This is a genomic window from Sphingobacterium griseoflavum, assembly GCF_014653155.1.
GTDB classification, from domain to species: Bacteria; Bacteroidota; Bacteroidia; order Sphingobacteriales; family Sphingobacteriaceae; genus Sphingobacterium; species Sphingobacterium griseoflavum.
The window spans coordinates 1-57,671 of sequence record NZ_BNAF01000013.1 but is presented as its reverse complement, the minus strand read 5'-3'; the positions used below and the strand labels follow the sequence as shown (position 1 = coordinate 57,671).

Sequence of the window (57,671 nt, the reverse complement as noted above, 5' to 3'; positions counted from 1 at the left end):
ACGAGTGGGTGATCCATAGCAAAGCCTACGCAGAAACTGATTGGAAGGGCGTGCAGCAATGGAACGAGCCTACATCAACCCTGTTGAAACCCGGCGAATCGAAAAGTTTCGCCGTGCGTTTTGTGTTGGCGCCTAGTATTAAACAAATCGAAGAAGAGCTGGTCCGCCAAAATAGACCTGTTGCGGTGGGCGCTCCAGGCTACTTGCTACCGATGGACAACCCCGCTAAACTGTTTTTAAAATATGGCAAAAAGATAAAGAAGATGGATATCTACCCTTCGGGTTCCTTATCGGTGGAAGCAGGGCCCCAAACGGCAGGAAAATGGGCGAGCTATACCGTGAAAGGCCATACTTGGGGGCGCTCCCGTTTACAGATCACGTATGCCGACGGACTGGTACAGACCATTCAGTACAAGGTCATCAAACCAGAAGACGAGGTCGTCAAAGATTTGGGACACTTTTTGACAACAGCGCAATGGTACGAAAACCCGAACGATCCTTTTGGGCGTTCGCCATCCGTGATCACGTACGATTACGAAACGAAAAGTCCGGTCACACAGCATCAAAATGCTTGGTTTGCAGGCCTTAGCGACGAGGCGGGTGCCGCCAGCTGGTTGGCAGCCATCATGAAGCAACTTTTGCAACCCAATGTGGAAGAGATCAATAAGTTGAAACGATTTGCCCATCAGACCATGTTTGGCCGGATACAGCATAAGGAAGGGAAGGACAAATACGGCGTGGTGAAAAGCCTCTTTTACTATGAGCCTGATTCCTTTCCAAAAGGCACCTACAGCGACGCCATCAATTACAAGACCTGGGCAGCATGGCCCAAAAAGGAGGCGGACAATATCGGCCGTTCGTACAACTACCCGCATGTGGCAGCCGCGCACTGGGTGCTGTATCGTCTCGCTCGAAATTACCGGCAATTGGTAACAGAAGAGCCGTGGGAGACCTACCTCGAACGTGCGTTTCAGACGACTGTCGCTATGGTCGAAAAGGCACCGCACTATGCCCAGTTCGGCCAGATGGAGGGTAGTGTCTTTTTATTGATCCTGATGGATCTCAAAAAGGAGGGACTGATCGAGTCGGCACAGCAGCTAGAAGCCCTCATGAAAGAGCGTGCGCTGCACTGGAAGACGTTAAATTATCCTTTCGGAAGCGAAATGCCGTGGGACTCGACCGGCCAAGAAGAGGTGTATGTTTGGTCTAAATATTTCGGATTCGACGAGAAAGCACAGGTCACGCTGAACGCGATATTGGCCTACATGCCTACCGTGCCGCACTGGGGCTATAACGGTAGCGCCCGAAGATACTGGGATTTTGTTTACGGGGGCAAGCTAGCACGTATCGAACGGCAGATTCATCATTATGGATCGGCCTTGAATGCGATTCCGGTGTTGGCCGACTACCGGGAAAACCCAACGGACTTTTACCTCCTTCGGGTGGGACATGCCGGTATGATGGGTGCCTTGGCGAATGTGACACAGGACGGATTCGCACCCGGCGCCTTCCACTCCTACCCGTCTACTTTGGCAAACGACGGGATATCGGGCGATTACGGATCAGGATTTTATGGTTATGCGGTAAATTCCGGCACCTATATCATTCGACATCCAGAATTCGGTTGGCTAGCCTTTAGCGGTAGCTTAAGCCAAGACAAAGACCAGATAAAGGTCGAGGTGAAAACTGCATCCAAAGGCCGTGTGTTCCTTGCCGAAGAAAAACTTTGGCTAACCACCGATGCCGGCCAGATCAATTCGTTCATTTATGATACGAAAAGCAAAGAGATCGTGTTGCATGTGGGCGTTGATCATCCCACGTTTACGCCAGAAACCTTATTGAACTTACCAGCAACAAGCGGTTACATCGTAAAAGATGCACCAAAAGATCAGCAGGGCCGCTACGTCATTCCCGGCCAGGCCGCGATCGTTAAGCTGGTTAGAACCGGCAAATAAAGACGGATTAATAGGCTTGTTTTACATGCAGGCGGGTCACTTCGATAGAATTGACCCGCTTTCTTTTTATTTTGCATGCATGGTTTTCGCAGCAGTCCATATGTGAGCAGCTATTTTTCCATCCATTGCCGCAGAAGGATCGTGAAGAAAAGCATGGATCGGCGTGCTAACCAAATCAATAGGGCATGTAACGTCAACATACGGGATAGAAGAAACACAAGACGGGCGACACTATAGCACAAAAAAGGCCGCACTATCGAGAATAGGCGGCCAAACTAGACTAACTAAACAATATTATCTCGTTGCTATGCGGGTCACGCTAGGAAGTCTGACTTGCACGATGTAGGTACCCTCCATGAGCACCCTAAATCCGAAAACGGGATTCACGTTCAGACCTGGTCCATAACCGTCCACCGTTGCAAAACGGCTAGGAATACGATAATAGATCAGATAGCCCCAATCGGTCACGCCATCAAAAAAATTCGTTAACGGAAAGGGCGCCACTTCAAAATCACAGATCAAGGCCGTGTCGGTTTCAACGACAGGATTGAATTTCACGTGGCTTTCAAAAGTGGGTCTATCGCCGCGACGGATAACCTCGCCTGCTGAAGGATCAAATGGATCGCCGTTTTTGTCGACGATCTTCAAGATCACACGTGCGCCTTCGCCAGAAATACGTTCACATGTTACCTGCGGAGCGCTGGTCGTGAAAAATGTCTCGGACGAATTTGATCCGGTAGCTGCTTGATAGGTTACTTGAAAGTAATCTTGCAGAGCTGGATCCACAATACTGATCTCTCCAAAGTTCTGAAACATCTTTTTGCCTGTTACGTTAGCCATCTCCACATCGAAAATGTAATTGCCCAAAGGTAAATTGGACGACGAACGATTAAAAACAAGCTGTCCGCTTACTTCGTTGAATTCAAAAGGTGTACGGCTTACTGTCTCGCGCTTCGCATTCAATAGCTCTACCGTCGTATCTTTACTGGCATCAAAGACCAACCCCTGTTTGAAAGTAAGCACGTCATATTTAGTAAAAAACTCGGCAGGAGCCGCTGCACCTGTATTCTTATCGCGTAAATTCAACAATTTAAAGGTGTAGGGTGGCGTAGATCCATCTGCATTTATCTTTTCAGAAGCAACATAGATACCGCCTCGAGGTACTACGATAGTGCCATTCACATAGCGAGGGCTATCGCTCAAAAATCCTTTTTCGATCTTCTCGCATGAGGTAAGGCTCAATAACAATCCAGTTATCATAGCCATGTATATACAAATCTTCATATCGGTCATCTAAATCATCAATTACTAGCAGTGCGCTGCCTGTTAAACATCAATCGGTGTGTATCCGGCATCACGTGCAACGTTCCCGTCGTTGTGATGATCCCCGAGGTTTGGCAATTGTATGAAATATCTTGGTTTGCCGGCGGAATAACTTCTCCTGTGGGGAGGTCGGTATCAAGTGTGCCGTTAACCCAGGTAAAGTTCAGGTATTCCACATAATCCAAATAATCGTTGTACCCTATCGTGCGCTGTAGCCTTATGGCAAAACGTACATTCGGGATGTTGCCGAACTTATTGGTATAGTATTTCGCTTCTGTCGTCAAATCTTCCCGACCGATCTGGCCATCGAACATATACATCTTGAGCGAGTCCAGTTGCTGCGTCGGAATATCCTTTATCCCAAACTGGATGTTTTCATCGCCTGTTTCGATAATTTTTTCCTGCTTCTTTGCGGACACATAGGGGCGCACGCTATAATCTGTTGAAGCGAAAAAGGTCGTATTGGGCGCATTGACCAAATCTTTCATGCCGGCGCGATCAATAATGGCTACCAGGGAATCAAATTTACCATGCGATTTTAAGAAATCGTAGGTCGTCATATTGACATGGGGGTCTGCTTTTCCGCCATCATTCAGATATCCATCGCTTTCGCAGGATGTCCAAAGCAAGAGCAAAAAGACAGGTAGGATTCCAATTATGTTATATCTTTTCATCGTCATTTTTATTAATTATACTTTACCAATCCAATAAGGCGTCTGCGTTAAAAACGAATTGTTTTTGAACAGAAGCTGAGAAACCGGCCAATAGAAACCACCAAGCGTAAAACGTTGCGGAGACAACCACGGAATGAACTCTGCGTATTGTCTTGTACGGATGAGGTCATAGTAGATATGTCCTTCCAAGTAAAGTTCTTTACCCCGTTCCAAAACATATTCCTTCATGACTTCCGTTTTAGACGCTGTGGCAGCAATCAAGCTAGTTGAGCCATTGCGTGTACGGAAGCCATTGATAATGGTAATGGCTTTGGCCACATCATTCTTGTACAGCGCAATTTCTGCTTCCAGCAGTAGCATGTCACTGTAGCGGAAAATAATGGTATTGTTGCTAATGAAAGCGCTATTTTGCGCACGGTAATTCACATTTTGGTACTTTACGCAGGTAGGCTGTGACGAAGCTACATCCGTAAAGTTCCGCCGCATCCTCACATCGGTGCTGTCGATCAGCATATCGGCGGTCACGACCACTCCGGGATCAGGGTATTCGTCGTTGATGACGGTTTCGCCAATAGACGCCGCACGATACTCCCAAGTTCCGGTCCAAATCCACCCAACAATAGATCGTTTATAATGTGTTGCCAGGTAATTCTTAGGCACAAAGAACCTAGAATATGTCGGATTGTAGTAGTCGATCTGTGCGCGGCGTAGGAAAAACGTAGCAATGTGTGCTGTCGATCCCTCTAGATTCTGTTCACTGGCGGCAATTTCGAAAATACCTTCCCTCGATTTTCCGATGAAGGTGTTGTAGTAATTCGCCGTATCCACCTGTGCATATCCGCCATTGGCTTTAAGCGCTGCAATGGTCGTGTCCGCGCTGTTCACATCGGTCATAATGGGATCGTTGGAACTGAGGTTTGTGGTGGTAGCCCTCCATAGGTACATGTGTGCCAACAGCGCATAGACAGAGCCCTTATTTGCCGTGACTTTAGCAGCCTCTTGGTTGGTGTAGGTCCAGCCCAGCAATTTGGCTGCTTCATGGCAATCTTTCTCTATCTGTGCAAGAATCTCTGCTTTCGGTTGCCGTCCTACCTGATCGGCCGCAATGGGATCGCTGGAGGTTGTCAGCACCAAAGGAACATCCCCCCAGGTACGGGTAAGCATGAAATAAGAAAGAGCGCGCAGGAAATACGCTTGGCCTATCGCCTCATTTTTGAACCTCGTCGGATTTGTTTGGTTTACGAACAACTCATTCCCCATCGCCGATACCTTCTCTATGATTAGGTTACTCATAATGATTGTCTTGTAATACTTGGTCCAATCGCCATAAGATTCGATCGTGTATCGCCAAGAGAAGTCGCCAGTTTGCACACCTTCTAACCCATCTCCCGAGTATTGAATAGTAAAATAGGTGGACGGCACACCATCCCCGTACAGGTAGTATCTGGGAACATTTTCGAAATTGCCACTTGTGATGGCATCACGCAGCAGGGCATAATTGCCGGCGACCGCACTGCTTACATCAGTGTCTGATTTCCAAAACTCGCCAACGTAAGTTGAATTACGAGGAATCTCTTCCAAGAAATCCTTGCAGGAATATGTCAGTCCCACGAAGGATAAAGCCAGTGTATATAAAATAATCTTTTTCATGGTGTCATGTTATAAGGTGATTTCTAAACCTAGTGTAAACTTCTTAGGCATAGGATAGCCAAAGCCATTGTATTCGCCATATTGGTTGACCGCTTCCGGATCAGGCAATTTTTTGGACGCCTTCCAAGTCAGTAAGTTGTCGACGATGCCGTAAACACGAAGTCGGTTTAGCCCAATGCGTTTCACCACACCTTTTGTAAAATCATAAGAACCAATTACGTTTTTCAACCGGACATAGCTCCCATCTTCCAAAAAGAAAGTCTGTGCCGACGTATAGTAGTAGCGGTACGTTCCCATGTCCAGCTTTGCATACTCTGCCTGGTCACCGTCTTTTTTCCATATGTTAAATTGGCTCAAATCTGGATAAGCCTTCGCTGCAAATTCTGCGTTGTTAAAAACGGTCGCAAATGCATCCGCCTCATAGAGGTTGAGGATATCCCGGTCCAAGGTAAAGTTTATGAAGAACGAAAAGGTAAAGTTTTTGTAGGAAAACTGGTTGTTCCATCCTCCCGTCCATTTTGGATTAGGGTCGCCAATAGGCATCTTATCCGAGTTGATACCATCGCGAAAGGAATCCAAGTAGTAATCGCCGTCCAAATCTTTCAAATGAAACATACCGGCTCCATAGGGACCGCCGTTTCCGTACAATGCGCCAGAGTACGGATTCACGGGGACATCATTCAACGTCGAGTAGACACCGAGCGTTTGGAACAGATAAAATGCATTGATAGGGCTACCAATCGAAAGGATATGGGAAGCATCAAACCGGTCGCCGTTCATCACCAAATCGCGGCCGCCGTTGGGTAGGCTCATGATCTGATTCCTATTGTAGGAAACATTGAAGTTCGAGCGCCAATTTATCGGGCTACTGCTGGACAAAGGATTTGCCCCGACGACCAATTCTACCCCCGAGTTGCGAACACCCACAGAGTTTGTCATCGCATAGTCGTAACCGGTATTCAAAGGCAACTGTACGGCAAAAAGCTGATTCCTCGTTTCTTTGTTATACACATCCGCTGCTATGCTGTATTTGCCGCCGAACAACTCGATATCAGTCCCGATATTCCAGCTTGTACCGCGCTCCCAAGTCAATCCGTCCTGTGCAACGCCACTCGTGAAGTTTGGCGTGACAGCCGTCACACCGTTGTAAGAAGCACCGCTGCTGTTGCCGGCATAACCTCCCGCATTTACGCGATAGGTACTATAAGGCAGGTAATTGTCGCGTGGCAAATTACCAGTGGTACCGTAACTTGCTCTTAATTTCAACAAGGTAAATATGCCGTTGTCTTTCAGGAAGTTTTCTTCAGACAGCAACCAAGCTGCCGATGCAGAAGGAAACCAACCGTACCGGCTATCCTTACCAAAACGGGATGATCCATCTGTACGGATACTCGCCGATACGATATAGCGGTCATCATAGTCGTAGCTCAACCGAGAATAATACGACAGCAGTCCCCAAGCCTGGTAATCCGAATAAGCACTGATGTAATCCTGTAAAAATCCTTGCACCACCTTAATCTGATCTGAGCTTCCATAATATCCACCGGCCGATGTTTCTTGGTATTTATCATGCTCTATATCTTGCCCCACCAAAACGGTCAAGGAGTGCTTACCAAAAACGTCCGAATAGTTTAGGTAATTTGACGTCCGCCAGTTTTGTTGATCTGATGTCCACGAGCTTGATGAATTGCCTAAATTTGCATTCAAGAAACTCGGCCTCGAAAAGTCGCGACGTCCGGTGTTGTATTGAAACGCCGTTTGAGACGTCAACGTCAATTTAGGTAGCAGATGTACATTCATGTTGAGATTAAGGCTCAGCTGGTTGGTGATATTTTTATCCAGGTCGCCGTCGTAGGCACCAAGAAAATACTCCCTTCGTGCATCCGAGAGATTGTACAACGAAGAAGGCATATTGCCTGCACCCCAAGGGAAGGGGTTTGTGGCACTACCGTTTCCTCGCGGACGATCAATAAACGTATACGACACAATTGGATTGATCGTTAACTTATCCTTCAGCGCTTGGGTGGAGAGATTTAACCTCGTTGCAAAGCGCGTGAAACCTGTTTGCTTGATAATCCCCTCTTCATTGTAGTAGTTACCGCTGAAGCGATAGGTGGAACTACCACCTCCCCCACTCACGCTAAGGTCGCCGTTGTTGACTCGTCCTTTTTGGTAGAACATATCCTGAAAATTGGTATTTCCATTGAAAGCGGGGTTCAAGCTATCGGTCAATAAAAAGGGAAGATTTTCGCGTTGGGCAACTGTCAACTGATCATTGAGAATACCCATTTTTTGTCCTCTCTCTGCGCTTCCTAATGCCATAGGACGTAGATCAGGGCGTAATGTCACGCCAGAATATCCATTGACCATGACGACGGGCTCGCGAATCACACCTTTTTTTGTCGTGATCAGGATAACACCATTGGCCGCACGCGACCCGTAAATGGCTGCTGCCGAAGCGTCTCGCAGCACAGAAACCGATTCGATGTCGTTTGGATTGAGCCCGGCCAAAAAGTTTGTACCGGTACCCGTATTTAGATTGGCATACTGCTCGGTGGGTTGCGGAACACCATCGATAACATACAGTGGGCTGCTCAAAATGCGTGCATCGTCGTAACTGTTGCTTAAGCCCGTCGAACCCCGCACGTACACCGTCCCCATACTTCCGGGAGAACCACTCACATTCTGCACATTGACGCCCGGCAAACGTCCTTGCAGAATTGTTTCAAAGCTCGCGGCCGGAATGTTCTCAAGGTCTTTACCCGATATCGTTGACACGGCAGCCGTATTTTTCTTCCGTGTTACCGTCTGGTAACCGATTACGACAGCGTCATCCAGCGTGCTCAACGTTTCATTCAGCGTGATGACCAAAGGCTGCTGTCCCGCCGACACCTGTCTCTTTTCGTATCCCACGGAGGAGACTTCCAACATCTGCTGCCCATTGGCAGCAAGGGCAAATTGACCCTTTTGATCGGTTTGGGTGGTTAATGAAGTGCTGAGGTTTTTTATCGATGCCCCCGCAATTGGTTTACCGTCCTGATCCAAGACCGTACCCTTAATTTGCTGTGCATAAACATTGACCGACACCCAAACCGAAATCCATAGTAGTACTAGAATTTTCATAGTGGCTAGTTAGTTGTTAGTAATAATTTAGTCAAATATAGGCGGGATAACAAAGGCTCGTATCTCATATATTAACCAAGAATAATCAATTATTAACAGGTTGTTATGCACTATTTTTTGATTTCCAATGGATCACAGGAGGTTACTAATAGTTTAAAAATCGAACAACAAAGAATTACACCCAACAAAACCAATCTTTTCTATTGAAAAAACGGTGTAGCAAGGATAAACAGCACAGTAGCGGGAGTCGCAAACCAATCATTTATCCATTTAATATGAAAAATATAAACGAAATACTATCCCATAACTACATATTATTAATGGAAGTATATTTCAGTAGGGAAGGTTGGTCTACTGCGGGTATAGGGCTCCTTTTAAATGGCACAAGACCTCTTACCATCATCGATACGTAAAATGTTGCCCAAACGAGGCTTTTTCGTACCTTTATCGTTACCTAATAGCATACGCCCATGAAAAACAGAATTTACGACATATGCATAGCTTGGAAACCAGTAGGATCGTAGTCATCCGTGAACACTGCAAACGCCTAGCCGTGCTATGTTTTTAAACCACATCACCGAAAAATTCGCTCATTTCAATTTGAGTGAGGCAGAAATAGGAGCGCTCCGGAAGATCCTCCATCTGGAACATTTTAAGAAGAACAGCTTTTTTATCAAAAAAGGTGAATACAGTAACCGTATAGGACTACTGATTAAGGGGCTATTGTACGCCTATGACAGAGACAGCAACGAGGAAGAGCAAATCCATAGTTTCTTTTTTGCCGCTTCCCAGCATGACGTCGTATTTAATTACGAGGCCTACATTCGAAATGTACCGTCGGCGGTTTCGTATAAATGTTATCAGGATGTTACCATGATCGTTTTGGACACGGTTAAGGTAAAGGAGTTGTATGAACAGTTTCCTCGATTCTATCAGTTGGAAATGCTCATTATGCAACCACAATTTTTGCAGGCACTCTACCGAAGCAAGATGCTGCATGCGAGCAGTGCCCCGGAAAAGATAAGTTTGCTTAAGGCACAAACCCCAGAACTATTCAAATTGTTCCCTTCAGCCTATATCGCTTCCTACCTCGGTATCCATCGCAACACGTTTAACCGAGCGATGCACAAACTGTAAAAAATGCACCAAATGGTGCTTTTTTTTAAGCCCTAATGCGCCTATTTTTGAGTCGGCCATCAGCTATGATGTCCTACCATGAAGAACAATGTACCTGCTCTACCGCGCAGGACTCTTTACGCACTATCTACAGTTAGTGCCTAATTTTTTATTATACATTTTAATTAAGCAGCTTCTTGAATGACAATAGAGGAAACAACGCATAAGAAGGTAAATATTGGGTTTGCTGAGGATTCTACCATCACCCAACTGCTCTTGAAAACGCTGATAAAACAAGACGGCCGTTTTGAACTTATTCTAGCTGCCGACCACGGACAGATGCTCCTGGAAAAGTTGGAAACTACGGAAAACCGGCCTGCCGTATGTATCTTGGATTTATATATGCAGCCGGGCAATGGCATCGAGACGGCGTCTTTGATCAGGGAGCGTTTTCCCAAAATCGTTACTTTCGGATATTCTACCAGCACCGAAGCAAAAGACATCAGCGATATGGAGCAGGCCGGCGTGATTGCCGTGTTCGATAAAAACAAAGTGAGTGTTGCCGAATTGCTAAACAGCATACATGCATACTTAGCTAGCTTAGATGAAAACTAGCCTGCGCCAGATGCAGGCTAAAAAACCTCGCCCAAAGTGAGATGAATACTTCGATGTTGTTTGCTCACGCCATAATCCAGGGCGATATTTGTCCCCGACTTCTTATTAAATTTGACGCGGGCACCAGCGCCCGCAGCCACATTCCAAGTGAACAAAAATTTACTTTGGGGACCACTCACCGTATTTGCATTCGTAAAAACCACGAAGCCCAGCAGACCGTTCTCTGTGATATCTCGTCGATATTCAGCTTCCATGTAGTACATGGATTTGCCACGATAGCGGCTCAATGGAAAACCACGTCCCGAACTGTTATAAGGATCCCATCCCAAATTTGGGAGCTCCATATAAGGCGCACGGCTGCCGAAGACGGTCCAAAGGAAATGACGTATCGCAATCATATTTTGCCGATTGGGATTATCTGTTAGCCGATGGTAGCGCCGCATCTCCATAAAAAGCGACCGCCAAGACTCGCTGCTCCCCATAAAAGTTGGGTTAAAACGAAACTGAAGGTTCGCGTAGTTGCCATCCCAAGCATTGATGGAATTGGCGCGCGTATCGTAGATCACATTGAAACTCAACCCCGAGGAAATGGAGGAGCCATAGCTTTGCGTCCCGTAAGGATAAGCGGTGTAATCGGCCAGCAAGGTTCCACTTTCGCTGCGTAGATCCATACGGTAATCCAAATTGTAGCCTAATCCCAAAAACAATCCACCTTTCATACGTTTTAACACGTGCTGGTACACGCGTAGGTAAGAATAATCCAGCATAATTTTATCTGACGCGTGGTGCTCTTGGCCGACACCCCACGTCTCATGTGGATATTTCAACATACGGATGTCGCCGTCAATCACCCAAGCATTACCTTTTAACCATATATAGGAACGTATCGGTATGCCAATACGCTTGCCAAAATTAGTGTAGGGTGTGAAATTTATACGGGATATATAGGTTGTGCTCCGTTCGCCGAGATAGAATCCCGCGGTAGTGGAGGTGATTAAGGCATGTCCACCACCGGGCACCTGCTGCGAAAATGGAAGAATGGAAAAATACACCTTTTGACCAGTGCTGTCCACCGCAGCAGGGGGCTTTATCGCGAGCGCACGCTTGCCCAAATCGATCAGATCAAGCTGCTTCCCGGTATCCACCACAAACTTGCTGACTTCAATTTCATGGACAGGGCGCTGCCCAAAGACGGCAAGGTGCCATATGCAGCACATGAAAACAAAAACAAAAGCCAACTTATTCGCGGGAACAAAACAGTAACAGAGCATATATCGCTGTGCCGGTAGCACGGCTATGCGATAGCACAAACTGTACCAGTTATTGCAGCATCATTCGTGCTAACATAACAGGCCGCACTCGAGCGAGGCGGCCTGATTATTACTAACTAAACAACAATACCTTGGAACGGTATTTATTTTTTGATATCTTCACTTCTACAAGCTAAGTTTGTCCATCCGCGCCAAGAGACACCGATGTCAAACACAGCTACACTACTTTACGGCAATGTTAAAGTTGTATTCGTCTGGTGGTAAACACTGCGATTTGTCGCAGGCCATAAATTCTACGGTGCCCTTCACTGTTGTCTGACCTTTTACCAATTTAACCTTCTGCTGGAAGGTTACCTCGTTCGGATAAAAGGGCACATTCATTTTAAAGTCCTTTTCATATTTGCTCTGTGGCGCGGGCGCAGCAACTTTACCATTTAACGTATACTCCTTGGATGGCGCGAACGTAATAGTCGTCGATATGGGCCCACCCTCAGGCACATGAAGCCCATAAATGTGCCACCCTTCTTGGATTGTTGCTTTAATAAATACCACAGCTTCCTTGCTGTTTAACTTTTTCGAGGCTACAGACCACTTTACCGGATTGTGGATTTGGGCCATACCTGCTGAAACAAACAGGGAGAGCAAAATGATGCATAAAGCTATTCTTTTCATACTATTTCCATTTATGCTACCAGTACCCACAATTAAAGAGGAGCAAGTAGCTGTTCTTTTAAAAAATATATTATCACAAATTTCATCATATAACATATTATTCACAACACAAGACCATTAATAGCATAAAAAGAACCGAATAAAAACGCTTTTTCCATATTTTTTTCAGTTTAACAGATCTAAATATCCCATTAATCCAACAATTATTCAATCCCGCCCTTCTACCGTCAAATTCGGATGGGGCCGGCCACGAGCAAGCCTATGAAGTAAAGAGGTGTGTTTGGCTGTATCGAAAGAAGACTGCACGAAATATAGTGGGTCGCTTACTGAACTAATGATATAGTATGTGCGTTCTACCGAGGCAAGAATGGATGCCGACCGATGATCGCTATTGGCCTACTCCGGAAACACCGGGATCGATAACGCGAGCATATCTGGCAAACAGGACGCATAGATACTAGATCATAACGTATGCAATTAACGGAAATCAAGCAGCATGCAGCCCATATATTGGATTGCATCGGTAATACACCTTTAGTGAAATTTGATCGCTTGTTCGAGCCATCCTCGCTAGCCATTTTTGGGAAGATGGAACTCTTGAACCCTGGTGGCAGTATTAAAGACCGTTCGGCGCTGCATGTCGTCCGACAAGCCATCGAACGTGGTACGATCACCAAAGGCACGGTACTGATCGAGTCGACATCCGGCAACATGGGCATTGGGCTGGCACGTATTTGCCACCATTACAACCTGCGTCTGTTCTTGGTCACGGACCCGCACATAAATCCCTTGGCAGAAAAAATATTATCAACCTTTGGAGCGAAGATCATCAAGGTCAATCAGCATGATGGCAACGGGGGCTACCTCAACACCCGTTTAAAAATGGTGAAGCAGCTCTTGCAGGAAATTCCCGACAGCTTTTGGCCCGATCAATACCACAATCTAGATAGTCCTGCAGCGCACAAACAAACCTTCGCCGAGATTGTTCATGATTTGGGCATGCCTCCTGACTACCTGTTTGTGCCGACCAGCACCTGCGGTACGTTACGTGGTTTTGCCGACGCTATAGACGCTCATGGCGCGCACAGCAAAATTATTGCTGTCGATGCCGAAGGAAGCTTGATTTTCAGGGATAGTGCCAAGCCCCGTCTCATACCGGGCATGGGCGCGAGTAGAAAATCGCATTTCTTAAAAATGGAACAGGTGCACGATGTCGTACATGTCTCGGACGAGGAATGTATCGCAGGCTGTCAGTTGCTACTAGAGCGGGAAAGTGTTCTCGCGGGCGGTTCCTCCGGAGCCGTGGTAAAAGCGATGCAACAGTACCAGCACCTGCTGCCACCCGATGCAACGGTGGTAGCGCTCATTCCTGATAACGGAGAACGTTATTTGGACACTATTTATTCCGACGAGTGGATCAATAAACACTTCCCGGCATTACCATAGCGAATGATTTGGAAAAAAGAACATATCAGTAATCAGGCTGAGCAAGCTAGCCAACAGGTGGATGAACGCGTTCATTCCCCAGTAAGTTCCATCCAGGATCCGTCTTTCAATAAGGGCGCCCGTGTCGGAATTATTGGTGGCGGACCGAAAGGCTTTTATGCCCTCGAACGGCTATTTGCACAACTCGAGGGTTTATCGGCAGAAAGTTCCATCGACGTTTTCTGGTTTAATGAGGACAGTAATTTTGGCTGCGGCCCCAACTATCGAGTGCACCAACCAGATTACCTCCTGATAAATTATTGTATTGGCAATATCGATGCGTGGAATCGCGACGAAAAGAACCTACGGGTTTCTGAACAATTGAACCTGACAGACTGGATACGTGCAAACAAGGTTGCTGGGCCAGCGGTACAGCCTACCGACTATGCATCGAGAGCGTTGGTTGGCTGCTACCTCCAAGATCAATTGCTCACTCTGTTGAGGGCGAAGCCCCATGGCTTAACGTTGCATTTTGTACTAGGCCGTGTAACTGATATCAGGCATGAAGAACATTTTAACGTTCATGTAGACCAGCAATCAGACAGCCTGCCCATTGACCACTTATTGCTGGCAACGGGACATTGCTACCGTAATCAATCGTTGCTGACTAGCGCAGAAGCTCCCAGCGACATAAGCCGATATTTCCGCAGCGCATACCCCGTTCAAAAGCTCGATACCATACCAGCTGGGGAATCTGTTGGGATCATTGGCCTAGGGCTCACGTTTATCGATGCCGCACTCCAACTGACAGAAGGCCGTGGCGGGCAGTTTACCGAGGATGGCCAGTATGTACCATCCGGAACGGAACCCCGCATTTTCGCATATAGCCGGAACAACCTACCCATTTTACCCCGAGGCCCTATTTATGGCGGCAACCATTATAGACTACGGACATCTACCATAGCGTGCTTGAAACGACTTGCCATAATCAAAAGGAAACGTAAGATTGATTTTAAGACAGAAATATACCCCATTTTGCAGGATGAGGCGCAGTTTGCCTACTACAGCACGCTTCTGCAGACCGCTGATGAGCTACGCATTGCGAGGTACTGCAACGCGTTGCCGAAAGGGCAACTATTTCAATTGGAAGATTTGCTATTCCCAAAATATGAGAAGACAGCTGGCGAAGTAAACTCCGTTCTCCATTTTCTAGAGAACAGCCTCGCTGAAGCAGAACGGGGCGAACTGCACAGTCCGCTTTTGGCAGCCACCGCTGTTTGGCGGGAATCCACACCTTGGATTGGCCATATATACGCACATCATGGGTTCACGGGGGTAAGTCAGCAGACGCTAGATCGCGATTTGTGGGGTGCGTTCTGCCGAACCAGCTTCGGTCCGCCGATTGCGAATATGCGTAAGATTGTTGCCCTGGCACGAGCCGGGATAATACAATTCACAACAGCACGACTGACAGGGATCGAATACGAGCCTGCGCCAGCACAATTCGTCTTGATCAACGAGCAAACGAAACAGAACCTCACTTATTTGGTGGATGCCCGCATTGCCCGAGGCAACCTACTGCACGCTAATTCTGCTTTATATGCGCGTCTGCTAGCCACTGGATTGATCACCCCGGCCAGCAATGACGGATACCACACAGGTGGCCCAGCTTTGCAAGAATCCGGGCAGGCGGCAATTGGGCTTAACAGCTCTGTGCCCTCACTATTTTTCTATGGCACCTCGACAGAAGGTATGCTCCTAGACAATGATTCGCTTTCACGAAAGCGAAATGACACAGGTTCTTCCTGGGCAAAACATGTTCGCGAAGCCCTTTCCCATCAAACTAAAAACAAATTATATGAAAGCTACAGCCGCGGATAACCACGCCCCCCTGACGCCCATTATCCACTCGTGGATAGTACAACTATTGCAGGACCGGGATTTACTGGCGGAAACAATAAAACTGGAAAACTCACCGGTGAACATACAAAGCATCGTGCCGTTTCAGGAAAACATAGCGGCATATAAACGCGTTTTCCAGCAGTACGACTTAAAGCATAAAATCTACTTTGCACGCAAAGCCAATAAATGCCTAACCTTTGCCAAAGCCGCCGCCGAGGCAGGGGAAGGAATCGATACAGCAAGCCACAAGGAATTACAGCAATGTTTGGAAGCTGGAATCCCCGGCGACCAGTTGATCCTGACTGCCGCACTCAAGAACCTCACGCTGTTGGAACTCGCCGTGACCAATCATGTGACCATCATTATTGACAACATGGATGAATATGAGTTGCTCGACAGCATTGTCCGTGCGAGTGAGACAAAAGCACACATCAGTGTTCGGATCGGCGGCTTTACCGTAGCGGGTAAAAAACTACCGACCAGATTTGGTTTCTCACTGGATGCTGCCTACCATCTGATAACAGAGCAGATCAAAGGACATCCTTTCCTTTCCTTTACCGGATTACATTTTCATTTGAATGGCTATGATATCGCGCAGCGCGCGGCGGCGATTTCCCAATGTATCCAATTGGCTGATCAACTAGCCGCTTTGGATGTCCCTTGCCAACATATCGATATCGGCGGAGGCTATCTAGTAAATTACCTGCAGCAAAGGGAAGAGTGGGAAACCTTCCATCGGGAATTGAAAGAGGCCGTCTTAGGACAGCGTAGCGCATTGACCTATCAGAACGACGCTTTAGGCATGGTATTGATCGACGGGAAGCTGTATGGAGAACCAACGGTCTACCCCTATTACAACGAAATCCCGAAAGCCATTTTTTTGGAAAAAGTATTGACGAGTCAATCCGAACCACACAGTCTACCAATTCACGAATTGATCCGGTCACGCAACATTGAACTTCGTATCGAACCGGGACGTTCCCTACTCGACCAAGCCGGTATCACCATAGCCCGTGTGCTGTTTCGAAAGCAAGATACAGAGGGCAACCTACTGGTCGGATTAGAAATGAACCGCACGCAAATGAAAAGCTCCAGTGCAGACTTTCTACTTGATCCGATCCACATTACGCACCAGCCTACGGAAAAACAAGAGCCCGTGCATGGCTATCTCGTGGGCGGCTACTGTTTGGAACAAGAGTTTTTGCTGAAGCGAAAAATACAATTTGCGACGTATCCCGAAATCGGGGACCTGATCGCATTTCCCAATACAGCGGGGTATATGATGCATTTTTTTGAATCGCAAGCACACCAGTTTGCGTTGGCAAGCAATGTTTTTTTTACCAAGGATTTACAGCTCATAAAACAGGATGGAGATTGAGTATCTCCTTCCTATGCTGCCGGTCGAAAAAACGAAAATCGAACGGTGCTGAAGAAACAGGAAACAACACCGTTTCTTGGCTCTTTCCAGAGCGCTATCCGCAGGTGCACGTCTTAGCGCAGCTGCTCGCCCAAGCTATCAAAAAAAACACGGATACGCTGGGTTCTGTCGACCTCTAGGTGCATCAGCGGGTCAGCTTTATAAACTTCTTGGTTATGTTGGATCCATAAACTGGAAATCATGGCATGTAAACGATACAAATCTCTGTACACATTATCGCCCTTTCGCAAAAACGGCCGATCTTTCCCGGGTTCGCGCTGTGACTGCAAAACCGCATCCGAAAATTTTGTCAGATCCAGAAAGGCGCGCTTCCGCTCCAAGCGAATTTCGTAACGTTCACCTTTCTCGCCCGATTCCACATAAGCTAGTACGGTCTCGAAGTACGTATGCTGCGCCTTCAATGCTTGCGTTGCCAGCGGCATCAGGTTAACCTTATTTCGCACCGGAACCAAAAACCAACCCAACCAAGCTAGACCACAGCCCAACAAGGTGAACAAAACTCTATTCTGCATCACGTCGGTCCACGTGTCGTCGTGCAGATGCAGGGCAACGATGACCAACGCTGTAATAAAAAACACACTGACCATGTAGTAACGCTTATTGAACAGCAGAAAAGCAAACAACAAAACGCTGATCAGCACCAACAGTACATATGTATTCGGAAAGGTAAAGATAAGGAGCAACCCGAGAAAGACTCCGCCCAGTGTTCCCCACAAACGCTCACTGTTACGCTGCTGTGTCAGTAGATAACCGGGCCGCGCAACGACTATGATCGTAATCAAAATCCAATAGGTGTATTTCATGTCCGACAACAGTTCGCCCAGTAAACCACCCAAAAGAAAAAGAACCAGCATACGAACGGCAAACATAAACAGGGGGGAATAACTGCGCACATGTGCAAAAAGATCTTTTACACCTGCCGACAGCGGCGGCAAAAAGCCGGTTAAATCGAAGCTATGCGCATAGAACTCTTCCATAAGTCGATCACCCTGCCTGTTGCGTAACTGCTCCATGGAAGAGAGAAAGGTCCGTCCATTTCCCACGGCACCAACCAACATCGCCAATTCCTCGCTTTGCTGCTTTCGCTGCTTTTCCTGCAAGCCGGCCAAAATCAATTGAATTTGCTCTTCCAACCGTTGAAATTCAGGTAGGTGCGCGCCACGTTTTTGTGAAGCCATCTCCATGCCATCCGCCACCAGCAGCACCAGCTCATGAATTTGCGATAGCGCCCCTATAGGCTCCAAGCGCTCCCGGATTTGCTCGTAATCGTGATCTATGGCCGTGGCCATACCATACAGATCCATGAGCACATAAGCGCGCAGCCACAAAGAATAGGCTTTAGTGCCTTCACGTTTTAAATAACGGCGTTCCCGGAGCAAGAGATGCCGAACCGTTTCCTGCTGATCGGCCAGCTTGATACTGATGGCCGCCACGCGATGATAAAGTCGGTCGAGCGGCACGTTCATATCATAGCCCGTAGCCTTGACACGTAGGAGTAGTGCAGTCGTTCGATAGCCATTCGCTATGGCCTTACGCAATTCCCATAACGGATCGATGGAGGTATGCAAAATATTAATCAGATAAAACCAAGCTGCACCCGCCCCAACGCAAACCGCAAATTGGGGAACATGTGCGGGCTTCAGCCCCATGACGAAGGCCACTAGAAAGAGTGATGTTGTTCCGACCATCCCAATCCGAGATCCTAACGCATTGAAAAGGGTAAAGACAAAGGCCATCGTTGTGATGAGCAAGATCAGTATCAGCGAGTTCCCTAGACTGAATCCGACCAAAAGGCTGGTGAGCACCGCACAGACAATACTCCATAAGGCGGCTTGCAATTTTTCTTGCCTATGCCCAGGAAAATCGGTCATCGACGCATTCAAGGTGCCAATAACAAAGGGAATGGCATAATCCAGCTCAAAAATCCAGGAAATCACAACGGCCGGCAGCATACAGGCCAACGTTGTACGCAAAGCCTCTGTGCCATACTCGGCGCCCAGGCTCTTCAAAATCTTTCCTACTTTTTCTATTTTCGCCCTCAAATAAACGTTGCGTTCCAAATTATATAACGTGTAAAAAAACAGCGATAGTGGCATTTTCGCGCTGCCCTATGCACAAAGACATATGTGCTGGCATGCCTCTCCGCGCCGGCAAAGGTACAAACTTTGCCGCAATCCATCAGCGTAGACCCTTTGTACAGACATGTGCCCGCGACCGAGTAAACACTGTCTAAGCGCGTCGGTGTCCCCTGTACCTCGAGCGGCCATGTATTTTTAGCGTACAGATTCGCACCTCACAACATGTAGTAAAAATCAGGATTGGTTGGCGCAGGTTGTTCTGCTTCATCGCCCATTTGTTGCCGCAAGACAAATTCAATATTTTGGCTGATATTGGTCATTGGCGTATCCATAGGACCGTTTTCAAACGGATCCTGCATGAGGATAGCTGTGCGTTCGATAATGATGAAGATCGTGGGTATTCCTGCCGTCAATACGGCTTTTATAAAGGCGAGATTATCATCAAGACTAAATGGCAGTAGCAGCGTAAACAGATAAATCAAAAAATGCAGCAACGCACTGTAAGACGCCGGAAACACTGTTTTTTTAATCCGTTCACATCGCCCCATGGAATCGCAGAGCTTCGTTAAGGTGCTATCTAACTGCACCTGTCTAAACTCCGTCAGTTTACCTTCCTGTGCAAGACGTTTCAGTTGTAGCCCGTGTTGCTGCAACAGTGCGTTGGGGATGTTGGTGTCCTTTACGCCATGTAGATCGAGGTACTGCTGGACTTTGTCCGAAAACGGCAGTTGTCGCAAGGATTCACTAAGGGCATAGTTCCACGTTACTTGGCGTTCTAGGAACAGACGAATTTCGGCTTCTTCTTCGACGGGAAGAAAGGTGCGCAACTGCCGTATCAACGTACGGGAATCATTGACAATCGCACCCCAGACGATTCGTGCTTCCCACCATCTATCGTAGGCCTGTCCGGTTCGAAAGGCCAGCAGCAACGATATAGCCGTACCGACAATGGCCACTAAAGCCAAAGGAATGGCCAACGAGGCAAAATAACGCTGCGTCGCAACATACCCGACCAACACACTGAATGCCGTAATCGCGAACAGATCGTTCCGTATCGTTTTTACAAAATCTAAAATGGATATTTTTCCTTTAAGCAACATACGCTGAGATATTATGAAAGCCTTTTCGGCAAATTGCACGACCCGGCCGACTTTAATAAAATAAAAAAGAAGGAAAAATGTTTTTCTAGAAGCATGATATTTGAAAATTAGGCGTTATAGCCTTAAACCTATAGCGCATCAGGAACATTCAAGAATTTTCCGTACAAGCACAAACAAAACAACCTTGCTATCTGTTTCATCAAGAAGAAGATTAATGTTATTACAGATGACAATGAAGAAACTAAAAACAAGCATGATAGTCGGTTTAGGGATAGCTACGCTTGCGGGTTGTTTTCCAAAAGCAAGCGAGGTGATTCGTTCGTTGCCGGTCGAAAACAAGGAGCAGATTCTTGCCAAATACAACCAAGCTGAAATTGCCGAAGGGCAGGTTTTATTCACCAGCAATTGCGCCAAATGCCATAAGCTTAAAGAGCCGGAAAGCCGCACACCTGAGCAATGGAACAAGACGCTGAAGCGGATGATTCCAAAAGCTAAACTGAACGATCGCGATGGCCAATTGGTGCGCGCGTATCTCATTGTGAACGCGAAAGAAAGCTAACTCGTCGACAAAATACGCTTCTTCGCTATTTTCGAGCACCGTGGCGGTTTTCTCGATATCCGCAACTATAAAGGAGCAGGGAATCGTGGTATGGCTCCCGGTTGTGGGCGGCTACCGCGAGCCTTCGGACATACCGGATGTGGCATGCATTCAACGACGGTCAACCTGGTAGGTGGCCAATCTATCGCCCCTATCGTCAACCACCTCTAGGCTCAACCGCTGCTCATCGATGTGTACGCGCATCAACGTGCGCGAACCATCCTGTGGGCCTCCACCGATAACGATGGGATAGGCGTGTATCTCGGGTCTTGCTTTGTGAATTTTGTGCGTGTGCGTATGCCCGCTAATCACGATATCGACCTTTCCTTGATTGAACAAGGGGTTAAAGAGTTGTGAACAGTGGGCCGAGCCATGCTCATCTCCGCTATAGAAAGGCGGTATATGCATCAATACCACCCTAAATGCGGCGTTTGTAAATTCGCTGCACTGTATTTCCTGTTTTAGCCACTGGGCTTGCTCTGCCCGATAGCCGTCAAAATCAACGATGCCAGCATACACGGGATGTTCGTCAACCTTGTCTTCGCCCGTATCCAAGACGATAAAGCGTACAGGCCCTAGGGTAAAGGCAGTATACCCGATCTGCTTAAAATACCGATCGATCGAACGGGCAAAGACACCTCGGGTCTCGTGATTTCCGCGTACGTAATGTAGCGGTATCCGCGTGGCAAATGTTTTGCTGATCGGCCGGAGCAAGACATTTATCAATTGCTGTTCATCAATCTGGTAGTCGAACATATCGCCGTTAAAGAAGACAAAGTCCCGGCTTTCTACATCATCCAAACCAATCATCCGCTCTATCGCACCGTGACGTTCGTGCAAGTCGTTCAGCACAATAAAGGAGACCTCCGACTTGGCAATATCTTGGTTCACAAACTGGAAGACTTCGCTGGTCAACGTGGTGCCGTAGCTAAGCTTATAGGGCTGAAAGTCCAGCACCTCTTTGGATACCACCCGGTAATAGTAGGTTGCTCCGGGGGTAAGATCGCGCAACGTGACACGGTGTATACGCCCCAGCGGTAACAGGCCCAATTCGGGATTGCCTGCAGCCTTCAGCTCCAGTGCTCCGGGATCGGTACCATACAGCACCCAACCGTGGGCATCGCTTTGGGTGATCCATTGGATACACATCTCGTTGTCAAAATCGGTTTGTAAATACGGCCCTGCTACAACGGAAAAACCTTCGGCAGCTAGCTTACTTCCATTACCGCCAAAAACGCTATTTTTAGCCACAATAAGCCCACCGAAAAGGGAAAGAGATCGCAAGAAATTACGTCTACCCGAATCTTTTAAAGGTTTATGCATCGTTCATCAGTTTATAGGTATATAGCTCCGGACATGTCGACATATTGCCGCCTTGCGCATTGCAAAATCCTGCTGCGGCTACACCGCCCGACCGAGCTGTATCCGCAATATTAGCTAGAAAATAATGACACCGCAATAGGCCGGCAAACGCAAACGTTTGTGTGTTAACATAGTTTTAGCATGGCGACCACAATTTGCCATACTCCCTAGCACATCCATAGCTTATCATCTGAAGGTTCGCGTTAGGCATATACCCATATCGATGATGAAAAACTTGACATCTAGTCTTATTCATTGCATGATTTTATGCCTTGCTTCTTAAGGTTTTCCAATGCTGCTTTCATCGCCTGCACCTGTTCGACGCTATGCCCCTTCCACCGTGCTACTTCGCCCACTACCCGAAAAGGCTTTGTAGAACGATAAGATTTTGTCGGATTTCCCGGGAATTTTTTATCGGTCAGATCAGGATCATCTTCCAGTTCACCCGTTGGCTCTACCAGATAAATGCGTTCTGGACCGTCGCCAATAGCAAGCTCCGCTCCCCAAATAGCCGCGTCTAATGTTGCCGACAAAAAAATATATGTCGCATTGTTTTGCATGCTGTAATTGGAGCTAAAACCTACCTGAACCAGGTCTCCCAATGCTAAGTCAGCTTTGGTACCGTGAAAATAAGTCTGTGCAAACGCCGCTGCTCCTTGTACTGTCGATTGTTGGCTCATCTTAAAATTGCTTTCATGCGCATCATGTCATATATCCTGCCCAAAAGTAAGCAAGTTGCTATCTGGGTCTAGCAATGCAAATTCCTGCTGCCCCCATGGCTTGGTTTCTAGATGTCCATTGGGGTGAATGGGTACTTTACGATCTAAAAGACCTTGGTAAAGATCGGTGATATGTTTTGTGCGGATATAAACCTGTCCATAATTTTGGGATGGATCGAGCGCTGCAAATAAAAAGAAATGGATCTCGATTTGATCTTTTCGGATCAATAGATAATCCCCGTAATCTGCAATCTCGCTGAACCCGAGTTGGTCAATGTAAAAAGCTTTAGTTGCGGCCTTGTCGCGCATGGGAAGCTTAGGAATGATAGCTGTTAACATATGATGTTGTTTTACGTCAGTAGATAATGCGGTTGTTACGCATATTGTTTTCTTTTTTCGAGGCACGTTTTCGAATCAAAACTTTTGCCATCTGCTTATTCCTTTAAAAGGTGTCCTATGAGGTTCTATTTCCTGCCAACTTTTGTACCGAAATTTCCGGCTAACCAGTATATAGTACCGCCAACGCCAAAAGCAAAGGGGATTGATCTTGTATAATCTAAAGACCTCCATATGCTCTTGTGTCGGTCTTTGGCTTTCGATAAATCCCCACACGGTCCATTCATTTATCCAGCCAAGAAAGATATCAAAATGCTGAATACTTGTGAAAGAGGCGTCATTATTGGAATACCGAAAACGATCTTTATCAAGTTCTCCCATAATTGTGGTGGAAACAACTGGAAGATTGGTAAAAGTGATAACAATTATTGCCGCTATGGCTATCCTTTTCTTTTTCATCATAAATTCAAAAAAAGCTTCTCTCGGTAATTGCTTATTAAAAATCCTGCCACTTATTATTATCTACAAAGGGAACCCTATTGGGTTCTATTTCCTGCCAACTCTTATACTTAAATTTCCCGCTAACCAATATATAGTACCGCCAACGCCAAAAGCAAAGGGGATTGATCTTGTATAATCTAAAGACCTCCATATGCTGTTGCGTCGGTCTTTGGCTCTCCATGAAACCCCGAACAACCCATTCATTCATCCATGGGCGCATCCAATCGAAATGTTCAATATCTGTGAAAGAAGCATCTGCATTCGCATACCGAAAATGATCCTTATCAATCTCTCCCATCAACGCTGTTCCAATAACCGGAAGATTAGAGAAGGCAATGATTATTGCCGCCGTTATGAATATCCTTTTCTTTTTCATGATAGATTCAAAAAACGCTTCTCTCGACAATTGCCTATTAAAAATCCTGCCACTTATTATTATCTACAAAGGGAACCCTATTGGGTTCTATTTCCTGCCAACTTTTGTACCGAAATTTTCTGCTAACCAGTATGTAGTACCGCCAACGCCAAAAACAAAGGGGATTAATTTTGTATAATCTAAAGACCTCCATATGCTCTTGTGTCGGTCTTTGGCTCTCAATAAATCCCCACACAGTCCATTGGCTTATCCAACCGCGAAGTATGTCGAACTCTTGAATGTATGTAAACGACGCGTCGTTGTTTGCATACCGAAAACGATCTTTATCAAGTTCTCCCATAATTGTGGTGGAAACAACCGGAAGATTGGTAAAAGCTATAACAATTATTGCCGCTATGGCTAACCTTTTCTTTTTCATGATAAATTCAAAAAAACAAAGTTTCTCTCAGTAACGGCCTATTAAAAATGCTGCCACATATTATCCGAAACAAAAAGTGCTCTATTGGGCTCTATTTCCCGCCAGCTTTTGTATCGAAATTTTCTACTTACCAATATATAATATCGCCAACGCCAAAAATAAAAAGGATTAATTCTGTACAACCTAAACACCTCCGTATCCTCTTGTTTCGGGCTTTGATCCTCAATAAATCCCCGTACCGTCCATTCGCTTATCCAACCGCGAAGTATGTCGAACTCTTGGATGTATGTAAACGAGGCATCGTTGTTTGCATACCGAAAACGATCTTTATCAATTTTTTCCATCAATACGGTAGAGATTACCGGAAGATTGGTAAAAGCAATGACAATTATCGCGGCTATGGCTATCCTTTTCTTTTTCATGATAAATTCAAAAAAACAAAGCTTCTCTTGGTAATTGCCTATTAAAAATGCTGCCACTTATTATTATCTACAAAGGGAACCCTACTGGGTTCTATTTCTTTCCAACTCTTGTATCGAAATTTCCTGCTGACCAATAAATAGTACCGCCAACGCCAAAAACAAAGGGGATTAATTTTGTATAATCTAAAGACCTCCATATGCTCTTGTGTCGGTCTTTGGCTTTCGATAAATCCCCACACAGTCCATTCGTTTATCCAGCCAAGAAAGATATCAAAATGCTGAATACTTGTGAAAGAGGCGTCATTATTGGAATACCGAAAACGATCTTTATCAAGTTCTCCCATAATTGTGGTGGAAATAACCGGAAGATTAGAGAAGGCAATGATTATTGCTGCCGTTATGAATATCTTTTTTATGACGCATTTTCGAATCAAAACTTTTGCCATCTGCTTATTCCTTTAAAAGGTGTCCTGTGAGGCTCTATTTCCTGCCAACTTTTGTATCGAAATTTCCTGCTAACCAGTATGTAGTACCGCCAACGCCAAAAGCAAAGGGGATTGATCTTGTATAATCTAAAGACCTCCATATTCTCTTGTGTCGGTCTTTGGCTCTCAATGAAACCCTGAACAACCCAATCATCCATCCACGGGCGCAAAATGTCGAGCGGTTGGATACTTGTAAAAGAGGCGTCATTATTGGAATAGCGAAAACGATCCTTATCGATTTTTTCCATCAATACTGTAGAGACTACTGGAAGATTAGAGACGGCAATGATTATTGCCACTGTTATGAATATCCTTTTCTTTTTCATGGTAACTTTTTTAGTTGCAGTTCGTACTAGGAAGAAGATCTATTCTACTCGTCTCAATCCCTTGCTGATTGGGATGCAAAACTTTTGTATTTCTTATAAAGGTATGAAGATCATCCGGACTTATAAAACCACTGTTGCCAAGTTGTCCTGTAGGAGGATTCACTACATTAAATACACTTGTCGCATAGTGTACACAGTTATTATAAAGCAGGTGATACTGCTGATTGGCCAAGTTGAGTGATTTATTAACCACTGACTGAAATTGTGCCGCGTTAATGGAGAGCGAATACCTGGAATCACTTTTTCGATATTCATCTCCAAATTCATCGCCAATTGCACTCGCTACATGCTGCATCGATGCTGATGATAAGCCGGACACAGGATAAAAACCATACGAGAGCCGTTGAACTTGCCCTCCGTTGGATTTTTCTAAGGTGATAAAGGCATGTCCGGGCTTATTCCCGCCTCCCACCCCTTTGTGCGCATGCAGCGTGATTTTATATAGCGCACCCGTTGACGACACGCTGTTAAAACAGTTCAGCCGCTGCTGTAGATTAATGGTAACCGCAGGTGCTATCGCGCGAAACCCGCTATTATTTTCGCCGTTGCCGTCGCCACCGCCACTGTCACCACCGCCCCCACTTCCTCCTCCGCCGCCGCCGCCACCTACATAGGGTGGGGTTTCGTCATCTGGCCCCTGTGGACATCCAAAAAACCAAGAAGAGGTTTCGAACATCTGATCAATATAATAGGCGCATTGATCAAGATGCCAAGCTGTCCGAAATGGGAAATATATTATTCTCCTATATTCCCTCATGGCCATATCAAAATGGAAGATAGCCTCCTCTTGGCAGCTATTGTTGGAATAGCTGCGGTAAGCTCTCGGAAAGGGCGAATAGGCAATTGCATCAGGTAGCCGGCATTGGTAAACTTCTGCACCTGGCAAAGGCCCTCCCCTGCCCATCAGATTATTTCGTACCTGCACTTCCGTTTTGTCGGGGTGGTAGGGCAGCTGCTGGTAATCCGCCCAGCAGGAGACATCCAAAGGTGTTTTTCGCCACAGGCTGTCCGCAAACTTGGCTGTTTGAGCGCTATCCAGTTCCTCAGGGTGCCCACCCAGTTGCTGCCACTGCCGGGCATAGTGGCGCGTCGCATTCGCCAAGATGGTCTGATTGCCCGAAAGAACCGCCAGCTTTACCGCAGTGCTTTCCTGTCCTTGCTCCCCAGCAAGCTTGTCAAAGAAAAAATAGTACCATCGCGGGTCACTGCTTTGCAGCCATTTGTCCAGAACTTCCCTTTTGCTGCTGCTGTCGGCTGGAGGGTCATCAACCAAGTGCTCCTTTCGGCAGCCCACGTAAAGCAACAAAACCAGCGACAATAAGAGTGGGGGATAACATCGATTTCTTTTCATAATCAATTTATTTTTTGGTTAGCACAACAGTTACAGCACCTGCCCGGCACGATACGGTGCCGTCGGTAGGGATCCAAGACCCCTGCAGAATGCTTCCATCAGGAACGAGCTGCAACACTTATTTCTTTAAAAACAACAACAAAAACACTTTGTTTTAAAAAAAATAAAAATTAAAGAAATTAAAGAATGAAAAAACGTATTTATTAATCAAATAGCAATATAATGTTGTTTAAACGCATAAAGTAAATCAATAAAACTAACCCCTATTCTTCCAGTCGCTTAGGCCGGCTTCGCAGATGGCAAGTTCGCGGGCAGTTTGATATCGGGATCATGTGGGGGTGGCTTTACCTAAGAAATTCGGGTGTATGTATCCAAAACCGTGGTATTTTATTTTATCAAGAAGCAAAAACGGAGAAAGATCAAACAAAAGTATATAATTATTGAAAAAAATTAGTATTCGCTGATGGCGACAGCACTAGCTAACGCAGCGACGAAGCTCCATAACGTTTAAAAAAATTTGGGCAGTATTCATTTATGCTAAGCAGCTTTCCATCTTTTTGTTGCCGGACGAACATTTTGAAGGTCTTTCTTAAACAATTTAGTTTTTCTTGGTATAGGCGAAGTTATCAGCTACCCTGCTAGCCCTGTTCCTTCTGTAATTTTCGTTGGAGAAGCTAGCAAAACCAAGTTTATCTGAATGCCCCTCTTAGACTACTATTCTTCCAAATACTCGGCACAATATCCCAATTGCTCATTATAGTTTTGCATCCCAATTTATTTAAGCATCTTCGAGTTATAAGCCCTAAAAAATGCAGCGAATACTATTATTAATCATGCTATTACCCTTACTTGTTGCGCGAGCGCAAGACTCCGAAGGGAACGACTACTATTTTGGCGACAGCTTCCATTTTCATGCTGTCGAAACCGACGCCCGCATGATGGTACGAAATGAAACGGTGATGGAGACCGCCGATAAATATATTTGGCATATCCTAGACAACTTAGACAACAGCATCAAGCTGCCAGGAAAAGGGTTAGATATCCGCCCAAACTCGCCAATCATCTTGGGCATCAAGCTTCATCCTAAACTAAAAAACTACTTCAGTGCCAACGTCCAAAATATCTCGAAAACATACCATAGCTATCTAATTCCCGATAGTTCGGACGCGACAATCATCGCCATGGGCATCAACAAAAACAATCTACAGGATTTCGTTTATCGGGTAGTGGAAAATGACAGTATCGAGCTGATTCCATGGTCCCCTATTCCGGCGCTCTCCATGAAATATGGCGCGAAAGTCCCCTTTGCGGCCATCGGAACCTTCAACTATCCCGAAAAACTGATTATGGTGGAGGTGCGCCATAAAAAACAGGTAGGCATTCGGGAGGGATATCTGATAGACTGGCGCAAAAACAAAAAGCCTGTATTAGAACAAATTACCGCCTCCGGAATTGGAGCCTATGGCTTCCTTAATCTACTGGATCCGAAGCTAAATAAGCACTACATGCTATCAAATACCGGACGCAGGGACGCACCCTTGGCCATGCAATTCGAAAAGGACAGTTTGCAGGGCATGGAGCTAACCTTTGCAAACCATGAAACAACACCCTACTCCATTAACCTCATCCGAACCATCGATAACAAAAGAGATACAATTGGACTGGAGTGGTGGACGCAAGAAAACAGATACTTTGTTCCCAAAGAATACTTCAATAGCGTGGGCGACTATGAACTGTTGATCCACAAATGTGGTCACCTGAGCAAGTATACAGATGCCGATATCTTGCGTATAGCATACCATATCGTTCCGCCCAGATCGGTGCGCAGCCAATCCTTCTGGATTGTACTAATCGTCATTATTGGAATCGTCGCTTTTTTATTTTTCTTTATGCGCTTCAGCGCCCGCAGGCGACTGAAAAAGGTGGAACAGCAACGGCAAACAGCCAGCCTGCAGATCAGAAACATTCAAGCACAGCTAAATCCACATTTTATGTTCAATGCCATCAACTCCATCCAAAACCTGATCCAGCAAAACGACCCCGAAGCCACAAACTATTACCTCAGCAAGTTTTCATCTTTGACAAGAGCCAGCTTGGAAAATGTCGAAAAACAGATGAATGTGCTGAGCCAAGAGATACAATTGTTGGACGATTACCTTAAGATGGAACAGCTCCGGTTTGGTATGCACTACCAAATAAAAAACAAGCTGATGGTGCACAGTGATCTCGTTGAAATTCCCACATTCTTATTGCAGCCCTTGGTAGAAAATGCCGTGAAGCACGGCATCGCCACAAAAGGTGACGAGGGCTTGATTGTCGTCAGCTTCGAACAACAAGAGCAATCGCTGCTGCTTTCGGTAGAAGATAATGGCATGGGCTTTACGGAAAGCTCCCCAACGAGCAAAAGTGGTTATGGACTACGCTTGACGCGCGAACGCCTTCTATTATTGGCACAGCTCTACCCGGAACATGATTTCCGGATGCAGATCAGTTCCCAACCCGGAAATACAAAAATCACGATAAGCATTTCAAATTGGATTAACCATGCCTGATCAACGCATAAGCTACCTCATCGTGGATGATGAGCCAAACAACATCGCAGTACTAAAAAACTACCTCAAAAAGCACACGGATAGCATGCATCTGCTCGGCACAGCCTGTCATGTCGATGAGGCGGTCGCATTGATTAAAGAATGTCAGCCCGAACTTATCTTCCTCGACATACAAATGCCACAAAAGAATGGGTTTGATCTCCTGCAAGAACTTGGCGAGCGTAATTTTGAAGTTATTTTCGTGACGGCCTATGACAGGTTTGGTATACAGGCCATCAAGTTCTCCGCATTGGATTATCTCCTGAAGCCATTAAACTTTACCGAGTTGGAAAATGCATTGGCGAAAGCCATGCACAAGGTAAAGGAAAAGAAAAGGAATGCCAATCTTGAAAACCTTATCCAAAACTTGAATAATAAGGTGTTCGATGATCATAAAATAGCGTTACCAACAGGAAGAGAGACACGTTACATTGCCGTTTCATCGATTGTGCGATGCCAAGCCGACAACAATTACACGGAAATACACCTCCACGATGGCGAATGTATCATCATCAGTAAAACGCTGAAAGAGTATGACGAGCTGTTGAGTCCATACGGCTTTCTGCGCACACATCAAAGCCACCTCATCAATCCGAGCTACCTGCTATCGCTCAGCAAGGGGCAGTCACCGCAAATACATATGTATGGAGGCAATGTAGTCCCGATCGCACGACAAAAAAAAGAATATATATATAACGCTTTAAAAAACATCATCAAGCCATGAAAAAACTAACCGCATACCTAATCTGCGCCTTGCTGCCCATGCTTCTGCTGGCACAGCAAAATAGCGACACAGCAGCCATTACCGACCCGGCCTTCGCACAGCACTATGCCTCTCGGCCGCAACCAATCATCCGCGGTCAGATCCTACATGCTTCGCCTGGGGAACTGGATTCGCTCAAGATCAAATATGCCATCGTTAATCTGAGGCAACCCGTTCAATCGTCCTACGAAATCGAGCCCGATCCGGACGGTTCGTTTGAGATTATCCGGGATGAGCGCCTTCCCAATAGACAGATATGGTTTACCTTGGGAAACTATGCTTACCTCTGCCTGCTGAGCGATGAGGAACTCACGTTGACTTTCGATCTAGAAAAGCTGAAGCGGAAGTTCGTGTATTGGATCGGCGATGGCGTGGAATTTGGCGGCAAAGATGCTGACAGAAACAGAACCATAAACAAATTCATTGCTTTCCAGCAGGAACAGCAACCAGATATATCTGCACAGATTGCTTCCCTCGAGGTCAGTCGACCAGACTACCTTACCAAGTTGGACAGCCTTTTTGGCAAGCAAGATCAGCTGGTCGAAGAATTCTGTAGCAACAATGGCGACCGTTATCGCACCTTGATCGCAGGGGACAGCAAAGCGGATTATTATACGAAGAAATTGGCGTATTTACGACAAAACAAGATCTCCCCGCCCAACATCCAAGAGCTCCTCACACCCATTTACGCTATTTCGAACGATTCCTATGGATACATACAAGCGCTAAATTTTTACCTACGCCAAGCAGCTTTTGAAAAGACCGGCCAACCGCTCAGCTCCGAAAACCTCGCACAATATTACGATGACACGCTTCCGCCTGCCTATGCCGATCTGCTCAAGCTTCACATGGGGCATCCCGATGTAAAAAAATTGACAGAACTTTATACCGCGTTAAGTCCCACGCTGCATTTCGACTGGTCGCGCGACTACTTGGATCAACAGCTGGCCGATCTAAGAAAAAAAATAGCACAGATCGACTCGCTCAGCCGTACCGCTACAATAAACATAGCGTCCAGCAGCTCGTTGGGTAGCCAACTGATGAAAACACAAACGGGTATTACGCTGTATAGAAGCCCCCACAAAACCGGGGATTCGCTACTAAAAGATCTACAGTCGGTGTATAGCAATAAACTTGTACCGATCGACATCTGGGCAACGTGGTGCCTCCCATGCATAATAGCTATGCCCTCTGCACGTAAACTGCAGGAAGAGGCAAAGGCTGCCAACCTCCCTATCGAGTTTGTATATTTATGCACCTCGTCCGGATCCGACGAAGAACAATGGAAGAATAAGGTGCTGGAAATACAGCAGCCCGGCACCCACCTATTTGTAGACTCGAAGGCTATGAGCGAGCTCATGGCTACGTTTGACAAAGGGGGCTTCCCGTCCTATCTGCTCCTGAAGCCCAATGGGCGTTATGACGAAGAAACGGTCAACTCCCTTTACGACCTGCAACTCGACACCTTGAAAGATCTCCTTCAATAGCGGCAAAAGCACAATTGGGATAGCTGAAAACGCTGTACTGAGCGCTGTATAAAAAAGGCTGCGGTGCCGACATTCCGCCACCGCAGCCTCATTAAATATTCAGCCTATTACTTTGAAAACCTGAAATTGGAGAAATAGTAAACCATATCTGCCGGTGGACTAAAATTCAGCGACGGCTCACGTCCGATATTGATAACCACCACCCGGTTATGAGAGCTCTCTCGGTGCGATATATCCACCGTTACATCAGCCCACTTTTCGAGGCTTGCATCCGGTATCCTATAATTGTCGGGATTCGAATCCCATCCCTCGTGCCCGAAGGAACTTTCATTGCTAAACGACCAAAGATAATTCATAAAGCGTGGCCATAATCGCTGATAGGGAGCATAAATTCCATCAAACGTTGATTTTGCAGGCATATATACTTTAAATTTCAGGTAGCGGTACTCCGCGATGTTAAACCTGTATTCCTTCGGCAGCACAAAGACAAACGATCCGTTTTTACCTCTCATTGTCACGCGGAATGGATTAACGATGTTTGTTCCTGCAGGATAGCTCGTTGCAGGATTGACGACGTCAAGCGCAAAACCTGTCGCATCCTGCACTTTGCCATCCAAAAAGAAATTCATTGGAATCAACGATTCATCAGGAGTCGTGACCCACTCCACTATTCCTTTTTCATCAAAAGGCTTTAAAAGATGATCGATGCCCAAAGAATTGGGTATGTATTTTATTTTCTTGATGAACCCTAAATTCAGGAGATCCACCATGGTCTGTGCATTTTCATTCGATATCGGGGATACTTTCCGAATGAAGGGCAGATACGAGCCGCCTCCAATGGTTTTCACGATATTGTTTCTATTGTAATCGAGCGTCTTTAGGGGAAACAAGGTGCCTCCCGTGAGGTCAAGTTCTTCGATATTCGGGAAGTAAAACAAATCCTGCAAGGTGTTGGTATGCACAGGGAAGTAGAGTTTTTTGTAGGAAGCTACGCCGTCTGCGGTGAACACGGTAATGCCGTTTGCTGCCAAAATATCACGCTCTGCGGGATTGAACACCGTAGATGACGTGGGCATGCTAATCTCCAATGGCATTTCAACGGCTACCGAATCCAATATGGGCACACCGTTGACCTTTGGCGTGACATGATGGGTCATCTTTAATTGGAACGGTTGGCCTGCCTGCAGGTTTGCCGCAAAAATCCGCGGTCGCGCTCCCTGCGTGCCTGTAATTTTTTTTCCATCCTGGTCGGTGTATTCGTATGCAAGGCTACGGTAATCCAAGAGAATGGATGAAAGTGAGGTAGTCCAGTCAACGACAACGGCATTGGGTGAAGTCAGCACGCGCGGAGAAGCAACCACGAGGTTGGCTAGATCGCTTGACGTGTAGGGAATCACCGCGATCTCCTGCGGCACCGATTTGTTGTCGTACTCATCCAACGTATATACTCGAATGCGGTAGAGCTTGGATTGTTTTAGGTCGGGCACATTGATCCAAGATACGAGCGAATCGATGACCATCTGTTTGCCGTCATACTCAATCACTGTCTTGGAAGATTTTCCCAAGGATATTTGGCTGGTGGGAATTCTCCCGACCTTCAGCAGGTCCAATTCCACACGTTCGAAACCTATTTTTGCCGTGATCGTATCGTACTTGCCCGGATAGATCACTTCGGAGGCATAGGGTTCAATATTATCGAACATGCCTTTACATGCCGATATCAAGCATAGTATACCTAGAAAGCCCAAGTATGCTATGTTTTTTTTCGATAGACTATTCATCACTCTATTTTGTTTGATCGTCATTTCTTAATTTGTTTTTCTACCATACAGGGTGATCTCCGACAAACAGTTGCCATCTTCAAGCGTATAGTTGCCGTTAAAACTTTTTACGGCTTCATATCGAAACCATCTGGTAGGCTTGGTGTAGGCAGGCTCGTCTGGATACATGTAGGCCATGTCTCCCGCTTCTCCCTTCTTTACAAATTCCAACTCGGTTAGCCCCTGAGGCACGGTGATCTTGCTCTGCGACACAAATTCCCAAGAACTGCTGGCGTCGTCCCAGATATACATATTGAAGAGACCGACGTTTTCGTCTCGGTAGTATTGGCCGCGACTGATATTGGCCAAACCGCCCGAGTGGCGCTGCACGGTAATGATGCGGCTCAGCTCGTAATGCGCCCCGAGGTCAATGATAAAGTTCCAAGGCATATTCCCATCGCCTGTCCTGCCGGTTTTCCCTCGACTCCCCGTATGGAGAAAATTCAGGTTATCGCCCCGATCGATCATATCATCGATCACATATCTGTTTCGACCTTCCAAGGCATTGCCGAACACCATGGGCACGCCACCGATGGAATCATTCGCATTCGGCAACACCCATCCCGCTTTCGGGATCTTGTTATCCTCAAAAAGCGAAATGCTCCCTTTGTCGATCGTTTCCGTGATATTGCCATACATATCTTCCACCCGCACCTTTACGCCCACTTTCTCCGATGGCGGAAGAAATAAATCGTTGATAAATCGCCGATCCTCTTTCAAGTTGGACGAGAATACGGATGTCAGTGTGCGGGAAGCACCATCCTGGTTGAAGGTAAAATCCACGTAGACATTGATGTTTTGCTGAAGCTCGTTACTCCAATCCAGAAAAAACGAGCTAAATCCAGGTTTCACTTCGAGCGAATTGGCCACGCGGCTGAAGGCTGGCTCCAATGGGGTTACCGAAACATCCAGGGCTTCCGAGCGGTTGCCAGCCCGATCCACGGCAAAGAGTTGTACATTGTATGCATCGCTGCTCGGGAAGCCGTATACATCCAGTGAGTCCACGAAGTAGGATGCCGCAAATGTAAAAGATTTGCCTGCCGGCGTGGTATAAACGGCTTCCACGCTCATCAGGTCTTCATCGTTTGGCACGCGGTAGAAGAATCGAGCCCCTCCAAAGAGTGGTTTATATGATTTCAAGGTGACCATGCCCGGTGGGTTGCCGTCATCGCTATTCGGCTTGAACCGATCCAGCTTCTCGCAGCTGATCAGAAAAATGCAGATAAGCACCATATATAGCGGCATTACGTTTGTATGTTTCATTGTTTCTCTCTTTAAAAGTTCAAATATGACGGCTACCATCCTGGATTTTGCACCAGTTGACCATTCGTGTTCATTTCGTTCAGGCTGATGGGCCATAGGCAATCCGTGATGGTGAATCGACGCTCTTGCTTGACTTCCAGCACGAAGAATGTAGCGGCTGTTGTTCCCGTATGTGTCCATCCCCATACTGGCGCGGAGAACGTCGATGTAGCCCGTTTGTACCGCCACATGTCCCAAAAATTGATCCCTTCAAAGGCAAATTCAACACTACGTTCTTGTAAGATGATATCGCGAAGCCCTTCTTTCGTTCTATGCTTGTTGGTATTGCGCGCCAGCGAAGGATCCGCCCATACCGTTTCGACATTCGGAATCCCGGCACGCTGCCGAACTTTGTTGATCTCATTGTACACCTCCTGCGATGGCCCACTATATTCGTTGAGCGCCTCTGCCTTCATGAGATAGAGATCCGCCATGCGGATGATGGGATACGGGAATTTTATGGTCCGTTGCCAAGCGCCAGATTGCGACTCGGGATGCACCAGTTTTTGCGTACCGATGCCCGTGGTCATAAAGTCCGTCGTATGTTGCGAAGAGTTGTAGCCCCCATGGGAGTTGGCAAACATCATGGTATTGATACGCACGGCATGTGCGCGCCAGTATCCGGCCGTGATACCTAAGTTGGCGTAGAATCGAGGCTCGCGGTTCATATACAGTTTGATCGTCTCCGCACCAGGCTGCATATAACCGTTCCAAGGTGTGTAGCCCGGATCCAATAAGCCCGGCGTCCGGATGATTTCATGCCTGTTTGCTGCGTCGTAGGTCAAATCTTCTTCGATGGGCAATCCGTTTTGGGTATAGTACTTCTCGGCCATTTTATAGGTGGCGGCCATCCATTGCCACGAGAAACTTGAGGAGTTCACCACGCCATCTCCATAACCCTCGGGCAGACGGATATTGCTGGAATGTGCCAATTCACCCGAGTTGTAATAGTCCAGATTGGAGTTTCCCCATACGAGTTCGTTATTCCAAGGATCGACAACCACCATACGCAGGTCGTATAAAGTCTTCATACGCTGATTGTTCGCTTCGAAGGCTGGCCTATCATAGATATAGGGCTCGCGCTCGTAGTGGTAAAGTTTCAAGCCATTGGTTTCGCACAAGGCAATGGATTCGTTGATCGCATCCAATGCTTCTTTCCATTTTTCTCTATTCTCTTGCAAAGGGAAGAATGGCTGACCATCTTTATCCATAAAGTCGCCAAAGTATTCTTGGTTGCCATTAAAGAATGGGCTGGCACGAAACAGCAGGACACGCGCTTTGATAGCCTTTGCCGCGACTTGATCAACCTGTCCTAGATTATTGGTAGTGGCACGCTCTACCAAATTCGGAATGGCTTCGTTCATGAGGTCCAGGATAAAGGTGAAACATTCTTCCACTTTCGTGCGAGGCAGGAAAAGCTCTTCTTTCGTGGATTCTGGCGAAGCCATGGTTTTTGGAATGACAATCGGTCCATAGCGTTGCACCAATAGAAAGGCATAGTAAGCCTTCAGAAATTTGACCTGCGCCTTCCAGTCTGCTTTTTCGCCTTCAGACATGTCACGCACGTTATCGATATACATCAGGAATACATCCGCTTGGCGCATACCCTCATAAAGTGGCTTTCCTCCTTCGGTGCCAGACCATAGGCCAAGCTGCGGCGATGTTTGGGATTGCAGTCCACGCATAATGCGCATGGCGCGCAAATCACCATTGTTATTGTTCATATCTAGACGGCCTACCCATTCGTCGCCCAAGGTCCAAGACGTCACGTGGGTCTTATCGTCATTGGGGAGGTAGCTGTACACCTTGGCCAAGGCATTGTATGCGTCGATCTTGATATTAAATAAATCTTCCAGTTTCAGTGTATTATCCGGCACCACGTCGAGGTACTTGCTGCAAGACCCCAGGACGAACATGCCTGCAAAAAGGATATATGTAATCGTTCTCATCTTCTTCTTTCTTTATATATTAATACGTTAGTTGGATACCTACGTTAAAGCGGCGGTTGGGCGGATAGCCGAGTCCGTTGCGGCCGACCTCCGGATCCCACAGTTTAAAGGGGCTCAGCACAAACAGGTTCTCCGTACTGAAGTAGATCCGGCTACCCGGATTTATGCCTATCCGTTTGAGCGTCTTTGGGCTAAATCCTATCTCTAAGGATTTTAGTCGCAAGAAAGAGCCATCGCGCATCCACCAAGAAGACTGCCGGGTGTTGTTATTGATTGGTTCGGTCGAAAGGCGCGGCCAAAAGGCATGGATATTGGGATTGGTTTCGCTCCAGTAATCGTCGGCTATAATAGATAGCGCATTTCTCCTGTTGGCAAAGGGCGCTATCCCGTAGGAACCGTTTGAGGCGTTGGACTCATCGGTTGCGTTGATGAAGAACGATACGTTCTTGTTCCCCTGAAAGAAAAAAGAAAAATCAAAGCTCTTGTAGCCTACGGACATTCCGAATCCATACTGTATCTCTGGAACCGTCGGGTAGCCCATCGCAATCCGATCGTTGTCGTTGATGACACCATCACCATTGATATCTTTGTACTTGATATCGCCAGCCATATATTCGCCAAAATCCTGCCGTGGCGAGTTGGCTATTTCCTGCTCGTCCACAAATAGACGCTCTGCCAAGAGACCCCACTGCTGGTTGATGTTTTGGCCCTGCCTCTTCAGGTATTCATCGGGATAATCACGCTCATCCAATTCCAGCAACTTATTGACAGCGTAGGTAAAATTGGCACGTCCAGATATCCACAGATCGGAACCAAAGGATTTTTGATAGTCGAGCGACCCGTCAAATCCGTGCGAACTCACTTTTCCGACATTTCCACTTACACTTGCTTCCAAACCTGCCGATGCCGGGAAATTCTCCCGATTCATGTAAATATTGCTGCGGACATCACGGAAGTAATCTCCAACGAATTTCAGCGACTCGTTCATGAAGTTCATCTCCAGACCAAGATTCATCTTCTCCGACTGCTCCCAGGAAATGTCGGGATTGGCATAACGGTTCACGTTGAATCCATTGTAGGAGTTCATAAAACTGTTGCCCCAGCGGTATGAGCCTCCGCCCAAGGCAATATCGGATAGGTAAAAGAAACGGTCAGCCCTGCCTGCGATCGCGTCGTTACCCACAAGCCCCCAAGTACCACGTATCTTGAAGGTGCTGATCGCGCTCCGAAGCGGCTCCCAGAATTTTTCATTGGAAACCATCCAGCTTGCACCGAAAGATGGGAAAAACCCGAACCTTTTCTGTCCCGTAAACTTTTCTGAGCCATTAAATCCGTAGGATACTTCGGCGAAGTATCGATTGTCATAGTCGTAGGTCAAGCGGCCAGAGTTGCCCATGTTTCGCTCAGGAAGTGTTTCGTAAATAGACGTACTGTTTCCTGCTGTCAGCAACTTTTCCTCCATCATGCCAACCGTCATGACACCGACATTATGGGATCCAAACGCTCTGTTCCAGTTTAGTCTCGCTTCAAAGTAATAGTGTCCATTGGCATCCCTACCGGGGATGACATCGCCCAAGTAGGCCTGCCCCGTCGTCGGATTCAGCGGATACAACGTATACTCCCCAGTAATCTGGTTGTAGGATTCTAGGTCGTAAAAAAACGGGAAATAAGTACGGGTGCTGGCATACCGGCTCCATGTATTAACCGAGGCCTTCCCTTGGATGCGCAAACCCTCCGTCAGGAAACCAAGATCTTGGGAAAGGGTCGCCTGCGCCACGATGCTGCTTTCATCACGATCTTCATAACCTCGTACCATCTCCGCATAGGGATTGGTTTTGATGTTGCCTGCCACCGAGGTGCTCCCAAACAGGATATGGTTTGTGAAAGCGTTGGCCGGATCGGGCGCGTACACGGCCGGAAAATCGACCGGATTGCTGTTCATGATCATCCGAAAAATGTTACTGGCCGATTGGTACGGCCCTGTATAGCGGTCAAAGCGACCTTGAATCCGGGTATCCAGGGTGGTCGTTTTGGTAAGCTTAAGGATGACGTTAGAACGGATAAATAGCCTATTGATATCAATGTTGTTATTGAAATTGTTTCGGTTATCAACCTTCAACAAACCGGTTTCCTTATCATAGCCCGTTGATACATAATAGGTAGCAACCTGTCCTCCGCCGGAAAGGTTGACATTTGCCTTATAATTGGTTGTTGACGTCTTAAATAGGGTGTTAAACCAATCGACATTCGGGAAAATCATCGGGTCTTCGCCATCGATTGTGGACTGTATCTTCTGTTGCGAATAATAGCCACCCAGCACCGGGTCGCGGGTGATGCGCGCTTCATTGTACAGCCGCATGTATCCGATACCATCCATCATGCTCACCATGCGAGTCGGCGAAGCCGTGTTGACATCCACCCGCGCATTCATGCGCACCGGCCCTTCTCTACCGGCCTTGGTCGTAATCATAATAATACCGTTTGCACCACGGGCGCCATAGAGTACGGTCGCCGACGCATCCTTCAAGATGGAAAAGCTTTCGATATCATCGGGCAAGATCCTCGCCAACACGTCTGTTGTAGATTCAAATCCGTCGATCAGGATCAGGGGTGATGTTTGGTAACCAAACGTGGTAACCCCACGAATAAAAAACTGCGCATTATCCGCGCCGGGCTCGCCGGAAGTTTGATACGAAATAACCCCTGGTATCCGACCAGCGAAGGATCCGGTCAGGTTGGACGCCGGGACCCGCAGATCAGCGGCATTCACCGTAGTCACAGCCCCCACAATGGATGACTTCTTCTGTGTTCCGAAAGCCACAACTGTTACCTCGTCAATATAGCTATCATCTTCGTACATCATGATCTCCAAGATGTTTCGTTGATCGACGGCTTGTGTCACCTGTTTCATACCGACCGACGTGAACGTTAAGCTGTCGCCCACGACAGCCATAATTTCAAACTCTCCGTTCTCGTTGGTCACAACAGAGGACACGCGATTTTTAAGGATGCTCACTCCTGGCATCAGCGCTCCATTGCTTCCGTTTTTAACAACGCCCGTTACCTGCTTCTGCGCCAAGGCGAGCGCTGGAGCCAGTAGAAGCAGCATAAACAAAAGCAACTTTTCTTTCGATCTTTGCATATGATTTTATTTAGGTTTATTTAGGATCTAGTCCATCGACCAGAAGGTTTACAATTCCACTGTTTTTGGTTAGCATATGTCGTGATTGGTTAGATCAAGCAATAGGCTAAAATTAGCGACTAATCGACATAAAAAAATTGCCTATTCTGATCTAAAAATTGCAAAATCAGATCAAAGTACTAGCTGTCAAATCCTTGCAAGCGCAAAGCGTGAACCACGCCTGCGTATACCTTCCGTAATAAAATGACTCGAAAAAAGATCAAAAAGAGATGAAAATGGGTAAATGTTTATATCCTAAGGGTAAAGCTGCCATGTTGCAGATGTTCTACAAACCGTAGTGCGAGAACAAAGTGCCGTTGTCTCCATCTTCCAAAGGAATAGGGTGAATTTGGAAAGGTCAGGTAGTGTTTTATCCAGCAAGCACAGTGGCCTCTCGACAGACCACTGTTTTGCCTATTGCCGTCTTATTGTAAAACCGTCACAACGGGGAAGTGATCCGATGCATAGGTTTCCTGAATCGTCTCGTGCGACACGACAGACCAGGTCTTACGTTTGTCCAGCAATATGTAGTCTATCGTCTTGTTTGGTTTTAGGACAGGAATGGTGAACGCGCAGGTGGTACAGCTATGCGTAAACGCAGCATCCAATACTTTCATGGCTTCACTGCTGCGAATGGCATTGAAATCACCCGCAATAATCATTGGTGTTTTCTGTTCCGCCAAAATGCGCTGAAGCGCTTTTGCTTGAAGCAGCCTGTTGGCCTCGCTCTTTTGCGCATCCAGGTGTACCGTGCCAAACCGGAGCGTAGATCCGTTCGGCAGCTGAATGAAGGCCTCTCCCAAGATACGTGGCTCGCCCCGAAATTCGGGAGCGGACGGCAGCTGGCGGACAGCGGTAGACCTGATAGGAAATCTGGAAAGGATGGCTTGGCCATAAGCACCGGCGTCGTAATCCATTGCTTTGGCATAGAAGTAGTGCATGCCCAATTGCTCAGCAATGGCTTTTGCTTGATCTACGTTTCCGCTGCGGCGGGTAAATTGATCGACCTCCTGCAAGGCCACGATATCGGGTGATTGTGCACGAATGACACGAGCAATTGCCTCGAGGTCAATCAAGGAATCTTTGGATGGCGGATTCCCGTGGTGGATGTTATAGGTCATCACCTTGATGCCGGCGGCCGGAAGAAATGGTTGGGGCTTTTGCGCAAAAAGCGCAACATAAAAAAACAGCAGGATAAGTGGAAGTAAACGCTTGAGCATATTGTTCAATATTTGAATAATTATTCCCTAAGCACGCACCCATTTGGGGTCGTGCTTAGGGAAAAGATGAGACATAATTTACCAACCCGGATTCTGTCCGAGATTGTTGTTTCGATCGTATTGAGCTTGTGGGACGGGCCAAAGATAATTTTTAGGGCTCTCAAATGCTCGATTCCACTGTACAGAAAGGTAGCCATCGGCACTTTTCCTAAACGTCGACGAACTTAACTGTGGAAACCAAGCTGCTTTAACGCCCTCAATATCGTTCCCCAGAAGCTCACCTTGTTGCCACCGCCGCACATCGAAATAGCGATGCCCTTCCAGCGCAAGTTCCACCCGCCGCTCCCGACGTATTTCTTCGCGAACATCCATACCGTTTTGGGCAAGGAATGTCAGGCTCATGCGCGTCATTCCCACGCGATCGCGCAACAGGTTGATAGAAAGATCTATGTCTGCCTGCGTTAGCTTATTTTGCTCCAATCGCGCCTCCGCATAGTTCAGCAGTACTTCCGCATAGCGTATGTGGTGAATGTCGTTATCATCCCGATTATAGTTGGGCACGGCGGTAGGCTCTACATATTTCTTGTAATAATAGCCTGTTGTGGTGACTGACCCACGGCCATCTTGGCTAAACTTGGGCACCTGAAATACCGTAGGATCAGCATTTTCAGCAACAGGCCGCCCATCGTAACGGCCACCCCATTTATCCCCAGGAACCAGGATGGTCTGTGTCATGCGTGGATCCCTATTTTTGAAAACGTCGGCATAAGACGCATCGCTGTACAGTGGCGATTTATCGATCGGTAACCCATCGGCGCATAGGTAGGATTCCACCAAGGAACGCGTGGGCACAAAACGGGCAAACTGATCGGGCACCTGAATTTCGCGACTTAAATTGTGCATAATGACATCTGCCAAATGCAGTCTGGCAAAAATAGTTTCTTTGTTTCGCCCTGCAGAGAGTTTTCCAGCACGGGTAAAGAGTTCCCAGTAAGCGGTGCTTGGATTGCCACTGCTATACAGCTCGTAAACATCCATATCCATCACTGCCTTTGCCGCCTGTTCCGCTATTTCATATCGCCCATAGGTTAGGGCAATGCGTGATTTTAAAGCCAAGGCCGCTCCCTTACTAACACGACCTAAATTTTCGCCAGTAGGTATGGCCGCTGGCAGGGCCAAGGCCGCCTGATCCAACTCTTGCAACATAAAGTCGACCACTTCCTCCTGTGGGTCGCGGCCCGCATACAATTCCGGATCACCGGGATTTAATGATTTTGTGATCAATGGGATATCTCCGTAGAAAGAAGTCAAAAAACTGTAGGCCAATGCACGGATCACGCGCACTTCGGCAGCCAGTCGTTCCTTGGCGCCGGGATCGGTTTCCGACGCCCCCTGGTAGTTCTCCAAAAAGGCATTGCACTCGCGAACGTCCCGGTACATGTTTGCCCACTCACTGTTAACCGTCGGTTGGGTAACTGGAAAGACACCCGATCCGATATCCTTGTATTGATGGGTAGAGGGCCACATGGTGTTCTCCGCCAAATTTTCCATGTCCACCAAATTCTTGGCTTTTACACGTGAATAGATCCCCGTTGCGGCCATCTCCAAATGTTCCTGGGTTTTCCAGTAGGTTTCGTTCACAATTTGATCTTGCGGTACGCGATCCAAAAAATCGCTGCAGGACATAAGAAAGCCCACACCACATAAAAGAACCGCGAATTTGCTGTGTTTTCTATATTGAATTGTCATGATGCACTCTATTTTAAATTGATATTCAAACCAACGACATAGGTCTTCACCTGCGGGTAATAACCTCCAGAATTGCCTGTCGGAACCTCTGGGTCATAGCCGTAAAAGAAGTCTGTTTTTGTGAACAAATTATCCGCAGACGCATAGATCCTGAATTTAGCTATCCGGATTTTCTCGGTCCATTGCGGCGAAAAAGTATAGCCTAACTGCAGGTTTTTTACCCGCAGGTAGGACGCATCTTCGATCCATTTGGAGGACAGTCGTGTATTGTGCGTCCGCATATAGACGAAACGCGGGTAGCCCGCATCCGTATTTTCCGGCGTCCACCGATCAAGATGCACATGCTGTGGCATGGCGCTATTATTGATGAATGGATGCCTTGCATTTCCGGTCAGGAAGCCATCTGCTTTACCGACACCTTGCAAAAAGAAGCTAAAATCGAAATTTTTGTACGAGAGATCACCGCGAAAGCCATAGGTATATCGGGGAATATCGCTCCCCAGGATATGCCGGTCTGCACCGACGGTTATCTCGGTCGCATTGGGATCGGTAGGCACGTAAATCAAATCACCAGGTCCCACCAGATCGCCCCGTTGGAAAGGAAACTTAGGTACATATTCACCGTCTACGATATCGAAGTCGCTTAGTTGCGCGATACGATCTGCTTTAAATCCATAGAAGGCATCTAAGGGGTACCCTTCTAGACGTACCTGATCACCGAGGTTGTTGGCAAAGTTTTCCAACCTCGTCACTTTGTTTCTGACGTCGGATAGGTTGAAATTTGCACGATATCCAAATGCCCCGATATGGTCTTGCCAACCCACAACCACTTCCCAACCCCTATTTTCTAGCGATCCGGAGTTTTGTGCGGGATAGCCCGTACCTACGCCAATCACGTCGGGCAACGGAGGATTCAATAAAATATCGTTGGTGGTATTCACGAAATAATCGGCTGTCACATTCAAACGGCGAGACAGGAATGCCAAGTCCAAACCGATATTCATTTTTTCGGAAGATTCCCAAGTAACGAGTTCGTTCGGTATGAAGCTTTGTCTAAATCCGACGCGTCCAATGTTACCTATTGGATTATTGGAGTTCACCTGTGCGGATGCTAAAATAGCCATGAAGGGATGGTCACGACCAACTTTGTCATTCCCTTGGGTTCCGTAGGAGAAGCGTATCTTACCGAAATCCCAAAAGGATTTAACAGGTTGGAAAAAGCGCTCTTCGCTGAACACCCATCCCGCAGAAAAGGAGCCAAACCAATTCCAACGAACGTCCGGATGAAATCGCGAGGATCCATCGCGCCTAAAATTACCCTCCAACAGATACCTGTTGTCGAAATCGTAATTCACACGGCCAAAAAAGGACATCAAGGCATTTTGTCCACTGCCGCTGCTATTCAACTGGTTTTCGGTGCCCACCGCCAAAGAAGGCAAATCTACCGGAAGATGGGTACGCGATGCTCCGAAATCGTTCCCCACATTTTCCTCTAGCGAATAACCCAGCAAGCCCTTGATCGTATGCTTTTCGGCGAGCGTCCGTAAATAATTAGCTGTACCGATGAAGGTTTGATAGGTCCCCGAATAATGGTCCATTTCAATGCTATTGGGGTTGTTGGTCTGATATATGCGCTCGTTATCATCGGGACTATAATAGTCAATTGTTTTCAGCAATGTGGTTCTCTTGGAGTTATACTTTACCAAGCCATACTGCCCTTTAAGATCAAAGCCTTTAAACAAATTGAGCGTGGCACTGACATTTGCCGTTATTTCCTGCGAAGTAAAGCTATTGGTACCGCCATCTGTTGCTACGGCGACAGGATTGCTTTGGCCGCCATGATATCCCCAACTGTTGTTCGTGAAACGCACGGGCACCAAGGGCCGGATACTTGTCGCCCCAGAGAGGGCTTGCGTGCCATTTGCACTTCCATCATACGAGCGGTCCACGTAGCCCAAGTTTCCGTCGACATGCAAACGATCAAGCACTTGTGTGCTTACCCGCAAACGAGCGTTGTGGCGGTGGGCATTAAAATTATCCCCAACGACAAGACCGCCCTCCTTTAGGTAACCATAGGATGCGTAATATTGGGTGTTTTCCGCGCCTCCATTCAAGCTCAGGTTATGGTTTTGTTGCGGTGCACTCCTCCGATAGGTTTCCGAGATCCAATCGGTATTGGCAAAGTAGTTGGGATCAGAGCCGTTTCGCGCGATCTCTATCTGTTCATCCGTATAGGTAGGGTTTTGACCCGCATTGACGTTCGCCTCGTTCTGCAGCACCATGTAATCTACAGATCCCAAAAAATCAGGCAACGCCGTGGGCGTTTGCCAGCCGACATAGCTATTGTAATTAATGTTGGTCTTTCCTGATGTCCCCTTCTTGGTGGTCACCATGATGACACCATTTGCACCACGCACACCGTAGATGGATGACGATGCCGCATCTTTCAATACAGAAACACTTTCGATATCGTCAGGATTCAATATGTTCAGATTCCCACCCGGTATGCCATCGATGACGATCAACGGATTTGCATCGCCCCAAGTACCCACACCACGGATTCGGAATTGTGGAGCTCGATTTCCCGGAGCCGTATTACCCGTGCTGCGTACCGTCAATCCCGGCATTAGCCCCTGCAAACCTTGCCCGATATTGGCGATGGGGCGATTTTCCAACTCCTCGCCAGAGATGGCGCTTACCGCTCCGGTCAGGTTTGCTTTCTTTTGCGTACCATACCCAACGACAACGACCTCTTCTATATCGCCATTTTGGGATTGTAGCGTCACATCAATCAGCGTACGGCCTTTCGTGTCTACTTCTTTCGCCGCATAGGAGATATGTGCAAATGTCAATGTGGTGTTACCTAAATCCAATGCAAGTGAAAAAACACCGGCATCGTTGGTATGCGTCTGTAGCCCAGCCTGCCCTTTTACGGAAACCGTCACGCCTTCGATAGGCTGCCCACCTTCATCTCGAACGGTTCCCCGAACCATGGTTTGCAAAGCTTTCAAGGTAACTGTCGGCGAAATCACCTGCTTTCGTACCACAATGTGATCTTCGATAATTTTATAGTCCAAGCCTTGTTTTCGTAAGACCAAATCCAATCCTTCTGTTAGGCTAACGGCTTTTAAAAAAGCGTTTTCCACGTATACGTCTCCGATATCTGCCTGATCGTACACAAACCGATAAGGGATTTGCCGCTCGATTTTCTCAAGGAGCGTTGTAATAGTAGCTCGCTTTTCATGTAACGAAATACGTTGTCCGAAGGTTGATGCGCTTACGGAAGCGAGAGAAAGGACCAGGATGGCAGCTGCAAGTTTCATGATCCCAAATAGTCGATAAAGTTTATTTCGATGTATTGAATAAACTTTCAAATCAAAATGCATAATTTTAGTTCGATTTAGTTCTGTAAATATTGATGATGTTCAAGTCGTTCGATAAAAGAGCGAAATCGCTTTGCAGGAAGTGTTCCCGCACTTCCTGTTTTTTCGCCTTTTTTTGATTTTTCGATTTATCGCATAGGCTCTTTATTTTTGGTGTTAATAATCAATTTTTGGTTGCTGTATGTGGCATGGAACCCCAAAAAATCCAGCATTTCAATCATTTTGGAAAGTTTAAGATTCCGTGAGATTTTACCATTGATACGGTGCTTGGCATGTCGGTCTACTACGGTTACGTCCACGTTGTACCAACGCGACAGTTCTTCGGCCAACAGTTCAGGTGTCGCATTTTGAAAATTAAACAGGCCTTCTTTCCACAGGATGATATCATCTATGTTTTCTAGCCTCGTGGTCTGCGTGTAGCCATCGTCCCGGATGACGGCAAGTTCCGACGGCACCATACGCCGCGTTGTTTTCGCCGTGGTCAATCGGATGCTCCCCTCCAACAATCCCACTTCCGTACGATTCCGCTGATAGGTATTAACATTAAATTTGGTTCCTAGCACTTCGATTTCGCCAGCACCGCTGCTTACTATAAAACGTTGTGTTGTCCGTTTGGCCACCTCGAAATAAACCTCGCCTTCCACGGTCACCCGACGATCGGACGATTCCATATCGGGGTTGAACCGAAGGAAAGAGGCGGCGTTCAGCCAAACTTTTGTTCCATCAGGCAGAATAATGCTAATCGTCCCCCCTTTTGGCGTGCGGATCATGTGTTCCTGCGGACTATCCTCATTACGTACCATCTGATATTGGAGTTCGCCCGTCGACAACCGTAAAATCTGAAAATTATCGCCACGAATGACCTCTCCCAATGCCAGCGTATCCAAAGTTACGGATGTGCCATCCTTCGTGGTCAGTAATGCGCGTTCGTCCGCAGGGTTTATATCGCTGTTCACTTCAGCCACAGGTTGGGTGCTGTCGTAACCAATATGGTCTTTTTGCTGGCGAAAATATAGGAAAGCAATCGATATAAACGATAGGATAAAACAGGCAGCGAGGTAGGGCAAATAGACTCGATAAACGAAACGTCTTGGACGCTGCTTCTGTGCGCCGTGGTCCTTGTTCAAAATATTGACCAAGATCTGTTCCTTCTCTGTCGGTGAAAAGGGTTGTAGCAGCTCCGATTCGTGTGCTGAGATAGCTTCCTCACATGCTTCAAAGTACAGTCTTTCTTGTTCCTCCTGTGAAAGCGTGTTCAATAGCTCCCGCAGCTCATCGCGCTCGCCTTCCGCCAGCTCGTGCAAGATAGATTGTTTTAAAAGTTGTTTTGTCCGTATGTTCTTCAATTCCATCCCAATGAGGCGGTTGTCTATATGTGCTAGGATGATGACAACCAACAACTAAAAAAGGGGGTATTAAAAACTAGATAAAATAAAAAAAAAGCAAACGATGGAATCTTTGTGATAGGTTAGGTATTTCTTTATGGCTTGGGTAGCCAGCTTTAAGTAGGACTTTACGGATTCTTTAGACAGGTTCAAGTGTGCGGCAATCTCCAAGTATTTCATCCGTTCAAAACGACTTAGCTGGTACACTCTTTTTTGTTGGGGCGGCAACTTTTCTATAGCGCGATCCAAGAGTCGGTAATACTCATTTTGCTGGTCGCTCTCGCTTGTATCGTCAAGCAGATCCACTCGCTCTCGATAATAACCATGTTCCATAGTGCGGCGGCGCAAATTAGCTTTCAGGAGATTCAGCGCAGCGTTTCGGGAAAGGATACGGAGGTAGCCTTCCAGATTGACAATCGTGTCTAGCTGATCGCGGTTTTGCCAAATCTTGTAAAATACATCTTGCACAACTTCTTCGGTAAGTGCCCGATCTTTCAGAACGAAATAGATCTCGCGCGCCACTTGGTCGAAATAGGCCGTATAAAGCAATCGAAAGGCCGCTTCGTCGCCTCGTTTCACGCGTTGAACAATTTTTGATTTATCGCACCATGCTGAAGCTGCCATTATGTATATTCAAGGTGAAGCAAAACTACCATAATCTATCAATTTCCTTGAAAATAGCATATTAAGTTTATATTAACAATACAATTGTATACAGGATCAAAATAAATCCGGCATAAAAACGCAATATTATCTGTATTCCTCCCCCACAAGCGAGATCAGACCATAGAGGAAATTTAGTTGTTTGGCTAGCTATATGCTTGCTCCCTACTCCTACTAGACACGGCCTTTCCCGTTGATGTTGGGCGCTCAAGATCTGAGCGGTGCCTACACTTGATCTTTGGATTCGCTAAGCCATAATTTCAGCAATCTAGATTTCACCTTACTGACAACTACACCACCTTTTATCGCTGGATGAACCTCGACCTTTAATTGGCCATTGAAGTACTGATGGATTTTGTCGATGGATTTGAGCGATATAATATATTGTCGGCTGATCCTAAAAAAATGTGCTGGATCCAATTCCTCTTCCAATGTATTCAAAGACTGGGAAACGATGTACGTTTTGTTGCTTTGCGTCACCAAAATCGTATACCGCTCTTCAAAACTAAAATAAGCAATATCCACTGTTGGCACAACAACATATTTGTCTGCTTGGGACAATAAAAATCTTGATCGATACGTTCTACGTTCCGTTAACACGCTTTTAATCTGCTGTACAAGTGCAGCGTCCACAGCGCCTACATGTTGTGCAATGACCCGTTTATAACTTTCTTCCAGCCTGTCCCTGTTGACCGGCTTTAAAAGGTAGTCGACACCTCGAACTTCAAATGCCTTTAAGGCATACTCATCGTAGGCTGTTACAAATATAACGGGGGCTTCAACCACCACGTGTTCAAAGATTTCAAAGCTTGTACCATCTGTCAATCTAATATCCATGAAGATTAGATCAGGCATGGGATTGGTCTTCAGCCACGCAATACTATCGCTTATCGTTTGCAGTTCTTGAAGAAACACGATATCAGCGTCGATCGCTCGCAACATGCGCTCAAGACGCCGTGTATTGAGTATTTCGTCTTCTATAATGAGTACTTTTATCATATGTCAATTGTCTGCTAATCAGTCGGGTGAAAAGATCTTGGTTGACAGCGCCAACTCGACCCGAAAGGAAACACCGTCATTTGTAATAAGGGGTGCTGGCATCCCCAGCAGTTGATAACGCTCCACAATATTGCTGAGGCCTATCTTCTCTCCATCTTCCGGATACATTTTTTTCTTGATACTGTTTTGTATCAGCACCCGCATCCGCTCGGGATATACAATTTGTAGATGCATGGGTTCCATCAAGCTAAAGGTATTATGTTTGATCGCATTTTCGATCAAGAGCTGTAAAGTCAATGGTGGCAAACCAACGGTATCTGGCGCGCCGTGGGTATCAAATTCAACCCTTATCGCATCACCATAGCGTATTTCATAAAGAAAAAGATAGTTACGTATGAAGGCCAATTCCTCCTGCAAACTGACGATGCTACGTCGCTTTGCAGAAAGTATATACCGATATATAGTCGACAAGCGTGAAACATACTCCATAGCCAAATGTGGGCTGTCCTCAATGAGGGCATTGACCGTGCTCAGGTTGTTGAAAAGAAAATGGGGATCAAGTTGAAGGCTAAGGGCATCCAATCGAGCTTGGGTATTTAGATTTTTGAGTTGCAGCGCCTGAAACTTTGCCAAGTTCCACCCGTAAAAGAGATGTTCTGCAGTAAAGACAAACGTGCACAATATACTGACGATGACACCCAGAATCGTGGCCTGCCTAAGCAATAGCTCATTATAACCAAAATGTGCAGGAAAATTCATTTTGGAAAACATTGTCAATAAAAGATAGACAACGATGATATGCAGGAACAATTGTATGGCTATCCTTCGTTTGATACGATCCTGCCAAGGATAGTATCTATTTAAAAACCTTGTGATCTGTATGCCGGTCTCCAAAAATATGGCGGACAATAGTAGACAATAGAAAAATTCCAACAGAAAATCCAAGACGATGTAAAGTTTCCAAGAACTTAGCGTTGCGTCATATGGATTGAGCAGTACCAGTACAAGGTAGAGCAACACCGCAAGACTTGGATAACCATATAACCGAACGCGACCATAATTCGTTAGGTGCATCGCGTCCTCCGGTAACTAAAAGAACAGAATATCATGCCGTATTTTCTCATTTTTTGGAAAGTGGTGTTTTTATACCAACAGACAAGACCGTGCCATTAAAATTATTGCGCACCGCAGCCGGTAAATTATGAATATAAAGTCCGGTAGCTTCCGCAAAGAAACTTAAAGACTCAGATTCCTTAAAATTAACACCTAATCCCCAAGATACAAAGGAATATCTATCCGTTTTTTGTCGGTATAGCATGCTATTATTCGTAGGATCATACGATGATGTAGGAATATCCAAAAAGGCTAGCCCCCCACCCACATAGGCGTAGGGCTGGATATCGCGCATGTCGAGTTGGAAACCAACGTTTAACCCAACATTTCTAGTATGGACCTTGACATCAAAATCGGTTTTAATACCTTCGTCATAGCTCGGGATCTCAAATTTATTGGTGTACTTGAAGGATTGCAACCGCACAAATACGTTCTTTTTATAATTGAGTTGAACAAAACTGTTGTCAGCGAAGCTCGATGACGCGTCATCGGCTTTGGATCTGGCCGGTAAAAATAGGCCAAGACCTCCACCGAAATCGACCGTAAAATGCTCTTGCTTCCGTTTTGGTTCTTCTTGTGCTGTAGCATGGAAAGGAATCAGCATATCTGCCAAGAAAAACAATCCGATTGCCTGAAAAAAAAATAACGTGCTTTTTGTCATGGGAGTAGTATTTATTATAACCATGAAAGCAAAGCTATTCTTACTTTCCCACCTAGACCTGCACGACCTGCACGAATCGACCAAAATGCTGTATGAACTGCTGATACAGCATGACGAGCAATCCCAATCGTTAGGAATAACGGGAAGCCGTTCAGCAAGCTGCGCATAAAAAGCATGTCGTCAAGCAGAAACAGTCCTAACAAAATCCAACACATATGGTTACGGGTCGCGATGACAGCATCCGAAAGATTACACAACCTCTACAACAGCGTTGACCAGCCAAGTATGAATCGCTAATACGCCAAAGTAGCTGCTTCATGCCCGAAAACAGTCCATTCATCGAAATTCATGGCCGCTGCTGCTAAGCCGCCCTTACCTTTGTAGAAAGACATCCGTTCGTAACAAGAATCAATTTTATGAAATACTCGAAAATATTAGCGAATATCCATCATTTCGTAAGCGAATATGTCGACAGCCATCATAATCCGGGATGCTGTTTTCATAACTTCCATCATATTCAAACGGTATTAAAAGGTGTAGTCGAAATCGGAGCCTTTTACCGGGTAAACGAGGAAGAATCGTTTGTTTTAAAAGCCGCAGCATACTTTCACGATTTGTCTTACATATCGCATGGCCCGGCGGATCATGAAGAAATAAGTGCAAGAATGGCCAAAAGCTTTTTGGAAGAGGAAGGTTTGGATCAAAGTCTGGTAAGATTGGTCGAAAATTGCATAAAAGCTACGAAATACAAGCAGCGATCGACAAGCAAATTAGAAGCTATTTTCTGTGATGCGGATCTATGCCACCTTGGCGGCACGGCATTCGAACATTTAAATATCCGTATGTTGCAAGAGATCAAGAATTTGCGTGGAATTGATTTCGATGAAGATTTATGGCTTGCGATCTCGCTCCACGTATTGCAGAACCATAGGTTCCACACGGATTACGGCATGATGACACTGGACAAAGGAAAGCAGGAAAACATACAGATTTTGGAAGAAAAGCTCCGTATCTGCAGGAGCAAATCGCGCATGCATTGATATGGGGATCGTTTTAAAGGCGCAAGATCCCCTATTTAAAAACCCTGAAATTACCCTAACTGGAATATCCGTTCTAAAAGCAATCAAGGAATCATTTCAAAACAAGCCAGGCTTCCGTCGAGCGACGCGATGGATCCCATGCACACCATAAAACCCCAATAAACGACACGAATAATAAATCGCTTCTTGCGAATATTAAACGAACAGAACAATTCAAGCTCCTCATCCTATTTTTAGTATGATATATTAAAAACATGCCCCATAAGGCATGGATGGTTAAACGTAATAATTAAAAAAATGAAAAAATTATTTATGAGCTTGATGGCCGTAACGGTGCTATCAACAGCGGCATTCGCCGGCACGGACGCGAAAACCTCTAAAGAAAATGCAGATGCAAAACCAGCGACTGAAAAATCGGCAGAAAGCAATAGCGATGCTGAAGTTGCCGAATCGGCAAAAGAGGAAAGCGAGATGTTGCTTAAGAAATGTGTCTATACCTTGACTGTTTACAATGGTAACGGACAAGTGATCGACACCTTCACATCTTCCACCTATGTAGAGAATTCCTGCACTGGATTCTTCGACAACTGCAAAGCGGTTTATAGACACATGCTTGCCCATGGCGAACTAGGCATATAATCTGCGAAATTTTTCATTCGAACGACAATGTGAAAAACTTAAGCGAGGCCTAGCCTCGCTTTTTTAAACCCAACGATCATGAACAAATATGTTTTATTCTTTCTATTGTTACTGGCCACAACAGCATCACACGGACAAAAGCTAAAGGCGGTGTATCAATACATCCTATCGCCTATGGCTACTTATCGCGAAGAAGTTTTTTTTCAGGATGGTGTAAAGACATCCGTTCGCGACTCGATCCTGCTAAAACGTACCGACGCTAGCGCTGCTGAAGATAGAGACGAAGATATGAGCAGCGGTATGTCGGTTATGATCGATATGGGCAAGGTATACCGAAACATCGTCATCCACAAAAACAACGTGCCCGAATTGCTTGAAACCGCCTCCCTGAAAGGCATCAACTACCTCGTTAGCGACGATTTTCCATCGCTCGACTGGAACACCAGCTATAGCGATGTCGACACCCTGGGCAAACATATATGCCATAAGGCGACTGCCGCCTACCGAGGGACTAAGCTCGTGGCCTATTACACCAATGATATCCCGGTACCAGCCGGTCCCTACAAATTTGGCGGTCTGCCCGGTCTTATCGTCATGCTCTACAATGAAGGAGCCAACCCCCACTACTGGCTGCTTCAGGAAATCGATTATCCCTTTACAGGCGATGTCCCGGTTAACGAGCGATACATCCAGTCACTGCCCAAACTTAGCCTAGCGGACTATGTCAAGAAAACAGATCTGGAAAACGAAGAGCAAATGCGCATGATGATGAGTAAGATGCCGCTGACTGAAGGCATAACCGTAGAGCGCAAGAAGGTTCGCGGCAGCGTGGAGCAGGTATATGAGTGGGAGAAAAATTGAGCGGATAGTAGGATGGTTCGGTTTGTGCCTACTGCCCCTGCTTGCCCAGGCGCAGGTTGCTATACATGGCAGGGTGAGCCTCAACGGTGAAGCTTTGCCCGGTGTCCGCGTTGATTTGCGCCTAGAGGCCGACTCGCAGATGCTGGCCTACACCTTCAGCGATGAGCATGGAAATTATCGCCTGCAGCACAAACAGACTGGAAACCTGACGCTGCAATTCCGAGCACTCGGTTTTGAACCGCTCAACCTAAGGATTGTTCCGACAACTGCCGGCACCCTTGTCGATGCGCAGATGCAACCCGGCGGTGTGCAACAGCTGCAAGAGGTCATCGTGCACGCCAAACAACCTTACCGAAATGGTCGAGATACCATCGAACTGGACGTAAACTCCTTTTTACAGGGCGATGAGCGAAACGTGGAAGATTTGCTCCGCAAGATTCCGGGGATCAATGTGGGCACCGATGGAAGCATCAAGATAGGCAACAAAGAGGTGGAAAAGGTGATGGTTGAGGGCGACGATTTCTTTGAAAAGGGATACCGACTGCTGACGCAAAATATGAGCGTGCAGCCGTTAGAGAAAATTCAGGTACTACAGCGCTATTCCAACAACAAGCAGCTGAAAGGCATCGAAAACTCGGACAAGGTAGCACTGAACCTGCAACTGAAAGACGACAGCAAAAGCGAGTGGCTGGGCTCGGTGGGACTGCAGAGCTCGGCGGTCGATCTAAAGTATTACCAAGCCAGCGCCAGCCTCATGAATTTTGGGAAGCGCAATAAATATTACCTGTTGGCGAGCGCCAATAACAATGGCTACGACGCGGTAAGCAGCATCAACCATCTCGTGCAATCTGGTTCGGCCAACGAACCCGGGCAAATTGGTGTGGATGTGAGCACGCCCACCCTGATTGACAACACACCCAACTTACCCCACTTCGATTATCGGCGCACGAATTTCAATGACGACAAGCTCCTGTCTTTAAACAGCATTTTAAACCCGACATCGGCCTTGAAAATCAAATGGCTGGGCTTCGCCAACCCCACAAAGAAATCTTTCTATCGCAATATGATGCAGGAATACACCTTGGACGACATTCCATTCACCATCACCGAAAACTACGAGTTTACGCGCAAAATCGACAATTATTTCACCAAAGTGGAACTGCAGTACGAACCATCCCCGCTTTCCGTACTGAGCTATACCGGCACGCTTGGATCGCTGAACAACAACGAGTTGGGATCACTGCTTTTTAACAACATAGCGAGCTTGGAAACCACCCAAAAGAACAGTTACCTCACGAACCATAACCTCACATACAGCTATAAGTTGTCAGAGCGGGAAGCTTTGGTTAGCTCGGTACGCTTCATCAACCAGCAGTCGCCTATTGACTACAGCATCAACCAATACTATTACGAAGATCTATTCGGGGCCAACGCGGTGAGCGACGTGCAACAGCATATAGAAAATAGCCTCCTTTACTTGGGCGCTATCTCCCATTATGTAAGTCGACAAAAGAACGGCAATTTTTTTGAACTCGCATTCCGTTCAGCCTATCAACAACAGCACCTAAATAGCCAATTGCGGCTATTGCCGGATCCCAATGCCGCGCAGCAAGAGGTCGTATATCCGCCAGAATTTGCCAATGAAATGACCCTAAGCTTGTTGCAGACTCACCTTGTTTCTAAATACACCGTAAAACGTCGGCGCTGGGAGATTACTCCCCGACTGCAAGCAGGCACGGTACATAGCAGCTTGGCTAATTTTGAGCAGCAAAAGCGCAAAATTGATCTGCAGCTTTCGCCGGGCGTATCGGCAAAATGGACTATACACCGAAAGGGAAGAATAGAGGCTGATTTGTTTTTTCAACAGCAGAATGCCACCCTTCCCGACCTGATCCCGAATTACTATACTACCGGCGTTCGCAATTTTGTAAAAGGAATGGATAGCTTCGTAAATTTGAGCAGTTCCGGGGGATCGCTCCTGTATACCTACGGCACAATGAGCGACCGCTTTTTTGCTAACGTACACATAGGGCATCAGGTTATGTTTGATTATATCGGAACAGAAAGCGATCTCAACCCCAATTTCAACCTTGTGCAGCAACGATTACTTAACAATAAGATCGCTACCTATTATAAGGGAGAACTGAATTATTACCTAAAACCTTTACAGGGAAACATGCGTTTGGATGTGGGCATGACTATGCTAGATTACGAAACCTTGCTTACCGGCTTGGGCCGCAGGCAGATCCGCAGCGCGACATACGACTATGGACTATCCTTCCGAAGTTCCTGGAAATCTCATGTGAATCTCTATACAGGGTACCGCCTTCAAAGCAACAGCTACCGCACAGCTGGCAATAGTAATACCTTGACAAATCATCAAGCTTTCCTGAATCTCTTTTTAAATTTGGGAGGCGATCTGCAATGCAGTCTCCAGAACGAATCGTATCGCTTTGGAGCCTTACCCCAACAAAAAGCACAAACGTATTACTTTTCGGATTTTTCGGTGTTTTACGAACTGAAGAAATACAGAACCCGGTTTTGCCTCACGGCAAAAAACATATTTAACACCCGATCCTTCAAAAATGTGATGCTCACAGACATCTCGCGTAACACCACCGAATACCGGCTCTTCCCTCGGTATGTCAGCTTTGGTGTGGACTACAATTTTTAAGAGCGGTGGGGAAAATGAATTATTTCTTGTACCGACTTTTCTTTAATTGCTGTCGTGGTTATACAAATGTCATAACCTTTTTTCTCTAACCCTTTTCGGAGTTCGGTGTCGAGTGTCCAAATCTTGTCGTGTTTGTTTCGGTTCAATGCTACGAAAAAACATCATCGAAATCTATGTCGATTACAATATCAGAGGCTTCGAGATAGTATTTTTCAGGAATAACTTTGGTTTTTATTATCGTGACAGCCTCTTTAAAAGGCTTTTGTTTTAGTTTTTAGCTTGCGAACTTCAATTAGGAATTGCTTTCATTCTTTGATTTAACGATATTTACAACACCATACATTGTCTTGCAACAGCATAGTTTCCGGTTGGGAATTGCTTTCATTCTTTGATTTAACGATATTTACAACACCTATTCTTCATCAAGTGGAGAAAGGCCAATCGTTGGGAATTGCTTTCATTCTTTGATTTAACGATATTTACAACACCCGGCCGGCAGGTGGTCAACATCATGGTGCCGTTGGGAATTGCTTTCATTCTTTGATTTAACGATATTTACAACACCTCTTGACTTTTCCATAGCCATTAAGATACAGTTGGGAATTGCTTTCATTCTTTGATTTAACGATATTTACAACACCTTTTCACGAGTAAACGATAAGTGAGATGGGGTTGGGAATTGCTTTCATTCTTTGATTTAACGATATTTACAACACCCAGCTTGGGAAAACGCTATACGTTCACGATGTTGGGAATTGCTTTCATTCTTTGATTTAACGATATTTACAACACCACACAGGTTCAATAGGTGATATGTCACCCCGTTGGGAATTGCTTTCATTCTTTGATTTAACGATATTTACAACACCCATGTGTTGGCAATACGTGATGCTGT

Annotated in this window: 46 protein-coding genes and 1 CRISPR repeat array (1 of these 47 running past the window's edge); of the genes, 16 read left to right on the top strand and 30 right to left on the bottom strand. The window is 46.4% G+C overall.

What is annotated here, in order from left to right:
• A protein-coding gene (locus IE165_RS15935; RefSeq protein ID WP_189627642.1) for a DUF5695 domain-containing protein crosses the window boundary here: on the top strand, positions 1-1,955 show its 3' portion. It extends 766 nt beyond the left edge of the window; the window shows 1,955 of its 2,721 coding nt (coding positions 767-2,721); its start codon lies beyond the left edge, outside the window; its stop codon occupies positions 1,953-1,955.
• 294 nt (positions 1,956-2,249) lie between these two features.
• Here IE165_RS15935 and IE165_RS15930 read toward each other — a convergent pair whose 3' ends face one another.
• Genes IE165_RS15930 through IE165_RS15915 form a run of 4 tightly spaced genes read right to left on the bottom strand, consistent with a single transcriptional unit; the run spans position 2,250 to position 8,725 of the window.
• Positions 2,250-3,239 carry a DUF5007 domain-containing protein gene (locus IE165_RS15930; RefSeq protein WP_189627641.1) on the bottom strand — a complete coding sequence of 330 codons (990 nt, stop codon included), beginning with the start codon at positions 3,237-3,239 and terminating at the stop codon, positions 2,250-2,252.
• A gap of 17 nt (positions 3,240-3,256) precedes the next feature.
• The gene (locus tag IE165_RS15925; protein WP_189627640.1) at positions 3,257-3,952 is read right to left on the bottom strand and encodes a hypothetical protein; all 696 of its coding nucleotides are present in this window, start codon (positions 3,950-3,952) and stop codon (positions 3,257-3,259) included.
• Positions 3,953-3,967: 15 nt separating this feature from the next.
• A complete protein-coding gene (locus IE165_RS15920) occupies positions 3,968-5,602 on the bottom strand; it encodes a RagB/SusD family nutrient uptake outer membrane protein (protein WP_189627639.1) in 1,635 nt (544 codons plus the stop codon).
• A gap of 9 nt (positions 5,603-5,611) precedes the next feature.
• Complete coding sequence (locus IE165_RS15915) at positions 5,612-8,725, bottom strand: SusC/RagA family TonB-linked outer membrane protein (RefSeq protein ID WP_189627638.1); 3,114 nt, start codon at positions 8,723-8,725, stop codon at positions 5,612-5,614.
• A 275-nt stretch (positions 8,726-9,000) separates the two neighbouring features.
• Between IE165_RS15915 and IE165_RS15910 the strand changes: the two genes are divergently transcribed.
• From IE165_RS15910 to IE165_RS15900, 3 genes are all read left to right on the top strand, one after another.
• A complete protein-coding gene (locus IE165_RS15910; RefSeq protein ID WP_189627637.1) occupies positions 9,001-9,138 on the top strand; it encodes a hypothetical protein in 138 nt (45 codons plus the stop codon).
• Between the two features lie 145 nt (positions 9,139-9,283).
• Positions 9,284-9,862 (top strand): Crp/Fnr family transcriptional regulator, encoded by a 579-nt coding sequence (locus IE165_RS15905; RefSeq protein ID WP_189627636.1) that lies wholly within the window; start codon positions 9,284-9,286, stop codon positions 9,860-9,862.
• Positions 9,863-10,042: 180 nt separating this feature from the next.
• Entirely contained in the window at positions 10,043-10,456 is a 414-nt protein-coding gene (locus IE165_RS15900) for a response regulator (RefSeq protein WP_189627635.1), read from the top strand.
• 17 nt (positions 10,457-10,473) lie between these two features.
• Here the strand turns inward: IE165_RS15900 and IE165_RS15895 are convergent, their stop codons facing one another.
• Together IE165_RS15895 and IE165_RS15890 are read right to left on the bottom strand one after the other, a co-directional pair.
• Positions 10,474-11,673: a BamA/TamA family outer membrane protein gene (locus IE165_RS15895; protein WP_229826595.1), complete on the bottom strand. Its 1,200-nt coding sequence runs from the start codon at positions 11,671-11,673 to the stop codon at positions 10,474-10,476.
• A 276-nt stretch (positions 11,674-11,949) separates the two neighbouring features.
• Positions 11,950-12,399: a protein-disulfide reductase DsbD domain-containing protein gene (locus IE165_RS15890; RefSeq protein WP_189627634.1), complete on the bottom strand. Its 450-nt coding sequence runs from the start codon at positions 12,397-12,399 to the stop codon at positions 11,950-11,952.
• 471 nt (positions 12,400-12,870) lie between these two features.
• Here IE165_RS15890 and sbnA point away from each other — a divergent pair, with 471 nt between their 5' ends.
• The 3 genes from sbnA to IE165_RS15875 are packed head-to-tail and all read left to right on the top strand — an operon-like array spanning position 12,871 to position 17,104.
• Entirely contained in the window at positions 12,871-13,845 is a 975-nt protein-coding gene (gene sbnA / locus IE165_RS15885; RefSeq protein WP_189627633.1) for a 2,3-diaminopropionate biosynthesis protein SbnA, read from the top strand.
• A 3-nt stretch (positions 13,846-13,848) separates the two neighbouring features.
• Complete coding sequence (locus IE165_RS15880; RefSeq protein WP_189627632.1) at positions 13,849-15,705, top strand: FAD/NAD(P)-binding protein; 1,857 nt, start codon at positions 13,849-13,851, stop codon at positions 15,703-15,705.
• Positions 15,683-17,104: an alanine racemase gene (locus IE165_RS15875; RefSeq protein ID WP_189627631.1), complete on the top strand. Its 1,422-nt coding sequence runs from the start codon at positions 15,683-15,685 to the stop codon at positions 17,102-17,104. Before IE165_RS15880 ends, IE165_RS15875 begins: the two co-directional genes overlap by 23 nt.
• Positions 17,105-17,217: 113 nt before the next feature.
• On the opposite strand, the gene IE165_RS15870 is transcribed toward IE165_RS15875, so the two are convergent.
• Both IE165_RS15870 and IE165_RS15865 read right to left on the bottom strand, forming a co-directional pair.
• Positions 17,218-19,224, bottom strand: coding sequence for an FUSC family membrane protein (locus IE165_RS15870; protein ID WP_189627630.1), 2,007 nt, complete (start codon positions 19,222-19,224; stop codon positions 17,218-17,220).
• A 233-nt stretch (positions 19,225-19,457) separates the two neighbouring features.
• Positions 19,458-20,342: a bestrophin family protein gene (locus IE165_RS15865; RefSeq protein WP_189627629.1), complete on the bottom strand. Its 885-nt coding sequence runs from the start codon at positions 20,340-20,342 to the stop codon at positions 19,458-19,460.
• Between the two features lie 232 nt (positions 20,343-20,574).
• Between IE165_RS15865 and IE165_RS15860 the strand changes: the two genes are divergently transcribed.
• Positions 20,575-20,901, top strand: a complete 327-nt coding sequence (locus IE165_RS15860) for a c-type cytochrome (RefSeq protein ID WP_189627628.1) — start codon at positions 20,575-20,577, stop codon at positions 20,899-20,901.
• A gap of 150 nt (positions 20,902-21,051) precedes the next feature.
• On the opposite strand, the gene IE165_RS15855 is transcribed toward IE165_RS15860, so the two are convergent.
• The 10 genes from IE165_RS15855 to IE165_RS15810 form a co-directional block, all read right to left on the bottom strand.
• Positions 21,052-22,263: a purple acid phosphatase family protein gene (locus IE165_RS15855; RefSeq protein ID WP_189627627.1), complete on the bottom strand. Its 1,212-nt coding sequence runs from the start codon at positions 22,261-22,263 to the stop codon at positions 21,052-21,054.
• Between the two features lie 287 nt (positions 22,264-22,550).
• A complete protein-coding gene (arr, locus tag IE165_RS15850) occupies positions 22,551-22,982 on the bottom strand; it encodes an NAD(+)--rifampin ADP-ribosyltransferase (protein ID WP_189627626.1) in 432 nt (143 codons plus the stop codon).
• Between the two features lie 27 nt (positions 22,983-23,009).
• Positions 23,010-23,360: a bleomycin resistance protein gene (locus tag IE165_RS15845; protein ID WP_189627625.1), complete on the bottom strand. Its 351-nt coding sequence runs from the start codon at positions 23,358-23,360 to the stop codon at positions 23,010-23,012.
• Positions 23,361-23,435: 75 nt separating this feature from the next.
• A complete protein-coding gene (locus IE165_RS15840; protein WP_189627624.1) occupies positions 23,436-23,819 on the bottom strand; it encodes a hypothetical protein in 384 nt (127 codons plus the stop codon).
• Positions 23,820-23,853: 34 nt separating this feature from the next.
• Positions 23,854-24,234, bottom strand: coding sequence for a hypothetical protein (locus tag IE165_RS15835; RefSeq protein ID WP_189627623.1), 381 nt, complete (start codon positions 24,232-24,234; stop codon positions 23,854-23,856).
• 37 nt (positions 24,235-24,271) lie between these two features.
• The gene (locus tag IE165_RS15830) at positions 24,272-24,652 is read right to left on the bottom strand and encodes a hypothetical protein (protein ID WP_189627622.1); all 381 of its coding nucleotides are present in this window, start codon (positions 24,650-24,652) and stop codon (positions 24,272-24,274) included.
• A 41-nt stretch (positions 24,653-24,693) separates the two neighbouring features.
• Complete coding sequence (locus IE165_RS15825) at positions 24,694-25,074, bottom strand: hypothetical protein (protein WP_189627621.1); 381 nt, start codon at positions 25,072-25,074, stop codon at positions 24,694-24,696.
• 41 nt (positions 25,075-25,115) lie between these two features.
• Positions 25,116-25,418, bottom strand: coding sequence for a hypothetical protein (locus IE165_RS15820; RefSeq protein ID WP_189627620.1), 303 nt, complete (start codon positions 25,416-25,418; stop codon positions 25,116-25,118).
• Between the two features lie 86 nt (positions 25,419-25,504).
• Entirely contained in the window at positions 25,505-25,885 is a 381-nt protein-coding gene (locus IE165_RS15815) for a hypothetical protein (RefSeq protein WP_189627619.1), read from the bottom strand.
• 10 nt (positions 25,886-25,895) lie between these two features.
• On the bottom strand, positions 25,896-27,296 hold the full coding sequence (locus IE165_RS15810; protein WP_189627618.1) for a hypothetical protein: 1,401 nt from the start codon (positions 27,294-27,296) through the stop codon (positions 25,896-25,898).
• Positions 27,297-28,129: 833 nt separating this feature from the next.
• Here IE165_RS15810 and IE165_RS15805 point away from each other — a divergent pair.
• From IE165_RS15805 to IE165_RS15795, 3 genes are read left to right on the top strand one after another with little or no spacing between them, the layout of a single operon-like run.
• A complete protein-coding gene (locus IE165_RS15805) occupies positions 28,130-29,848 on the top strand; it encodes a sensor histidine kinase (RefSeq protein WP_189627617.1) in 1,719 nt (572 codons plus the stop codon).
• Positions 29,841-30,611, top strand: a complete 771-nt coding sequence (locus IE165_RS15800; protein ID WP_189627616.1) for a LytR/AlgR family response regulator transcription factor — start codon at positions 29,841-29,843, stop codon at positions 30,609-30,611. Before IE165_RS15805 ends, IE165_RS15800 begins: the two co-directional genes overlap by 8 nt.
• Positions 30,608-32,137, top strand: coding sequence for a TlpA family protein disulfide reductase (locus IE165_RS15795; RefSeq protein WP_189627615.1), 1,530 nt, complete (start codon positions 30,608-30,610; stop codon positions 32,135-32,137). The genes IE165_RS15800 and IE165_RS15795 overlap by 4 nt, the downstream gene beginning before the upstream one ends.
• 107 nt (positions 32,138-32,244) lie before the next feature.
• Here IE165_RS15795 and IE165_RS15790 read toward each other — a convergent pair whose 3' ends face one another.
• The 12 genes from IE165_RS15790 to IE165_RS15735 form a co-directional block, all read right to left on the bottom strand.
• Positions 32,245-33,942, bottom strand: coding sequence for a DUF4998 domain-containing protein (locus IE165_RS15790; RefSeq protein ID WP_229826594.1), 1,698 nt, complete (start codon positions 33,940-33,942; stop codon positions 32,245-32,247).
• 3 nt (positions 33,943-33,945) lie between these two features.
• A complete protein-coding gene (locus tag IE165_RS15785; protein WP_189627614.1) occupies positions 33,946-35,220 on the bottom strand; it encodes a DUF4959 domain-containing protein in 1,275 nt (424 codons plus the stop codon).
• 32 nt (positions 35,221-35,252) lie between these two features.
• A complete protein-coding gene (locus tag IE165_RS15780; RefSeq protein ID WP_189627613.1) occupies positions 35,253-37,208 on the bottom strand; it encodes a RagB/SusD family nutrient uptake outer membrane protein in 1,956 nt (651 codons plus the stop codon).
• A gap of 19 nt (positions 37,209-37,227) precedes the next feature.
• The gene (locus IE165_RS15775; RefSeq protein ID WP_189627612.1) at positions 37,228-40,350 is read right to left on the bottom strand and encodes a SusC/RagA family TonB-linked outer membrane protein; all 3,123 of its coding nucleotides are present in this window, start codon (positions 40,348-40,350) and stop codon (positions 37,228-37,230) included.
• A 464-nt stretch (positions 40,351-40,814) separates the two neighbouring features.
• Positions 40,815-41,609: an endonuclease/exonuclease/phosphatase family protein gene (locus IE165_RS15770; protein ID WP_189627611.1), complete on the bottom strand. Its 795-nt coding sequence runs from the start codon at positions 41,607-41,609 to the stop codon at positions 40,815-40,817.
• Positions 41,610-41,687: 78 nt separating this feature from the next.
• The gene (locus tag IE165_RS15765; RefSeq protein ID WP_229826593.1) at positions 41,688-43,358 is read right to left on the bottom strand and encodes a RagB/SusD family nutrient uptake outer membrane protein; all 1,671 of its coding nucleotides are present in this window, start codon (positions 43,356-43,358) and stop codon (positions 41,688-41,690) included.
• Positions 43,359-43,366: 8 nt separating this feature from the next.
• Entirely contained in the window at positions 43,367-46,681 is a 3,315-nt protein-coding gene (locus tag IE165_RS15760; protein WP_229826592.1) for a TonB-dependent receptor, read from the bottom strand.
• Between the two features lie 188 nt (positions 46,682-46,869).
• Positions 46,870-48,093: a FecR family protein gene (locus IE165_RS15755; RefSeq protein WP_189627609.1), complete on the bottom strand. Its 1,224-nt coding sequence runs from the start codon at positions 48,091-48,093 to the stop codon at positions 46,870-46,872.
• Positions 48,094-48,156: 63 nt separating this feature from the next.
• Complete coding sequence (locus IE165_RS15750) at positions 48,157-48,750, bottom strand: RNA polymerase sigma factor (protein WP_189627608.1); 594 nt, start codon at positions 48,748-48,750, stop codon at positions 48,157-48,159.
• 264 nt (positions 48,751-49,014) lie between these two features.
• Positions 49,015-49,788 (bottom strand): LytR/AlgR family response regulator transcription factor, encoded by a 774-nt coding sequence (locus tag IE165_RS15745; RefSeq protein ID WP_189627607.1) that lies wholly within the window; start codon positions 49,786-49,788, stop codon positions 49,015-49,017.
• 18 nt (positions 49,789-49,806) lie between these two features.
• A complete protein-coding gene (locus IE165_RS15740) occupies positions 49,807-50,862 on the bottom strand; it encodes a sensor histidine kinase (RefSeq protein WP_189627606.1) in 1,056 nt (351 codons plus the stop codon).
• 46 nt (positions 50,863-50,908) lie between these two features.
• Positions 50,909-51,562: an outer membrane beta-barrel protein gene (locus tag IE165_RS15735; RefSeq protein WP_189627605.1), complete on the bottom strand. Its 654-nt coding sequence runs from the start codon at positions 51,560-51,562 to the stop codon at positions 50,909-50,911.
• Between the two features lie 22 nt (positions 51,563-51,584).
• On the opposite strand from IE165_RS15735, the gene IE165_RS15730 reads away from it, so the two are divergent.
• The 5 genes from IE165_RS15730 (at position 51,585) to IE165_RS15710 (ending at position 56,776) form a co-directional block, all read left to right on the top strand.
• Entirely contained in the window at positions 51,585-51,731 is a 147-nt protein-coding gene (locus tag IE165_RS15730) for a hypothetical protein (RefSeq protein ID WP_189627604.1), read from the top strand.
• Positions 51,732-51,978: 247 nt separating this feature from the next.
• Positions 51,979-52,602, top strand: coding sequence for an HD domain-containing protein (locus tag IE165_RS15725; RefSeq protein ID WP_189627603.1), 624 nt, complete (start codon positions 51,979-51,981; stop codon positions 52,600-52,602).
• Positions 52,603-52,899: 297 nt separating this feature from the next.
• Complete coding sequence (locus tag IE165_RS15720) at positions 52,900-53,241, top strand: hypothetical protein (RefSeq protein ID WP_189627602.1); 342 nt, start codon at positions 52,900-52,902, stop codon at positions 53,239-53,241.
• A gap of 78 nt (positions 53,242-53,319) precedes the next feature.
• Entirely contained in the window at positions 53,320-54,102 is a 783-nt protein-coding gene (locus IE165_RS15715; RefSeq protein ID WP_189627601.1) for a GLPGLI family protein, read from the top strand.
• Positions 54,083-56,776, top strand: coding sequence for a carboxypeptidase-like regulatory domain-containing protein (locus IE165_RS15710; RefSeq protein WP_189627600.1), 2,694 nt, complete (start codon positions 54,083-54,085; stop codon positions 56,774-56,776). Before IE165_RS15715 ends, IE165_RS15710 begins: the two co-directional genes overlap by 20 nt.
• A gap of 291 nt (positions 56,777-57,067) precedes the next feature.
• Positions 57,068-57,645: direct repeats of the CRISPR family, unit length 46 nt; unit sequence GTTGGGAATTGCTTTCATTCTTTGATTTAACGATATTTACAACACC.
• Between the last annotated feature and the right edge of the window lie 26 nt (positions 57,646-57,671).

What these genes read in the sequence shown, in the direction of transcription:
- IE165_RS15900 (WP_189627635.1), top strand. Translation starts at nt 10,043, where the DNA reads ATGACAATAGAGGAAACAACGCATAAGAAGGTAAATATTGGGTTTGCT.
- IE165_RS15815 (WP_189627619.1), bottom strand. Translation starts at nt 25,885, where the DNA reads ATGAAAAAGAAAAGGATATTCATAACAGTGGCAATAATCATTGCCGTC.
- IE165_RS15760 (WP_229826592.1), bottom strand. Translation starts at nt 46,681, where the DNA reads ATGAAACTTGCAGCTGCCATCCTGGTCCTTTCTCTCGCTTCCGTAAGC.
- IE165_RS15855 (WP_189627627.1), bottom strand. Translation starts at nt 22,263, where the DNA reads ATGCATAAACCTTTAAAAGATTCGGGTAGACGTAATTTCTTGCGATCT.
- sbnA (WP_189627633.1), top strand. Translation starts at nt 12,871, where the DNA reads ATGCAATTAACGGAAATCAAGCAGCATGCAGCCCATATATTGGATTGC.
- IE165_RS15780 (WP_189627613.1), bottom strand. Translation starts at nt 37,208, where the DNA reads ATGAGAACGATTACATATATCCTTTTTGCAGGCATGTTCGTCCTGGGG.
- IE165_RS15790 (WP_229826594.1), bottom strand. Translation starts at nt 33,942, where the DNA reads ATGACGATCAAACAAAATAGAGTGATGAATAGTCTATCGAAAAAAAAC.
- IE165_RS15860 (WP_189627628.1), top strand. Translation starts at nt 20,575, where the DNA reads ATGAAGAAACTAAAAACAAGCATGATAGTCGGTTTAGGGATAGCTACG.
- IE165_RS15710 (WP_189627600.1), top strand. Translation starts at nt 54,083, where the DNA reads ATGAGTGGGAGAAAAATTGAGCGGATAGTAGGATGGTTCGGTTTGTGC.
- IE165_RS15730 (WP_189627604.1), top strand. Translation starts at nt 51,585, where the DNA reads ATGAAAGCAAAGCTATTCTTACTTTCCCACCTAGACCTGCACGACCTG.
- IE165_RS15725 (WP_189627603.1), top strand. Translation starts at nt 51,979, where the DNA reads ATGAAATACTCGAAAATATTAGCGAATATCCATCATTTCGTAAGCGAA.
- IE165_RS15755 (WP_189627609.1), bottom strand. Translation starts at nt 48,093, where the DNA reads ATGGAATTGAAGAACATACGGACAAAACAACTTTTAAAACAATCTATC.
- IE165_RS15880 (WP_189627632.1), top strand. Translation starts at nt 13,849, where the DNA reads ATGATTTGGAAAAAAGAACATATCAGTAATCAGGCTGAGCAAGCTAGC.
- IE165_RS15925 (WP_189627640.1), bottom strand. Translation starts at nt 3,952, where the DNA reads ATGAAAAGATATAACATAATTGGAATCCTACCTGTCTTTTTGCTCTTG.
- IE165_RS15775 (WP_189627612.1), bottom strand. Translation starts at nt 40,350, where the DNA reads ATGCAAAGATCGAAAGAAAAGTTGCTTTTGTTTATGCTGCTTCTACTG.
- IE165_RS15890 (WP_189627634.1), bottom strand. Translation starts at nt 12,399, where the DNA reads ATGAAAAGAATAGCTTTATGCATCATTTTGCTCTCCCTGTTTGTTTCA.
- arr (WP_189627626.1), bottom strand. Translation starts at nt 22,982, where the DNA reads ATGAGCCAACAATCGACAGTACAAGGAGCAGCGGCGTTTGCACAGACT.
- IE165_RS15825 (WP_189627621.1), bottom strand. Translation starts at nt 25,074, where the DNA reads ATGAAAAAGAAAAGGATAGCCATAGCCGCGATAATTGTCATTGCTTTT.
- IE165_RS15835 (WP_189627623.1), bottom strand. Translation starts at nt 24,234, where the DNA reads ATGAAAAAGAAAAGGATATTCATAACGGCGGCAATAATCATTGCCTTC.
- IE165_RS15750 (WP_189627608.1), bottom strand. Translation starts at nt 48,750, where the DNA reads ATGGCAGCTTCAGCATGGTGCGATAAATCAAAAATTGTTCAACGCGTG.
- IE165_RS15800 (WP_189627616.1), top strand. Translation starts at nt 29,841, where the DNA reads ATGCCTGATCAACGCATAAGCTACCTCATCGTGGATGATGAGCCAAAC.
- IE165_RS15770 (WP_189627611.1), bottom strand. Translation starts at nt 41,609, where the DNA reads ATGCTCAAGCGTTTACTTCCACTTATCCTGCTGTTTTTTTATGTTGCG.
- IE165_RS15840 (WP_189627624.1), bottom strand. Translation starts at nt 23,819, where the DNA reads ATGATGAAAAAGAAAAGGATAGCCATAGCGGCAATAATTGTTATCACT.
- IE165_RS15745 (WP_189627607.1), bottom strand. Translation starts at nt 49,788, where the DNA reads ATGATAAAAGTACTCATTATAGAAGACGAAATACTCAATACACGGCGT.
- IE165_RS15795 (WP_189627615.1), top strand. Translation starts at nt 30,608, where the DNA reads ATGAAAAAACTAACCGCATACCTAATCTGCGCCTTGCTGCCCATGCTT.
- IE165_RS15910 (WP_189627637.1), top strand. Translation starts at nt 9,001, where the DNA reads ATGAAAAATATAAACGAAATACTATCCCATAACTACATATTATTAATG.
- IE165_RS15810 (WP_189627618.1), bottom strand. Translation starts at nt 27,296, where the DNA reads ATGAAAAGAAATCGATGTTATCCCCCACTCTTATTGTCGCTGGTTTTG.
- IE165_RS15785 (WP_189627614.1), bottom strand. Translation starts at nt 35,220, where the DNA reads ATGAAACATACAAACGTAATGCCGCTATATATGGTGCTTATCTGCATT.
- IE165_RS15720 (WP_189627602.1), top strand. Translation starts at nt 52,900, where the DNA reads ATGAAAAAATTATTTATGAGCTTGATGGCCGTAACGGTGCTATCAACA.
- IE165_RS15875 (WP_189627631.1), top strand. Translation starts at nt 15,683, where the DNA reads ATGAAAGCTACAGCCGCGGATAACCACGCCCCCCTGACGCCCATTATC.
- IE165_RS15805 (WP_189627617.1), top strand. Translation starts at nt 28,130, where the DNA reads ATGCTATTACCCTTACTTGTTGCGCGAGCGCAAGACTCCGAAGGGAAC.
- IE165_RS15915 (WP_189627638.1), bottom strand. Translation starts at nt 8,725, where the DNA reads ATGAAAATTCTAGTACTACTATGGATTTCGGTTTGGGTGTCGGTCAAT.
- IE165_RS15920 (WP_189627639.1), bottom strand. Translation starts at nt 5,602, where the DNA reads ATGAAAAAGATTATTTTATATACACTGGCTTTATCCTTCGTGGGACTG.
- IE165_RS15735 (WP_189627605.1), bottom strand. Translation starts at nt 51,562, where the DNA reads ATGACAAAAAGCACGTTATTTTTTTTTCAGGCAATCGGATTGTTTTTC.
- IE165_RS15765 (WP_229826593.1), bottom strand. Translation starts at nt 43,358, where the DNA reads ATGACAATTCAATATAGAAAACACAGCAAATTCGCGGTTCTTTTATGT.
- IE165_RS15865 (WP_189627629.1), bottom strand. Translation starts at nt 20,342, where the DNA reads ATGTTGCTTAAAGGAAAAATATCCATTTTAGATTTTGTAAAAACGATA.
- IE165_RS15845 (WP_189627625.1), bottom strand. Translation starts at nt 23,360, where the DNA reads ATGTTAACAGCTATCATTCCTAAGCTTCCCATGCGCGACAAGGCCGCA.
- IE165_RS15930 (WP_189627641.1), bottom strand. Translation starts at nt 3,239, where the DNA reads ATGAAGATTTGTATATACATGGCTATGATAACTGGATTGTTATTGAGC.
- IE165_RS15740 (WP_189627606.1), bottom strand. Translation starts at nt 50,862, where the DNA reads ATGCACCTAACGAATTATGGTCGCGTTCGGTTATATGGTTATCCAAGT.
- IE165_RS15830 (WP_189627622.1), bottom strand. Translation starts at nt 24,652, where the DNA reads ATGAAAAAGAAAAGGTTAGCCATAGCGGCAATAATTGTTATAGCTTTT.
- IE165_RS15905 (WP_189627636.1), top strand. Translation starts at nt 9,284, where the DNA reads ATGTTTTTAAACCACATCACCGAAAAATTCGCTCATTTCAATTTGAGT.
- IE165_RS15715 (WP_189627601.1), top strand. Translation starts at nt 53,320, where the DNA reads ATGAACAAATATGTTTTATTCTTTCTATTGTTACTGGCCACAACAGCA.
- IE165_RS15820 (WP_189627620.1), bottom strand. Translation starts at nt 25,418, where the DNA reads ATGGGAGAACTTGATAAAGATCGTTTTCGGTATTCCAATAATGACGCC.
- IE165_RS15895 (WP_229826595.1), bottom strand. Translation starts at nt 11,673, where the DNA reads ATGTGCTGCATATGGCACCTTGCCGTCTTTGGGCAGCGCCCTGTCCAT.